The 57,671-nt window shown below is 38.4% G+C and carries 57 protein-coding genes, 1 tRNA gene and 1 riboswitch (1 of these 59 running past the window's edge); of the genes, 39 read left to right on the top strand and 19 right to left on the bottom strand.

The annotated features are described in order from the left end of the window. Window positions 1-233 precede the first annotated feature (233 nt). The 6 genes from P9M13_08205 to P9M13_08230 all read left to right on the top strand — a co-directional run bounded on the left by P9M13_08205 (window position 234) and on the right by P9M13_08230 (window position 5,755). Entirely contained in the window at window positions 234-572 is a 339-nt protein-coding gene (locus P9M13_08205; protein ID MDP8263270.1) for a hypothetical protein, read from the top strand. Window positions 573-689: 117 nt separating this feature from the next. Further along, window positions 690-1,244 (top strand): dCTP deaminase, encoded by a 555-nt coding sequence (gene dcd / locus P9M13_08210; protein ID MDP8263271.1) that lies wholly within the window; start codon window positions 690-692, stop codon window positions 1,242-1,244. A gap of 51 nt (window positions 1,245-1,295) precedes the next feature. Then, a complete protein-coding gene (locus P9M13_08215) occupies window positions 1,296-3,260 on the top strand; it encodes a beta-galactosidase (protein ID MDP8263272.1) in 1,965 nt (654 codons plus the stop codon). A 64-nt stretch (window positions 3,261-3,324) separates the two neighbouring features. Next, the gene (gene nifU, locus P9M13_08220) at window positions 3,325-4,182 is read left to right on the top strand and encodes a Fe-S cluster assembly protein NifU (protein ID MDP8263273.1); all 858 of its coding nucleotides are present in this window, start codon (window positions 3,325-3,327) and stop codon (window positions 4,180-4,182) included. After that, on the top strand, window positions 4,179-5,369 hold the full coding sequence (gene nifS / locus P9M13_08225) for a cysteine desulfurase NifS (protein MDP8263274.1): 1,191 nt from the start codon (window positions 4,179-4,181) through the stop codon (window positions 5,367-5,369). Before nifU ends, nifS begins: the two co-directional genes overlap by 4 nt. Further along, window positions 5,351-5,755, top strand: a complete 405-nt coding sequence (locus tag P9M13_08230) for a four helix bundle protein (protein ID MDP8263275.1) — start codon at window positions 5,351-5,353, stop codon at window positions 5,753-5,755. Before nifS ends, P9M13_08230 begins: the two co-directional genes overlap by 19 nt. Window positions 5,756-5,795: 40 nt before the next feature. On the opposite strand, the gene P9M13_08235 is transcribed toward P9M13_08230, so the two are convergent. Then, a complete protein-coding gene (locus P9M13_08235; protein MDP8263276.1) occupies window positions 5,796-7,268 on the bottom strand; it encodes a hypothetical protein in 1,473 nt (490 codons plus the stop codon). Window positions 7,269-7,329: 61 nt separating this feature from the next. After that, window positions 7,330-7,878, bottom strand: a complete 549-nt coding sequence (locus P9M13_08240; protein ID MDP8263277.1) for an epoxyqueuosine reductase QueH — start codon at window positions 7,876-7,878, stop codon at window positions 7,330-7,332. Window positions 7,879-8,041: 163 nt separating this feature from the next. Here P9M13_08240 and P9M13_08245 point away from each other — a divergent pair, with 163 nt between their 5' ends. The 31 genes from P9M13_08245 (at window position 8,042) to pyk (ending at window position 37,333) form a co-directional block, all read left to right on the top strand. Further along, complete coding sequence (locus P9M13_08245; protein ID MDP8263278.1) at window positions 8,042-8,215, top strand: hypothetical protein; 174 nt, start codon at window positions 8,042-8,044, stop codon at window positions 8,213-8,215. Window positions 8,216-8,302: 87 nt separating this feature from the next. Further along, window positions 8,303-9,205, top strand: coding sequence for an NAD-dependent epimerase/dehydratase family protein (locus P9M13_08250; protein MDP8263279.1), 903 nt, complete (start codon window positions 8,303-8,305; stop codon window positions 9,203-9,205). A gap of 41 nt (window positions 9,206-9,246) precedes the next feature. Next, window positions 9,247-10,443 carry an iron-containing alcohol dehydrogenase gene (locus P9M13_08255; GenBank protein ID MDP8263280.1) on the top strand — a complete coding sequence of 399 codons (1,197 nt, stop codon included), beginning with the start codon at window positions 9,247-9,249 and terminating at the stop codon, window positions 10,441-10,443. Between the two features lie 167 nt (window positions 10,444-10,610). Beyond that, a complete protein-coding gene (locus P9M13_08260; protein MDP8263281.1) occupies window positions 10,611-11,744 on the top strand; it encodes a glycosyltransferase in 1,134 nt (377 codons plus the stop codon). Beyond that, window positions 11,741-12,904 (top strand): glycosyltransferase family 4 protein, encoded by a 1,164-nt coding sequence (locus P9M13_08265; protein ID MDP8263282.1) that lies wholly within the window; start codon window positions 11,741-11,743, stop codon window positions 12,902-12,904. The genes P9M13_08260 and P9M13_08265 overlap by 4 nt, the downstream gene beginning before the upstream one ends. A gap of 27 nt (window positions 12,905-12,931) precedes the next feature. Next, a complete protein-coding gene (locus tag P9M13_08270) occupies window positions 12,932-14,041 on the top strand; it encodes an MraY family glycosyltransferase (protein MDP8263283.1) in 1,110 nt (369 codons plus the stop codon). Continuing rightward, entirely contained in the window at window positions 14,022-16,004 is a 1,983-nt protein-coding gene (locus P9M13_08275; protein ID MDP8263284.1) for an O-antigen ligase family protein, read from the top strand. Before P9M13_08270 ends, P9M13_08275 begins: the two co-directional genes overlap by 20 nt. Before the next feature lie 28 nt (window positions 16,005-16,032). Then, window positions 16,033-16,482, top strand: a complete 450-nt coding sequence (aroQ, locus tag P9M13_08280; GenBank protein MDP8263285.1) for a type II 3-dehydroquinate dehydratase — start codon at window positions 16,033-16,035, stop codon at window positions 16,480-16,482. Further along, a complete protein-coding gene (locus tag P9M13_08285; GenBank protein ID MDP8263286.1) occupies window positions 16,469-17,560 on the top strand; it encodes a Xaa-Pro peptidase family protein in 1,092 nt (363 codons plus the stop codon). The genes aroQ and P9M13_08285 overlap by 14 nt, the downstream gene beginning before the upstream one ends. Before the next feature lie 24 nt (window positions 17,561-17,584). Further along, window positions 17,585-18,040, top strand: coding sequence for an acetyl-CoA carboxylase biotin carboxyl carrier protein (accB, locus tag P9M13_08290; GenBank protein ID MDP8263287.1), 456 nt, complete (start codon window positions 17,585-17,587; stop codon window positions 18,038-18,040). Between the two features lie 50 nt (window positions 18,041-18,090). Beyond that, window positions 18,091-19,440, top strand: a complete 1,350-nt coding sequence (accC, locus tag P9M13_08295; protein ID MDP8263288.1) for an acetyl-CoA carboxylase biotin carboxylase subunit — start codon at window positions 18,091-18,093, stop codon at window positions 19,438-19,440. Between the two features lie 36 nt (window positions 19,441-19,476). After that, window positions 19,477-20,100, top strand: coding sequence for an alkaline shock response membrane anchor protein AmaP (gene amaP, locus P9M13_08300; GenBank protein ID MDP8263289.1), 624 nt, complete (start codon window positions 19,477-19,479; stop codon window positions 20,098-20,100). 31 nt (window positions 20,101-20,131) lie between these two features. Then, the gene (locus P9M13_08305; protein ID MDP8263290.1) at window positions 20,132-21,154 is read left to right on the top strand and encodes an ATP-dependent 6-phosphofructokinase; all 1,023 of its coding nucleotides are present in this window, start codon (window positions 20,132-20,134) and stop codon (window positions 21,152-21,154) included. 7 nt (window positions 21,155-21,161) lie between these two features. Then, window positions 21,162-21,728: a D-sedoheptulose 7-phosphate isomerase gene (gmhA, locus tag P9M13_08310; GenBank protein MDP8263291.1), complete on the top strand. Its 567-nt coding sequence runs from the start codon at window positions 21,162-21,164 to the stop codon at window positions 21,726-21,728. A gap of 8 nt (window positions 21,729-21,736) precedes the next feature. Next, complete coding sequence (gene rfaE2 / locus P9M13_08315; GenBank protein ID MDP8263292.1) at window positions 21,737-22,213, top strand: D-glycero-beta-D-manno-heptose 1-phosphate adenylyltransferase; 477 nt, start codon at window positions 21,737-21,739, stop codon at window positions 22,211-22,213. Window positions 22,214-22,297: 84 nt separating this feature from the next. Continuing rightward, a complete protein-coding gene (locus P9M13_08320) occupies window positions 22,298-22,738 on the top strand; it encodes a hypothetical protein (protein MDP8263293.1) in 441 nt (146 codons plus the stop codon). 21 nt (window positions 22,739-22,759) lie between these two features. After that, window positions 22,760-23,392, top strand: a complete 633-nt coding sequence (gene thiE, locus P9M13_08325; protein ID MDP8263294.1) for a thiamine phosphate synthase — start codon at window positions 22,760-22,762, stop codon at window positions 23,390-23,392. A gap of 21 nt (window positions 23,393-23,413) precedes the next feature. Next, on the top strand, window positions 23,414-24,700 hold the full coding sequence (gene thiC, locus P9M13_08330; protein ID MDP8263295.1) for a phosphomethylpyrimidine synthase ThiC: 1,287 nt from the start codon (window positions 23,414-23,416) through the stop codon (window positions 24,698-24,700). A 78-nt stretch (window positions 24,701-24,778) separates the two neighbouring features. Further along, window positions 24,779-25,681: a PfkB family carbohydrate kinase gene (locus P9M13_08335; GenBank protein ID MDP8263296.1), complete on the top strand. Its 903-nt coding sequence runs from the start codon at window positions 24,779-24,781 to the stop codon at window positions 25,679-25,681. A gap of 28 nt (window positions 25,682-25,709) precedes the next feature. Continuing rightward, window positions 25,710-25,780: transfer RNA gene (locus tag P9M13_08340), tRNA-Gly, on the top strand. Window positions 25,781-25,880: 100 nt separating this feature from the next. Then, window positions 25,881-26,381, top strand: coding sequence for an HIT domain-containing protein (locus tag P9M13_08345; protein ID MDP8263297.1), 501 nt, complete (start codon window positions 25,881-25,883; stop codon window positions 26,379-26,381). Window positions 26,382-26,426: 45 nt separating this feature from the next. Further along, complete coding sequence (locus tag P9M13_08350) at window positions 26,427-27,161, top strand: hypothetical protein (GenBank protein MDP8263298.1); 735 nt, start codon at window positions 26,427-26,429, stop codon at window positions 27,159-27,161. Beyond that, on the top strand, window positions 27,161-28,279 hold the full coding sequence (locus P9M13_08355; GenBank protein MDP8263299.1) for a M20/M25/M40 family metallo-hydrolase: 1,119 nt from the start codon (window positions 27,161-27,163) through the stop codon (window positions 28,277-28,279). The genes P9M13_08350 and P9M13_08355 overlap by 1 nt, the downstream gene beginning before the upstream one ends. A 55-nt stretch (window positions 28,280-28,334) precedes the next feature. Then, window positions 28,335-28,527, top strand: a riboswitch (FMN riboswitch). 249 nt (window positions 28,528-28,776) lie between these two features. Further along, window positions 28,777-29,970, top strand: coding sequence for a bifunctional 3,4-dihydroxy-2-butanone-4-phosphate synthase/GTP cyclohydrolase II (locus P9M13_08360; GenBank protein MDP8263300.1), 1,194 nt, complete (start codon window positions 28,777-28,779; stop codon window positions 29,968-29,970). 18 nt (window positions 29,971-29,988) lie between these two features. Then, window positions 29,989-30,453 carry a 6,7-dimethyl-8-ribityllumazine synthase gene (ribE, locus tag P9M13_08365; protein MDP8263301.1) on the top strand — a complete coding sequence of 155 codons (465 nt, stop codon included), beginning with the start codon at window positions 29,989-29,991 and terminating at the stop codon, window positions 30,451-30,453. Between the two features lie 67 nt (window positions 30,454-30,520). Then, window positions 30,521-30,937 (top strand): transcription antitermination factor NusB, encoded by a 417-nt coding sequence (gene nusB / locus P9M13_08370; GenBank protein MDP8263302.1) that lies wholly within the window; start codon window positions 30,521-30,523, stop codon window positions 30,935-30,937. Next, window positions 30,930-31,784: a PHP domain-containing protein gene (locus P9M13_08375; protein ID MDP8263303.1), complete on the top strand. Its 855-nt coding sequence runs from the start codon at window positions 30,930-30,932 to the stop codon at window positions 31,782-31,784. Before nusB ends, P9M13_08375 begins: the two co-directional genes overlap by 8 nt. Continuing rightward, window positions 31,771-32,895 carry a bifunctional diaminohydroxyphosphoribosylaminopyrimidine deaminase/5-amino-6-(5-phosphoribosylamino)uracil reductase RibD gene (gene ribD / locus P9M13_08380; GenBank protein MDP8263304.1) on the top strand — a complete coding sequence of 375 codons (1,125 nt, stop codon included), beginning with the start codon at window positions 31,771-31,773 and terminating at the stop codon, window positions 32,893-32,895. The genes P9M13_08375 and ribD overlap by 14 nt, the downstream gene beginning before the upstream one ends. A 43-nt stretch (window positions 32,896-32,938) precedes the next feature. Continuing rightward, complete coding sequence (locus P9M13_08385) at window positions 32,939-33,580, top strand: riboflavin synthase (protein ID MDP8263305.1); 642 nt, start codon at window positions 32,939-32,941, stop codon at window positions 33,578-33,580. A 4-nt stretch (window positions 33,581-33,584) separates the two neighbouring features. Continuing rightward, window positions 33,585-35,900 (top strand): hypothetical protein, encoded by a 2,316-nt coding sequence (locus tag P9M13_08390; protein ID MDP8263306.1) that lies wholly within the window; start codon window positions 33,585-33,587, stop codon window positions 35,898-35,900. Between the two features lie 17 nt (window positions 35,901-35,917). Next, window positions 35,918-37,333, top strand: coding sequence for a pyruvate kinase (gene pyk, locus P9M13_08395; protein MDP8263307.1), 1,416 nt, complete (start codon window positions 35,918-35,920; stop codon window positions 37,331-37,333). A gap of 187 nt (window positions 37,334-37,520) precedes the next feature. Here pyk and ltrA read toward each other — a convergent pair whose 3' ends face one another. Continuing rightward, window positions 37,521-38,834 carry a group II intron reverse transcriptase/maturase gene (gene ltrA / locus P9M13_08400; protein MDP8263308.1) on the bottom strand — a complete coding sequence of 438 codons (1,314 nt, stop codon included), beginning with the start codon at window positions 38,832-38,834 and terminating at the stop codon, window positions 37,521-37,523. Between the two features lie 813 nt (window positions 38,835-39,647). Between ltrA and P9M13_08405 the strand changes: the two genes are divergently transcribed. Further along, on the top strand, window positions 39,648-39,875 hold the full coding sequence (locus P9M13_08405) for a hypothetical protein (protein MDP8263309.1): 228 nt from the start codon (window positions 39,648-39,650) through the stop codon (window positions 39,873-39,875). A gap of 5 nt (window positions 39,876-39,880) precedes the next feature. Next, window positions 39,881-40,159, top strand: coding sequence for a type II toxin-antitoxin system RelE/ParE family toxin (locus tag P9M13_08410; protein MDP8263310.1), 279 nt, complete (start codon window positions 39,881-39,883; stop codon window positions 40,157-40,159). A gap of 117 nt (window positions 40,160-40,276) precedes the next feature. Here P9M13_08410 and P9M13_08415 read toward each other — a convergent pair whose 3' ends face one another. From P9M13_08415 to P9M13_08490, 16 genes are all read right to left on the bottom strand, one after another. Continuing rightward, a complete protein-coding gene (locus P9M13_08415) occupies window positions 40,277-40,504 on the bottom strand; it encodes a hypothetical protein (protein MDP8263311.1) in 228 nt (75 codons plus the stop codon). After that, the gene (locus tag P9M13_08420) at window positions 40,485-41,039 is read right to left on the bottom strand and encodes a nucleotidyltransferase (protein ID MDP8263312.1); all 555 of its coding nucleotides are present in this window, start codon (window positions 41,037-41,039) and stop codon (window positions 40,485-40,487) included. Before P9M13_08420 ends, P9M13_08415 begins: the two co-directional genes overlap by 20 nt. Before the next feature lie 94 nt (window positions 41,040-41,133). Beyond that, window positions 41,134-42,141, bottom strand: a complete 1,008-nt coding sequence (locus P9M13_08425) for an aspartate-semialdehyde dehydrogenase (GenBank protein ID MDP8263313.1) — start codon at window positions 42,139-42,141, stop codon at window positions 41,134-41,136. Window positions 42,142-42,249: 108 nt separating this feature from the next. Further along, window positions 42,250-43,314, bottom strand: a complete 1,065-nt coding sequence (locus tag P9M13_08430) for a 3-isopropylmalate dehydrogenase (protein ID MDP8263314.1) — start codon at window positions 43,312-43,314, stop codon at window positions 42,250-42,252. Continuing rightward, window positions 43,311-43,805 carry a 3-isopropylmalate dehydratase small subunit gene (leuD, locus tag P9M13_08435; protein MDP8263315.1) on the bottom strand — a complete coding sequence of 165 codons (495 nt, stop codon included), beginning with the start codon at window positions 43,803-43,805 and terminating at the stop codon, window positions 43,311-43,313. Before leuD ends, P9M13_08430 begins: the two co-directional genes overlap by 4 nt. Before the next feature lie 22 nt (window positions 43,806-43,827). Next, a complete protein-coding gene (gene leuC / locus P9M13_08440) occupies window positions 43,828-45,087 on the bottom strand; it encodes a 3-isopropylmalate dehydratase large subunit (protein ID MDP8263316.1) in 1,260 nt (419 codons plus the stop codon). A gap of 261 nt (window positions 45,088-45,348) precedes the next feature. Next, window positions 45,349-47,574: a primosomal protein N' gene (priA, locus tag P9M13_08445; protein MDP8263317.1), complete on the bottom strand. Its 2,226-nt coding sequence runs from the start codon at window positions 47,572-47,574 to the stop codon at window positions 45,349-45,351. 36 nt (window positions 47,575-47,610) lie between these two features. Next, window positions 47,611-48,288, bottom strand: a complete 678-nt coding sequence (locus tag P9M13_08450; GenBank protein MDP8263318.1) for a uracil-DNA glycosylase — start codon at window positions 48,286-48,288, stop codon at window positions 47,611-47,613. 1 nt (window position 48,289) lies between these two features. After that, entirely contained in the window at window positions 48,290-49,213 is a 924-nt protein-coding gene (locus P9M13_08455) for a GDP-mannose 4,6-dehydratase (protein MDP8263319.1), read from the bottom strand. A gap of 32 nt (window positions 49,214-49,245) precedes the next feature. After that, entirely contained in the window at window positions 49,246-50,352 is a 1,107-nt protein-coding gene (locus P9M13_08460; protein MDP8263320.1) for a DegT/DnrJ/EryC1/StrS family aminotransferase, read from the bottom strand. 1 nt (window position 50,353) lies between these two features. Then, complete coding sequence (locus P9M13_08465) at window positions 50,354-51,301, bottom strand: SDR family oxidoreductase (protein ID MDP8263321.1); 948 nt, start codon at window positions 51,299-51,301, stop codon at window positions 50,354-50,356. Window positions 51,302-51,311: 10 nt separating this feature from the next. Then, a complete protein-coding gene (locus tag P9M13_08470) occupies window positions 51,312-52,610 on the bottom strand; it encodes a nucleotide sugar dehydrogenase (protein MDP8263322.1) in 1,299 nt (432 codons plus the stop codon). Between the two features lie 39 nt (window positions 52,611-52,649). Further along, complete coding sequence (locus P9M13_08475; protein MDP8263323.1) at window positions 52,650-53,939, bottom strand: UDP-glucose/GDP-mannose dehydrogenase family protein; 1,290 nt, start codon at window positions 53,937-53,939, stop codon at window positions 52,650-52,652. Between the two features lie 80 nt (window positions 53,940-54,019). Continuing rightward, complete coding sequence (gene lptD, locus P9M13_08480) at window positions 54,020-56,161, bottom strand: LPS assembly protein LptD (protein MDP8263324.1); 2,142 nt, start codon at window positions 56,159-56,161, stop codon at window positions 54,020-54,022. 18 nt (window positions 56,162-56,179) lie between these two features. Further along, window positions 56,180-56,830 carry a fructose-6-phosphate aldolase gene (gene fsa, locus P9M13_08485; protein MDP8263325.1) on the bottom strand — a complete coding sequence of 217 codons (651 nt, stop codon included), beginning with the start codon at window positions 56,828-56,830 and terminating at the stop codon, window positions 56,180-56,182. Window positions 56,831-56,859: 29 nt separating this feature from the next. Beyond that, window positions 56,860-57,671, bottom strand: the 3' portion of a protein-coding gene (locus P9M13_08490; GenBank protein MDP8263326.1) for an ROK family protein. Its footprint extends 157 nt past the window's final position; 812 of the gene's 969 nt are visible here — the last part of the coding sequence; its start codon lies beyond the right edge, outside the window; the stop codon is at window positions 56,860-56,862.

The raw sequence follows: 57,671 nt of genomic DNA on the forward strand, positions 1-57,671 counted from the left end.
TAGATATAATCGTCTTTTGTAATCCAATTTTTTAAGCGAAATCCTTTCGCGAATATGACCCTTTGTTTAAAAACCTCTAATTAAGCTTAAAATCATACCTTATGCGTATTGTTGCGGAATCGTTGATTTTTGGTCTCGTGCCTTGACAAATAGTATCTTATATTGTATAATAGTGTATGAGCACAGTGGCTAAAGAATAAGTCTGAATATATGAATAATGAAAGGAGGGTATCATGAGAAAAATACTATCAGCAGCTATCATTACCCTTTTTCTAAGTATCGCTATTAACAATAGCTTAGCGGTTGCAGAAGGGGTAATGGAAGGAATCGGTGATGGGGCAGTTGTTGTTGCAGAACAATCTAATAACTGTATGGGAAAGCTGTCACGTGGAGTGAGTAATGTTGCCTTAGGATGGGCAGAAATCCCGAAACTTGCGCTCAGAAAAGAAGGCCCTATGGAAGGGCTTGAAAGGGCTGCAACAAGGACTGGTGGTGGATTTGTCGATGTTATGACGTTTGTTTTGCCGCCGTATGATGAAGAATATATTGAACCTGAATACTTTTCTCCCTGATACTGTCGGGGTATCGTATTAATAAAAAAAACAATAAGACATGCGAAGCATGTGTTTGTTCTTGCCTGATATAATACCTTTCTATATCATATTATCTGTATATAACGGAGATTTTTTATGTCTATAAAGTCAGATACATGGATAAAACAGCAGGCTTTAAAAAACGGTATGATTAAACCTTTTAAGTCTACTTTAGTCAGTGCGGGTAAAATATCATACGGTTTGTCATCGTATGGCTATGATATACGTGTTGCAGATGAATTTTGTATTTTTACTGACATTAATTCTACCGTGGTTGATCCTAAGGCATTTGATAAGAGGTCACTTATTACACATAAAGGTAAAGAATGTATTATCCCGCCAAATTCATTTGCTTTAGCAAAAACAGTAGAATACTTTAAGATACCACGTAATATTATTGCCGTATGTGTTGGTAAATCGACCTATGCCCGGTGTGGAATTATCGTCAATGTAACGCCGTTTGAACCTGAATGGGAAGGGTATGCCACATTAGAAATATCGAATACAACACCCATCCCGGCAAAAATTTATGCCAATGAGGGGATTGCACAGGTGCTCTTTTTTGAATCTGATTCAGTGTGTGAATGTTCATATAAAGACAGGAAAGGAAAATATCAGAAACAGCCGGGTTTGACATTGCCAAAAGTTTGAGACAGTATATTGGCAGTGCAACAATGTCTCGCAAAATCTGAAGAACATATTATGGCGCGTAAACAAAAAATAGAAATTAAAGAAAATGGAATATTTGTAGGTGGAAAACTTATCCAGATGATTTCGGGTGAGTTTCACTATTGGAGAGTTCCTCCTGACGCATGGGATAGTATTTTCGATGCTATGAAAAAATTAGGGTTTGCAATGGTAGCTACATACATTCCCTGGGATTTTCATGAGATAAAAAAAGGAACGTTTGATTTTACAGGCAAAACAAGTGAGCATAAGAACCTAAAAAAGTGGTTAGAACTTTGTTCAAAACATAAAATGTCTGTCATTATTCGTCCGGGACCCTATATATACGCAGAATGGAATTATGGCGGGCCCCCTGAATATGTTGTCAAATATCCGCGTCTCTCAAAAGAATTTTTAGCCCATTCAGAAGTGTGGATAAAAAGCATTTCAGTTTTTTTAAAGCCGTACCTGGTGACACAAGGTGGGTCCATAGTTTTATTGCAGCCTTGTAATGAGGTTACCGGGTCTTATGAAAATTCTCCTGATGCGCGGTCTGACAAAATACTTGATATATATAAGTCGTACTGCAAGGAAAAATTTTCATCGATAAATGAATTGAATGCAAGTACACATAAAAACTATAAGGATTTTTCAAAGATAACAATCCCGGATATTCCTTCTGCATGGGGGGGCTGCTGTTTTAGGGATATTGACCTCTCTCATCTTCCAACGACGTTGGCTGAATGCAAACTATTTATAGAGTTTGGTAAATGGTATACGGAAAAATATCTAAAATACGTAGCGGATCTATATAAAAAGTCTGGTATAGATGTCCCGATTATCGTTAACCTTGTTGGGTGGTACTGGCCTCAGAATTTTGAGCGATTAGAGAAAATACTCGACCTTACATCAATGGATACGTATTACCAGAATATGCTGCCTGGAGATTTGTACTGTGCCTTCACCAAGCTATACAAAATATATAGCCGTATATCGAAGTTTCCGACTGCGGTTGAATTCCAATGTGGTGTCTGGGATCCTATGATCAAACAGATAGGGGTGATGAGCGAACGACATTTTTATTACACATCGTTAGTCGCAATTGCATCGGGCTTGAAGGGGATTAACTATTACATGTTAGTCAATAGAGATAATTGGTATTTTGCACCCATTAACGAATGGGGGAAAATACGAGTGGCTGCCCAAAAGGTTGTTCAGAGAACAACAAGTGTCATGAAGAAGCTATCGATTGAAAATCTCGAAAGGACAACTTCGCTTGGTATTGCTTGGTACGCACCACATACGGAACATTTTCTTTTTACCGGCAAGAAACAAGTTCACCTAGAATACAAGCATAAAGAAATATCAAAAATGCCATTCAATGAGGATTACCCGCATGTATGGAACATATACCGATCTATGACAAATTACGGTTTTGACCTTGATATTGTATCTATTACTGATGATAAAGAATTTCCTCCGTATTTGATCTATAGCGGATATCCGTTTATGGAATGGCCAATTGCAGAAAAACTATATAAATATGTCGCTTCGGGCGGTAAATTAATTGTGTTTGGCAGTTTACCAGAGGTAGATATCTCTGGAGAAATGAAATATGATCTCTTTAAAGATTTACTCAAAAACTTGCGGACATATAAAGCAAAAGGCGTATTCTCAATTAAGATAGGTAAAGGCGCAATATATTATGCTCCTGAAGATGGTAGTACTAACTATAGAACATTCTTTAAAGAAGTGGGGTACACCGAGGATATATGTAGTGCTATTCCGGGAATTTTCACCTCAATGCATGTTGATAAGAAGACAAAAAAGAATATATTGTTCGTTATTAACAATAATTTTGTAAAAAAAGAATGCAAACTTACGGTAAGTCGTATGTGCAAATTTACACGATTAACTGACATAGAAGACAAGAAAAAATATCTATTGAGGGACACGCTTACTATAGATAAAAAGGATGTAAGGGTTTTTTATCTTTCTTGATAAAAAACAATTATCAAAAACCAAACATTTTAAAAAATAGGGCATAACGAAAGGGTTCATATATATGTGGGATTATACGAAAAAAGTGAAAGACCATTTTCTTCATCCCCGCAATGTTGGAGAAATAGAAAAAGCAGATGCTGTTGGTGAAGTAGGGAATCTTGCATGTGGAGACATGTTGAAATTGATGTTAAAAATTGATAAGGAAAAAGAGGTAATACTCTATGCAAAGTTCCAAACATTTGGATGTGCGAGTGCTATTGCGTCTAGCTCGGCTTTAACTGAAATCATTAAAGGTATGACCATTGATGAGGCTTCAAAAGTCTCAAATGATGATATTGCTGAGTACCTTGGTGGGTTGCCTGAGGAAAAGATGCATTGTTCGGTAATGGGCCAGGAAGCGCTTGAGCAAGCAATAGCAACATATCGCGGAATAGTGCTTGAAGAAAGAGTTGAAGAAGGAACTATTGTGTGTAAATGTTTTGGCGTGACAGATCAAAAAATAGCGCGTGTTGTAAGTGAAAACAAGTTGACTACGGTTGAGCAGGTAACACATTATTGCAAAGCTGGTGGTGGTTGCGGGAAATGTAAAGATGATATTGAGAATATTATTAAAGAGGTTATTGAAAAAGATAAGCAGAAAGAAGGTCCGGCTGTATGTGTAACGGAAAAAAAAGAATTAACTAACATTCAAAAAATAAAATTAATAGAAGAAACAATAGAACATGAAATAAAACCAAAATTAGTTGCTGATGGTGGAGGGATAGAGCTCGTTGATGTTGATAGCAATAAAGTCATTGTTGCTTTACGAGGAGCGTGTTCAGAGTGTCCTTCCGCTGGGATCACATTAAAGTCATGGGTAGAAGTAAAATTAAAAGAGTTTGTCAGTGATGACCTGTATGTGGTGGAGGTGAAGCAATGAAAGAAATTTATGTAGATAATAATGCCACAACGCGTGTTGCAGATGAAGTCTTTGAAGAGATGAGGCCATATTTTTGCACATTGTATGGTAACCCATCGAGTATGCATAGCTTTGGGGGACAGGTACACGAGAAAATGGAAGATGCCCGGGTAAAAGTTGCTGATCTTATTGGGGCGGAATCTCCTGAAGAAATAATTTTTACCAGTTGTGGGACTGAATCAGATAATAGTGCTATTCTCTCCATGATTGAATCTGAATCCGAAAAGAAGCATATTATAACAACAAGAGTGGAGCACCCAGCAGTATGGAATCTATGCCAATATCTCAAGACGAGAGGGTATAGGGTTACTGAACTGGGCGTAGATAATGAAGGAATGATTAATATTGATGAGTTAAAGGCTTCGCTAACACCTGATACTGCAGTTGTATCGGTGATGTATGCCAACAATGAAACAGGAGTAGTTTTTCCTGTTGAAGAGATTGCAGATATTGTGAAATCAAGAGGTATTATTTTTCATACGGATGCTGTGCAGGCTGTTGGAAAATTACCGCTTAATGTATCTAAAACTGCCATAGATATGCTTTCTCTTTCAGGCCATAAATTGCATGCCCCAAAAGGAGTTGGAGCGTTATATGTAAGAAAAGGAGTGAAATTTAGACCCTTTGTAATAGGTGGGCATCAGGAAAAGTCACGACGTGGAGGAACTGAAAATATTTCTTCAATAATTGGCCTGGGAAAAGCATGTGTATTAGCAAAAAGTTTTATTGAAGATGAAAATACAAATGTAAAAAATCTCAGAGATAAATTGGAAAATAATTTATTAGAGAAGTGTTTAGATACACGTTTAAATGGGCATAAGATAAATCGTTTACCGAATACAACGAATATTAGCTTTGAATTTGTTGAAGGTGAAGCAATACTTCTTTTATTAAACGAATTTGGTATATGTGCCTCATCAGGGTCTGCGTGTACGTCTGGGTCATTAGAACCTTCCCATGTGATGCGAGCCATGGGTGTTCCGTTTACGTTTGCACACGGATCTATACGATTTAGTTTGAGTCGGTATAATAATGAGAAAGAGATCGATTTTATTATAGAAAAACTTCCACCAATTATTGAACGTCTCAGAGAAATGTCACCATATGGTAGAATGAAGGGAGATGGACGATGGACGAAGGAAGAATGAAGAACAGGATTCAAAGTTTTAGAGATCTTGAAGTGTATAAATTGGCATTTGATTCTGCAATGAAAATATATAGTGTAACAAAAAGCTTTCCAGCTAGTGAGAAATATTCATTAGTTGACCAAATAAGAAGATCTTCTAGGTCTGTATGTTCAAACCTTGCAGAATCATGGCGGAAACGTAGATATGTTGCAATGTTTATAAATAAGATTACAGATGCTCAACAAGAAGCTGCTGAAACGCAAACATGGCTAGATTTCGCGTTCAAATGCGATTATATTGCAGAAGAAATATATAATTCTCTAGATGAAAAATATGAACATATTTTTGCGAAGCTGGCAACTATGGAGCGAAAAGCAGATACGTTTTGCAGGGGAAAAAAATTGTAGGTATTTTCGTCCGTCGTCTGTCTTCTTTCTTCCTTCGTTTTTACTGAAAGAGGAATGCCCTGAAAGCGATACCTTCCGCTTGTGTATCAAGATGATAATAGCGATTGTAGAAATATTCAAATCGTACTCTTATTAATCCAGGATGAAATAGCTGTATACCTACTACCCCACCAATATTATCATAGTGTATATATTTTAAGCCCGTAGACCAATTGAATTGCGCTGAGACATCAATATTAGGGATTATCTCATAACTCATAGTAAATGTTTCTTTGAGGGATTGTGCTTTTACTTTTGGTGGTTGATAAACGTCTTTTTCCCATGGCACCCATGAATTTGGCTCGTGTTCGACTTCACCCCATCTACCGTCGGTTCGTTGAGTAATACGCAATTTATCATTAACGTCATGGTTAAACTCTAGGTATGTTTCGTGCAAAATAAAATGTGCCGGGTCAGGACGATAATTAATACGGGTATATCGATATCCAGGAATTACTGACAAACTGATCTTAGGAAAGAACATACGCTCTTCAACAATAAAGTGGTTTGACCATGGTTTCATGATCCACGGGGTGTTAAGAGCTCTGCCCCTGTAATGTTCGTATCCCATGAATGTATCGAAATTCGAAACAGGATGATTTTCTTTGTGTTTAAAAAGCCAGTGAAAAATCCATCGGTTACGAATTTCGCTTGCAAACGTATTTAAACGTGCATGAAAACGAATACGTTGATAGCCAGGGTTTAGTATAACTCTGCCAACATAGGGGATCTTGAATGGCACCGCATATTCAAGTCCAACTCCATGTGTCTCCTGCATGAGAAGTTTAAAATCGTTTATAGTTTCATCGAAGACACCCAACATATCGCGCCTGTCATAGGTGTATCGAATAAGCGGTAACTCTTTATGTAATTTAACGATGCCTGTCCAGGAATATGAACGCGTATATGAATGTCTTACATCAGCTTTTTGATCGCTTTTACGATATTTATCAACGAGGTGAGTGTTGCTTTCAGGCCATTGCTTAGTAAACCAAGCTTTTTGGTACAGTCCAAAAATAAGACTTTCGACAGGAATAGGTTCTTCATATAACTCAACGCGTGTTGATACGCTGAGAAAATCAGTGACTTTAAATCCTAACCCTTCTGAGTAGTATCGTTTAAAACCTGCTCGTTCGGCTTTAGTTTCAATTTCTGGCCTGTATCCTTTTTCTTGGAATTGTGAGAGAAACTTTGCCAAGAAACCTTGTTCCTGATCTATTTTTTCGCCAATTTCGTTAATGGGGCCTTCAGGTTTTTTCTTATTGGCAGCTATCTCGGTATTAAGCGCTCCGTCCTGAATATCCTTTTCGTTATCCATCTCTTCGGTAGTGATAACAAGCTCATCATCAGGAGTGGCGGTAGGGGATGCTTCCTGGAGGGTATTCGTATCATCAGCGGCATATACGCTGAAGGCTGTAAAAATACTTAGTAGCGCAGTTATTATTAAATTTTTTGTTAAGTGATTTGTCTTCATATATTTTGGGTATTTTACCACTAAATTTTATTAAGTCAATAAATTTTTGTAATAAAAAAGGTTATCGTTTGCTATAAATACAACCGCAATAATTTTGACGATAGAGGTTGTAGGTTTTAGACAATTCTATACTTCTTTTGAAACCGTTTTTTTTCTTAAAATCAGCAGGTAGGAAATCCACCGTTTTACCTTTCACTAGCTCTGATCCAATAGAATTGATAAGTGCAGCATTCTTATGAGGGCTTACTGATAAAACGGTTGTGAAGAGGTTACACATTTTTCTTTCGGCGGTTTCACATGCTTTTTCTAATCTAATGCGATAACAAAGTTCGCACCGAGCACCTTTTTCAGGTTCGCATTCATATCCTTTTGTGGTTTCATGCCAGTTCTCTGGGTCATATTCATCGCATATAAGGGGGATTTTAAGTATTTGGGACAGTTTTTGGACTTCCTTACGTCTTTTCTCATACTCGTCTTGAGGATGAATATTGGGGTTGTAGAAATAAAAAATGAGCCTGTATTGATCTTTAAGTTCTTCGTGAACTACAGTGGCGTCAGGTGCACAACATATATGTACGAGAAGATATGGGTTTTGCGATAATACATTCATAATGTAAGAATATCAAAAATATAACAAAAAGCAACAATGTAAATGTAAAGGTCTTATCGAAATTATGTATAGTAGTATATGTATCAAGATATAGGTGTTTTTATTCTTTACAAACATGATATTTATGCGAGAATATATCTAATAATTTGAGTAGGAGGAAATTATGTCCAGGAGAAAATCTTTTTTTGGCTTATTCAACATAATTAGACTTATGTCAAGAAGCACTACTGAGTCCAAAGAGGGGCAATGGTTAAGCATTCCGAAAGTATCGAGCGATAAAGATTCTGAAAAACAGGAAATCGCCCGTAAACAACTAAAAAGAATGATTTTAGACTGATAGCATTTTCGTAAGCTTTTACTTCTCAACCTCTACAACATTTTAAATCAACTATTATTTGTTCTGAAACCCTAAAAGGAGATTCTTATGATACTTGTTACCGGTGCAACTGGTTATATCGGGTCTCATCTCGTTTTATCTTTACGTCAAGACGGTCAGTCAGTTTTGTGTCTTGTGAGAAAAAACACACCACAAGAAAGTATTGATTTTCTCAAATCGCATGGCGCAGAAATAATTCAGGGTGATTTACTCAATCTTGATCCGCTTATTGATCAAGTTCAGGGGAAAGTAAAAAAAGTAGTCCATCTTGTGGGGAGCATTGTGGCATCAAAACAAGAATCTTTTGAAACCGTGCACAAAAAAAAGACGAAGGCACTTATCTCATTATGTCAAAAAATAGGTGCTAAAAAGATAGTGCTTCTTACTGCGGTGGGGGCATCTCCGGATGCTGAAAGCGACTATTTAAAAACTAAATTTATGGCGGAAGAAGAGGTGAGAAACTCTGGTATACCCTATGTTGTTTTACGTGCATCACTTGTTTTTGGTAATGATGGGGGTATGCGAAACAGTAAAATGTTGATAAAACTGTCTCGTCTTGTCCAGCGGACACCTTTTGTTCCTTTTATAGGTACGGGACAGTCGCTTGTGCAGCCAGTATACATAGGTGATTTGATTATCTGTTTAAAAAAGTCAGTACTTGACGATACCGTTAAGGATAAAACATTTGAGATTGCAGGTCCTGAAAAGATGTCCTTTAATCAAATGATTCAAAAAATCGCTGATTATTACGATGTAAGACGCATTATTGTACATATTCCGACTACAATAATGATCCCTATAGCGACTCTGCTTGAAAAAATAATACCAGCACCTGCTGTCAGCTGCGATCAAATCAAACTATTGAAAAAAGATAATGTTTGTGACACAAAACTAATGGAAGAAACATTCCCTGTTAATATGATAAAATTTGAGGATGGATTTAAAATATAGCGTTTAGATTTCAATGAAACAACAAGATGAATGGTGTTTAAATGAGGAAATTTGATTTCAATTTACCCACTAAAATAGTTTTTGGCTCTGGAGAGATTCAACGTATAGGTAAAGAAGCACGTAAGATAGGGAAATTGGCCATGCTTCTTACCGGTCAAAATGCAATGAAAAAGCTTGGTATTACTGATACGGTTATTCAACTCTTAAAGAATGAGGGGGTTCATACCATACTTTTTGATAAAATCGAGCCAAATCCGCGCACAACAATAATAGATGAAGCGGGTTCTATTGCAGGCAAAAATAAATGTGATATGGTGATTGGTTTCGGTGGTGGCAGTGTTATGGATTCGGCAAAAGCGGTAGCGCTTGTTGCTCGATCGGGTAAACCAATATGGCCATATATTTATAATGAGCACGGTGATACCTCTTCGATAGACAGCGAAGTATTGCCGATAATTGAGATTCCTACCGTTGCGGCGACTGGATCAGAGGCGGATTGTGGCGGGGTGTTTACCAATTGGGAGACACACCAAAAGGGAGTATTGTTTAATCCGAAATTATTTCCAGTAGTATCAATTGTTGATCCTGCATTAACGCTGTCGTGTCCTGCGTCTGTTACCGGTGATGGAGGTATCGATATTCTATCTCATGTGCTTGACCCTTATATAACATCGACAAATGTTTGTCCTCTTGCAGACAGAATGTCTGAAAGTATAATGATTACGGTTATAGAGAATCTTGATAAAGCGATAAAGAATGGTGCTGATATCAAAGCCAGAGAAAATCTGTCGTGGGCAAGTACGGTTGCTTTATGCGGTATGCCGTCTGCGGGACGCGGCGGTTCTTTCCCTCTCCACGTTATGGAGCACTCTTTAAGTGGGTATTATGATATTAGTCATGGTAAAGGGCTCGCATGTCTTATGAACGCATGGTTGACATTTTCGTTATCCGGTAGTAAGGAGCGGTTAGCTTCGATTGCTCAAAGGGTATTTTATAAGGATATAAGTCAAGTCACAATTGATGAAGCGGCACAGATTGGGCTGGACGCCCTTATGAACTGGCTTAAGAACATTGGACAGTATGTTAATTTAAGTGAACTGGATATAGATGACACACATTTTGGGCAGATGGCTGATGATGCAATCAAGCTGTATGGCCATGGCAAAGATTATATCGAAAATCAGCCTATGCTCGATCGTGCCGGCATAATCGAAATATATAGAAAGTCACTTAGCTAGGGGTTGAGAATCAATAATATGTCTAATTTGGAGGTTTAGATTTGAGCCGTATACAAGGCGTGACGACGCTGGCTTGCCCTTGGTGGTACGTCAAGAAGGAACAACGAAGTAGACGGCCAAAGATGGGTGTCAAAAATAGTCGTATTATTGATTCTCAACCCCTAAGTATGCAACCCAAGCGTAATATTTTATATCTCACCTTAAATTCCTCTATTGGCGGAACCGAAATAATGATTCTTACGCTATCCAAGAACCTTAATCGTGAGAAATATAATCCTGTTATTTGTTCTCTTGTTGGAGATGGTACTCTAATAAGAGAGGCTAGCAATTGCGGAATCACCGCATATGATTTAAAAATGAGAGGGCCGTTTGATGTTACTATTATTTTCAAACTTCTGCGTCTCATAAATAAAGAACGTATACACATTATGCATACTTACCTTTACCATACTAATATTTTGGGAAGAGTTATGGGGTGGGTTACCCGTGTGCCGGTTATTATATCAACCCAGAGAAGCACTGATCCCTGGCGTAAATGGTATCATAGGGCACTTGATCGAATAACAGCTCGGTTATGTGATGTGATAATTTCTAACTCAATTGCTGGGAAAGAACGTTTAATTAAGAAAGAGAAGATAAAAGAAGATAAAATAATAATTATTAATAATGGCATTGAGAAAGCATTTCCTTGTGATATGCCGATGCTGCACAGATTAAAAGAACAATGTGGAATTCTTGCAGATAGTCCGGTGATTGGCACCGTTTCTAATCTAAAGCCTGCAAAAGGTTTGAGATACCTTTTGCAGGCATTTAAATATATTTCGGAGAAAAACAATAAAGCTAAACTTGTCATTGTCGGTTACGGAGAATTATACAATGAATTAGAACAGTATGCTGAAGATTTAGGGGTATTGCATAATGTCCGGTTTACCGGATTTCAATCAAATGCAATTGACTATATATCTTTTTTTGACGTATTTGTGATCTCTTCTTTATGGGAAGGAACGCCAGTTAGTTTGCTTGAAGCAATGTCTTTAGGTAAACCAGTTGTCGCAACTGATGTGGGTGGAGTGGCTGAGGTTGTTAAAAGCGGGGAAGATGGAGTCCTCGTGAAGCCCCGCAATGCACGACTGCTGGCGGATACGATTATTGAAATTATGAGTAACAAAACAATGAGAAAAGAGTTGGGAGAGAATGCAGCGAGAAAAATTGAGCAAAAATTTAATACTGTAGACATGGTCAAAAATACTGAAGTTTTGTATGAATCTATCATTAATAAAAAGAAAACACAAAAAGTATGAGCACAATTAAGGTCTGCCACATAATTACCCGTTTAATACAAGGGGGCGCGCAAGAGAATACTGTTTCTACGGTTGAGCTTTTACAACAATCAAATGACTTTGAAGTGACCTTGATAACGGGGCCTGCATTAGGCCCTGAAGGAACTATGATTACCTATGCGAAAGAACATATCAAGAACACCATTGTTGTGGATGAACTGAGGCGAAATATCAATCCAATTCTCGATACTATATCTTTTCTTAAACTTGTGATGATACTAAGAAAGGGTAGATATGATATTGTTCATACGCATAGCTCGAAGGCTGGAATTATCGGAAGGATTGCTGCCCGGTGTGCTGGTGTTAAGGTAATAGTGCATACCATTCATGGTCTTCCTTATCATGAATATCAACATGTCGTTATAAATAAGCTGTATGTACTATTGGAGAGATATGTAACACGATTTACCAAAAAAATTATTTCCGTGGCTGATATTATGACTGAAAAGGCAGTGGCGCAGGGAGTGGTCTCAAAAGATAAATGTATTACGATATATAGCGGGATGAATCTCGATAACTTTGTTAAAAATGATGAAATTAAGCATGCAGTGCGCAATCAGCTTGGCATCCCTCAAGATGGAGTTGTTATTCTTAAAGTTGCCCGATTATTCTATTTGAAAGGACACGAATATGTGGTTCGTGCTGCGCGGGAAGTCATGAAAGAAAACCCACACGTCATATTTTTATTTGTTGGAGGGGGGATTTTAAACGAAAAAATGCAAGCGCTCGTGAATCAGTATGGACTTAAAAATAATTTTATTTTTGTAGGACTTGTTAATGCAGATCAAGTTCCTCGCTATATTAATTGTGCAGATATTGTGGTACATGCTTCGTTGAGAGAAGGTTTGCCGCGTATTGTGCCGCAAGCACTGGCATGCAAAAAACCTGTTGTTGCTTTCGATGTTGATGGTACAAAGGAGGTGTTGAAAAATAACAAAAACGGTTTTCTTATACCACCTGAGAATATCACTGCACTCCAAAATGCATTATCGAATCTAGTCACGAATAAAGAATTGAGAGAGCGGATGGGGAAAGAAGGTAGAAATGATATTGATCCCATTTTTAGAAATGAATATATGGTAGAACAAATAGAAAAATTATATTATGCTCTCATAAAATAACATTAAAAATAAGAATGGATGGATGCTATGTGGTATATGCTTTACGGAGGCAGTTGTATAGGAGCTCTAGCCGTATCACTTTTGGTGACACGTTTTGCAATATTTTTATCGCAAAAATATAATATCTATGACACACCCGGAAAGAGAAAGATCCACACGACGATGATGCCGCGTATTGGATGGCTTGGAATTTATGGGGCCATTCTTCTGATCGTAACAATTATCTCATATAGTGTATTTGCTCTAGGGGCGCATCCATTATGCGAGAAATTATGGGGGGGAGAACTGATCTCGTATATCCCAGGTTTTTATAAGAAAGCCCCGCAGTTAATAGGTGTTTTAATTGGAGGAATGGTCATCACCTTAATTGGCATATATGATGATAGATATGGTTCTTCTCCATTAATGAAGCTCTGCGGTCAAATAAGTGCCGCATTAGTCTTAATTGCTTTTGATATTCGGATTACTTTCTTTGTGCATAGTTATTTGTTTAGCGTGTTTATAACCGTAGTGTGGGTTGTGGCATTAATTAATGCTTTTAATCTCTTGGATAATATGGATGGTCTCTCAGGGGGTGTCGCCCTGATTGTTTCTGTTCTTTTTTTCTGTGCGATATCATCACTTGATCAATATTTTGTCAGCATATTGCTGGCAGTTTTTATTGGCGTATTGATAGGTTTCTTATGCTTTAACTTTTATCCCGCAAAGATCTTCATGGGAGATGCCGGGAGCATGTTTATAGGATATTTTATTGCTGCATTAACTATTGTTTCTACTTTCTACTCGAAATCTGCCCCTTCTCATTTTTCTGTTCTGATGCCTCTCTTTATCCTTGCAGTGCCGATATATGATACCGCATCGGTAATTCTTATCAGGATAAAAAACAAAAAACCGATTTATGAAGGTGACACCAATCATTTTTCTCACAGACTTGTTTCTCTGGGGATGTCACACCGCGGGGCAGTGCTCTTTATCTATCTTGTATCGCTGTGTGCGGGTATGCCGGCACTACTCTTGCCGTATATACACGCTTCTGGCGCAATACTCATTTTCGTTCAAGTTGTGGTAGTGCTGCTTCTTATCGCGTTTCTTGAATATTTTGCGAAAAGAAAAAAAGATGAAAAAAAAGAGAATTGAAAAAATAATAGATGTAATTCTCACATCAAATATTGTTCTGCTACTTTTTATTGCTCCGATAAAATTTGGCCTTCCGACTATTTATTCATATAAAGCATTTCTCCCAGAATCTTTTTTTGACTGGTTATATGCCACGTGGCCAAATGAATTGTTTGTTATTCTATGTATTAATTGTGCGGTATTCTTTTTGCTTAAATTGGCTCTTTCAGAAGGAATGGTTTTTAAATACAACATCATTACGAAGCTTCTAGGTGTATTTATATGTATTTGTGCTATCGGTCTTATGTATGCAGTCAATACGCAAATGGCGGTCAAGACCGCTATGAACATTATAGGGGCAGCTTGTTTCTATATTATAGTGAATAATTCTGCTGATAAAAAAAACTTATTCTTAATCGTTTTTTTGTCTGCCGCAATTCTTGTTTCAGTTTATGGTATCTATCAAAGGGTTTTTGGTTTTCAAGAAACGAAAGAGTGGGCAGATTTATATATGAAAAGTCACGCGTCCTTTGAGAGGATACAGGGGAAGCTCTCTAGTGGGCGTGTGTTTTCAACGTTTGTGTATCCTAATGCGTTTGCAGGGTATCTGCTCATGGTAATCCCGGTATCGGTTTTGTTGTTTATTCAAAGATTCAAAAAATCTAGTGAGCGGGAAAATAGTGTTAAGTATGCACTTTTGGTGTCTCTGATATGTGCAGCAGTATGCATTCCTTTTCTTGAAGGTTTTGGAGGAATCTTGAAAATTGCAGGAGTGGAAGTTGCTACTGGTGTGCTTATTCTCATATATCCGATTGTACAATTTGTTAACCTGATCTTGACGCAATCTCAGGGTGGTTATGTTGTTTTTATCTTAGTGATACTCTTTAGCGTGTATCTTTTTAATAAACGTATGTGTTTAAAATTATCCTTGTTAATTTTGAGTGTGCTTGTTTTGTCATGTTTTATCCTGCTAATGGTAAAGAGGGCAGAATTCTTTCAGTATGTCAAAGTTCTTTCTCTGAAAGCACGCATGGAGTATTTATGGAGCACTCTTGTTATGATCATCCATAAGCCGTTCATTGGATACGGACCAGGATCATACGGCAGTGTCTATGCTCAATATAAAATGCTTGCTGCAGAGGAGACACAATTTGCGCACAATAATTATCTTCAAGTATGGGCCGAATCCGGCATTGGAGGATGTATCGTATTTGTGTCGATATGGATCCTAGGGTTGAGAGAAGGGTTAAGACATTTTAAAGAAAATGGACTGGCTTCACATAATGATATAATACGTTTTGGTGCATTTCTCGGATTAACCGGATTTGTTCTTCACAGTTGTATTGATTTCGATTTTTATATACCGGCACTAGCTCTCTCGGCATTTTTTCTTTTGGCAATCCTCACCGATAACATGGCGAGTACCACGGTAAAGAAAATCACTGGGGATAGGATAAAAAAGATACTGATTTCATGTGCAGTTGTGCTATTTATTCTTGGAAATGGATATTGTATTAGATTGATTGTGGCAGATACGTTATTTAATAAGGGATTGGCATGTTACAATAAAAGAGAATATGTTCGCGCCATCGATATTCTTAAAAGTACAAAGAAATGGAACTCGTCGGATGATCTTGCTCAGTATTATGCAGGTATGGCGTGCTTATCATTAGGCAAGCCTGAAGACGCGGTACATTACTTTAATCGCGCAATAGAATTGAATACCTGTTCCTCAAAATATTATTATAAGCGTGCAGAAAGTTATTTTCAAATGGGAAGTTTTAGAGCTAACGTCGAAAAAGATCTAAAAAAAGCGGTAAAATATTATCCTACAAGTATGTTTTATAGAATAGAGCTGGCAAAGTTTTATGAGATTATTGGACAAAAAAAGAAAGCATTGATAGAATATCAGTATATATTAGAATTGAATCCTGAAGATTTACTTCTGCGAAATAAAGCAGATGCTTTAAGGGAAAACCTATAGAAATGTTATCTAACACAAGGAGTGAGCTATGAGAATACTTGTTATTCATGGTCCAAATCTAAATCTTCTCGGCGAAAGAGAACCTGAGATATATGGTTCCTTTTCACTAGATGATATTAATAAAAAGTTAAAAAAGATTGCAAAAGAAAATAAGATCGAAATTACTATTATACAATCAAATCATGAGGGAGACATTGTTGATGTTATCGGAAATGCTCGAGATATAACTGATGCTATAATAATTAATCCTGCAGCATATACTCACACCAGTATTGCTATACGAGATGCAATACTTGCTTCACAAGTGCCGACTCTTGAAGTTCACCTGTCAAATATTTATGCCAGGGAAGATTTTAGAAGTACGTCACTTATTGCGCCAGTTGCTGTTGGGCAGATATCGGGTTTTGGTTCTGAGAGTTACACGCTCGCAATGTACGCAGCCCTCAATTTGAAAGGGAAGCGTCGTGGCAAGAAATAGTGTATTTACTAATCGATGTGTAACTCTACAAAAAAAACTTATTCAGAAGAATATTGACGCCCTTTTTGTTTCTAATTTGAGTAATGTGTTTTATCTAACCGGCTTTCGCGGAACAAACGCATATCTCTTGGTAACAAAAAAATCGATTTTATTTTATACCGATTTTCGCTATAAAGAGGAAGCTGAAGCAGTAGTTAAACATGCAAAAATCGTAATTTACAGCGATTCATTTTTATCTCTTCTTTTTGTTGTCTTTCAGAAAAAAAAGATAGTTAGATGCGGCTTTGAATCATCATCTCTAACCTATGATCAGTTCGTTCGATTCCGTAGAGGGCTAAAAGGGGTAAAACTCGTTCCCCAGGATAGTATTGTTGAAGAACTAAGAATCATAAAAGATGCTCAGGAACTCAAGACTATAAAAAAATGTGCGCGGGTTATTGAAAGGGTTATTCACAATATACGCCCAAAAATACACGAGGGGGTAACTGAGAAAGAAGTCGCGGCCGAGATTGAGTATGTTATGCGCTTATATGGGGCCCAGAAGTCATCGTTTGATCCTATTGTGGCTTTTGGTGCTTCGACGTCGTGTCCACATGCACAGATAACTAATCGTGCATTGAAAAAAGGTGACGCAATAATGATTGATGCTGGATGTATTATTGACGGTTACAGTTCTGACTTGACAAGGACATTTTTCTTCAATAATATAAACGCTCGACTTAAAAAGATATATCACGTAGTGTATGAAGCACAGAAAAAAGCACTTGATGCAATACGTATCGGTGTGAAAGCTTCTTATATCGATCGCATTGCCCGAGAATACATTACGAAAAGCGGTTATGGTCCGTATTTTGGACATGCGCTAGGTCACGGTGTTGGTATTAATGTTCATGAGTTGCCACGCATATCTTCTGCGAGTGATGTGTTATTGGAAACAGGCATGGTATGTACTATTGAGCCGGGAATATATGTGCCACGGGTAGGGGGCGTAAGAATTGAGGATATGGTTTGTGTTACTGAATCTGGGTGTGAGCTTATAACTGGTCTATCAAAAAACCTAGATGATTGCATGCTGTAAAATATTGAATAAACGGAGGAACACATGGATTTGAAAGAGATAAAGAAAATTATTGAGATAATGAAAGAAAATGAAATTACCGAGTTTGAACTCGAAAAAGATGGGTTAAGAATTGTTCTTAAAAAGGGAACAAAAAATGGTTTTAAAGAGATTCCCGTTGAATATATTGCTCCTTCACAAAGCATGCAAACGACACCACAGGTTGCCAGTCAAGAGCCGGAAGAACCAAAAGGAAACTATGATTATATAAAGTCTCCTATGGTAGGAACTTTTTACTGCGCACCATCACCTGATTCTTCACCGTTTATTGCAAATGGACAATCAGTAAATTCTGATGATGTTGTTTGTATTGTTGAAGCAATGAAGGTGATGAATGAAATTAAAGCGGATGTAAAAGGGAAGATAGTAGAGATCTTGGTTGAAAACAGCGAACCTGTAGAGTTTGGTCAGCCATTATTTAAAGTCGAAAAAGTTAAGTAAAAACGGTTAATTCAATCTGAAACGGTGACGTCAATAAGGATATATAGTTTATGTTTGAAAAAGTATTAATAGCAAATAGAGGTGAAATCGCATTAAGAATAATTAGGGCGTGTAAGGAGCTTGGGATTAGTACTGTCGCAGTTTATTCTGAAGTAGACAGTGATTCTCTCCATGTTAAATATGCCGATGATGCAATATGTATCGGTCCTGCACCTGCTGCCGAAAGTTATCTTAACATTCCGCGTATTATTAGCGCGGCAGAAATTGCTGATGTTGAAGCAATTCACCCTGGATATGGTTTTCTCGCGGAAAATGCGCACTTTGCCGAAATATGTGAGAGCTGTAATATTAAATTTATTGGGCCACATCCTGATAGTATGCGGATGATGGGCGATAAAAATACTGCTCGAAAAGTTGCAAAAAAATGTGGTGTTCCGGTTGTTCCGGGTAGTGATGGCTTAGTTGAGGATAGAGAAAAAGCTCTGCAGGTAGCAAAAAAAATTGGATATCCGGTAATTATTAAGGCTACTGCGGGTGGTGGCGGCAAGGGAATGCGTGTTGCGCACAATGATATCAGTCTTGCTAATGCGTTTTTTACAGCACAAACCGAGGCTGAAGCGGCATTTGGTAACTCGGGTGTATATATTGAGAAATTTATCGAAAAACCACGCCATATAGAATTTCAAATCCTCGCAGATTCAAAAGGCAATATTGTACATCTTGGAGAGCGTGATTGCACTATTCAAAGAAGGCACCAAAAGTTGATCGAAGAATCACCGTCACCAGTTTTGAGTTCAAAATTACGGTCAAAAATGGGTAAAATGGCAATAAAAATGGCGGAGAATGCTAACTATGTAAGTGCGGGGACTATTGAATTTCTTCTCGATAAAAACGATAATTTTTATTTTATAGAAATGAATACCCGTATACAAGTTGAGCATCCGGTCACAGAGATGGTTACGGGTATCGATCTTATTGTTGAGCAGATACGGATCAGTGCTGGAGAAAAACTTGGTTTTGAGCAAAAAGATGTTACTTTTACCGGGACAGCCATTGAATGCAGGATAAATGCAGAAGACCCTGATAATAATTTTAGGGCTTCTCCCGGGACAATTACTCAATTGATATTACCTGGCGGGCCGGGGATTCGTGTTGACACTCATGCGTACGGAGGGTATAAAATTTCGCAGTATTACGATTCAATGGTTGCGAAGCTCATCGCATATGGTAAAACGAGGGACGAAACAATAAAGAGGATGCATCGTGCACTCGAAGAATTTCATGTAGAAGGCATAAAAACAACAATACCGTTTTTGCGGTTTGTTCATTCCGACAGTAATTTTCAAAAAGGAAAATATGCGACAGACTATGTAGATGATATTTTAAGTAATAAAGAATAATTACATAACCAGGGGTTGAGAAATAATGGAGGGGATATGAAGATATTTACAGGATTTATTCGGTTTGTATATTCAATTGTGTTTACGATAATGATACTTGCGAGTAGTTTTATATTAACTTCGGTATCATTTAACCTTCCCATTGACAGGGATCTGGTACTAACAAAGATGAGCATAATATCTGACAGCATGGAGGGGCGTCTCTGGTGCGGTGTTGCGGGCGTACTTGTTGTTATTTTGGTATTATTGTATCTACTGGTAAAAGCTCGTGAATCTCATCAAGAAGCTGCAATTGCATTTGATAATCCTAACGGTGAGGTAAGCATATCCTTGGGCGCAATTGAGAACTTTGTTATGCGTGTTGGAAAAGAATTCTCCGAGATCAAGACATTGCATCCAAAAATAATTGCCCGCAAAGACGGCGTGGATATAGCCTTAAAAGTTGATTTGTGGTCAGGCATGAATTTGCCGCGCGTGACAGAAACTGTGCAGAGCGTTGTTAAATCACAAATTCAGAATATTTTGGGAATAGAAAATGTTCATTCTGTAGAAGTAATGGTTTCAAAGATTGTTTCGCGTGAAAATGAAGGAAAGAAAATATCTGCAAGTGACAGTTACAAAAACGAGGATTTACAAAAAAGCGTAAGCGAAGAAAATTAAACAACATTATTATAAGCAAGAGGAGGCAGTAATGAAGCTTGGTGTATTAACAGGGGGCGGTGATTGCCCTGGATTAAATGCAGTGATTTCTGGCGTAGTGCGAAGAGCACTATTTCATAATATAGAGGTTGTTGGTGTTATGAGAGGATGGAGAGGGATGATTGATTGTGACACAGTAAAACTAACGCGAAATTCTGTGTCGGGAATTCTTCATCGTGGAGGCACTATTCTTCATACTTCACGCACAAATCCATGCAAAAATGATGATGACATGAAAAAAGTCATGGAAAATTTCACAAAGATGGGTCTTGATGCGTTAATCGCAATTGGCGGAGATGATACACTGACCGTTGCATCAAAAATGTATGATGCAGGACTCAAAACTGTTGGTGTGCCGAAAACTATCGATAATGATTTGTCAGGCACGGATTGTACGTTTGGTTTTGATACAGCTATTAATATTGCTATGGAAGCTGTTGATAGATTACATACAACTGCTGAATCGCATAACAGAGTTATGGTTGTTGAGCTTATGGGAAGAAGCGCAGGATGGATTGCCCTTGAAGCGGGATTAGCTGGAGGCGCTGATGTTATCCTTATTCCTGAAGTTAAGGTAAGTATGGACGAAATTTGTTCAATCATCAAAAAACGTCATAACAGTGGCAGAAGCTTTAGTATAGTTGCTGTTGCAGAAGGTTTTTTGCTTGAAGGAGTTGAAGTGACACAAGATGAAGGACTTGATGCGTTTGGACATGCAAAACTTGGTGGTATAGGTAATTATTTAGGTGCAGAAATTGAGAAAAATACCGGGTACGAGACAAGAGTGACTGTATTAGGTCATACTCAACGTGGTGGTACTCCAACAGCATTTGACCGAGTCCTCGGGCTACGTTTTGGGGTAAATGCCGTTGATCTTGTTGTAAAAGGGGATTTCGGTAAAATGGTGAGTAAACGTGGTAATGATATTGTTTCTGTACCAATCAAAGAAGCTGTCAGTAAATTGCGCACTGTTCCGCCAGAATTATATAAGTTAGCGCAGGGTTTTTTCGGATAATATTTTTATGAAAGAAATAATTGAACAGGAACTTAAGTGTAGTATTGACCTTAAAAAAGTGGTTTGCGAGACTTCTATACCGGTTATTGAAAAAATAACCGGTATCTTTTGCGATACGCTTTCAAAAGGCAACAAAATACTTATCTGTGGTAATGGTGGTAGTGCGGCAGATGCACAGCATATGGCAGCTGAGTTTGTCGGACGGTATAAAAAAGAGAGAAAAGCCTTGCCGGCGATATCTCTATCGACCGACACATCAATCATTACCTGCATAGGTAACGATTATTCTTTCGACACAATATTCTCTCGTCAAGTTGAAGCGCTTGCGGTAAAAGATGATCTCGTATTAGGTATATCAACGAGCGGAAACTCTGAAAATGTGATTCAAGCATTGAATGCCGCCCATAGCATTGGGGCTCGTACGGTTGTGTTTACCGGAGGTGACGGCGGAAGAATAAAAGATATTGCCCAGTGTTCATTTATTGTCCCTTCCAAAGATACACCTCGCATTCAGGAAGTTCACTGCACAGTGATGCATATCATATGTCTTTTAGTTGAACAAAAACTTTTTTAGATGGTTCAATGAAAACTAAAATTATCTCACGCACATTATTAAAGAAAAAGATTCAACCATTACGTAAACAAGGTAAGAAGATAGTGTTTACGAATGGATGTTTTGATATTATTCATTTTGGTCATGTTAGTTATCTTGAGCAAGCTAAAGCGTGTGGTGATTTTTTGGTGGTTGGCCTTAATGATGACAAATCAGTCAGAAAGATAAAAGGCAATGGTCGTCCCATTGTTTCTCAAAATGATAGGGCACGCGTTCTTGCTGGCCTAGAAGCGGTTGATTGTGTTGTCCTCTTTAATGAGGACACCCCATACAATCTTATAAAAACGTGCAGGCCTGATATACTTGTAAAAGGTGCGGATTATTCCCACAAAGAAATCGTAGGCAATGATCTTATGAAAGAGTGGGGTGGAAAAGTAACGCGGATACGACTTCTTAAGAATAGATCAACAAGCAATCTTATTAAACTATTAAAAGGACAGCTATAAGCCTTAAGCTGTAAGATATAAGATAAAGGACATATACTTAAAAAAGATAGCTGTAATTTTACAGCTTATAGCTTATTTTGAAATATGACAAAAAAAACTGATAGTACACTAAAAAAAAGCATATATCGTATTCTTGATGCAAACATTAATCGACTGAGAGAGGCTCTGCGCGTAGTCGAAGAAGTCGCTCGCTTTATTGTGGGGGACAAGAAATGTACGCAGGATATTAAGCGTTGCAGACATACCGTACAAAAAATCCTTAGCCAGCTGAGTATCGAAGAACACCAAATAGAGTTGTGTCGCGATTCTCAGAATGATGTAGGAAAGAATATAAAAAGTGAATCTGAAGCGAATCGAAACGGAGTAGAAGATATTCTCATGGCCAATCTTCATCGTGCTGAGGAGTCCTTGCGTGTTCTTGAAGAATTTTTTAAAATTTACGAGCAAGATGCAAGCCTACAATGTAAGAAATTACGTTTTGAAATATATAGCATAGAAAAGGAAATGTTAAAAAAAATAATCTGAGAGGATTTTGGAAGTAATACAATGAAAGATGATATAGGTCTCTACGTAATTATAGATCAAGGGTATTTGGGAAAGAAGGATCCTGTTAAGTATGCTTGTCGAGTTATTGATGCTGGAGTGAAGATTATACAGTATAGAGCTAAGGATTCTCGTTCTTCAGATTATGTAAAGAATGCTATAGCAATTGCTCGAATCGCAAAAAAAAGAAACGTGAAATTTATTGTAAATGATAGGGTTGATATTGCGCTATGGGTGAATGCCGATGGAGTTCATCTCGGAGCCGATGACATTCCAGCTGTTGCTGCCAGAAAGCTACTTGGTTCGAAAAAGATAATTGGGTACTCAACACATTCTGTCAGAGAAGCCACACTCGCAAACAAGTTACCGATAGATTATATAAGTATTGGGCCGATATATTATTCAAAAACAAAAAACGTTGTTCATCCTCTTGGGTGTGAGTCTGTTCGTAAAGTAGTGCAGCGTGTTACAAAGCCAGTTGTTGCTATTGGCGGTGTTGATGATAAAAATGTGCAGGAACTCTATAACGCAGGTGCATCAGGCATAAGTGTTATTTCTTATGTTCTGGGTGCTCATTCCATGAAACATGCAGTTGAAAAAATTAATAAAGGAAAGATAAACCCTTGTCAGGGATAATAAGTAAGGATGGTTTAATTTATGAGTATTATAAATGAAATAAAAAAAGGAAATATCTCATCAGTAATAAAGTCTCTTGCAAAAGCTGAGAATGTATCCGTTGAATACATGGCGGCGGGCATAGTCGATGGGACTATTGTTGCCCCTCAGAACAAAATAAGAAATCTAACCAGTCCCTGTGCAATCGGCAAAGGCTTAAAAACAAAGGTTAATGCAAATATTGGGACGTCAAGCGATGTTGTAGATGTACACGTTGAAATTGATAAATTGTTTGCGGCTGTTGAGGCAGGTTCCGATACGATAATGGATCTGAGCACTGGTGGTAATATTGATGATGTGAGAAGAGTACTTATTGCAAAATGTGATGTCCCGTTTGGTACGGTGCCAATTTATCAAGCAGTTATTTCTCATCATTGCGCAAAAAAACCTATTGCTGATATTTCAGTTGATGAGCTTTTTACGATTATAGAAAATCATGCAAAGAGTGGTGTTGATTTTGTTACTGTTCATGCCGGTCTCACGAGGAAATCATATGATGCACTCTTGCAACAGGGGCGCGTAATAGATATTGTCAGTCGTGGCGGGGCATTTATGACAGAGTGGATGGTTAAAAATGATAAAGAAAACCCATTTTATACACATTTTGATAGATTATGCGAAATAGCCCTTAGATATGATATGACACTAAGCTTAGGTGACGGGATGCGGCCAGGATCTATTCTTGATGCCACTGATCGCGCTCAAATTGAAGAGCTAATCACATTGGGTGAACTTGCAAAGAGGTCACATGAAGTTGGTGTTCAAACAATAATTGAAGGTCCCGGGCACGTGCCTTTAAACCAGGTTGTTGAGAATATGAAATTGCAAAAATTACTATGCAATGGGGCTCCGTTTTATGTTCTTGGACCGCTCGTAACTGATAGCGCTCCGGGATACGATCATATTGTTTCTGCAATAGGTGGCGCGTTAGCAGCAGCCAATGGCGCTGATTATTTGTGTTATGTAACCCCATCTGAACATTTGAGACTCCCCGATGTCAATGATGTGCGTGAAGGTGTTATTGCCTCACGCATTGCTGCTCATGCGGGCGATATTGCAAAGGGGATACCATCAGCTATAGAGAGGGATAAAAGGATGTCTCGTGCTCGTCAAAAAAGAGATTGGAAAGCTCAGATCGAATGTGCTATTGATCCTGTTAAAGCGCGTGCAATGAGAGAATCAAGCGTTCCCGAGGAGGAAGATGTCTGTACAATGTGTAGCGGACTGTGCGCAGTTAAAATAATAGATAATTTAAAAAATGATAAGTAATAAAATTATGAGGGATAAATATATCGTTTGTTTTATATAGAAAACGATTATTTATCATATATTTATTAAAGGGGAGGTATGATGAGTGTACTTGTTGTTGGTTCAGTTGCGTTAGATACTATAAAAACGCCCACAGGGGAAAGAAAAGATTCATTGGGTGGTTCAGCGACATATTTTTCTTATGCTGCAAGTTTTTTCACCAAATTACATATGGTCGGTGTTGTCGGGAAAGATTTCCCTGCAAAGCACATTGCTCTTTTGAAAAAAAGAGGCATTGATCTTAAAGGATTAGAAATCACAAAAGGAAAATCTTTTCGCTGGACAGGTAGCTATGAAGGGGATTTAAACCAGGCTGAAACATTGAATACCGAACTAAATGTTTTTGGCGATTTTAGTCCAAAAATTCCTGACTCGTATAAAGATATTAAGTATGTGTTTCTTGCAAATATTGATCCTGACTTGCAGATGGATGTTTTGCGGCAGATAAAAAAGCCTACGCTTGTTGTTGCTGATACCATGAATTTGTGGATAGATATCAAAAGAAAATCTTTAGAGAAACTATTAAAAAAAGTTGATATATTCATATTAAATGACGCAGAATGTGCTCAATTGACCGGTGACCACAATCACTTGCGTGCTGCGCGAAAGATTTTATCTATGGGCCCTAAATATGTTGTGGTTAAAAAAGGCTGTCATGGTTCATTATTGTTTGGTAAGAATGAGTTTTTTACTGCGCCTGCGTACCCATTAACTGTTGTTCATGATCCTACTGGTGCAGGGGATTCTTTTGCCGGTGGTTTTGTCGGATATTTGGCGCAAACAAAAAAGTTGGACAAGAAATCTATAAGAAAAGCTGTTGTCATGGGAACTGTTGTTGCGTCGTATAATGTTGAAGGATTTAGTTTAGATAGGTTGAAAAGACTTAAAAAGAGTGATATTATAAAGCGAGTGAACGATGTAAAGAAAATTGTCTCGTGGTAGCATACTGGCATTTTGACAAATAGTATCTGCGGGCGTTGCATAGTGGTAGTGCTCCAGCTTCCCAAGCTGGAAGTGTGGGTTCGATTCCCATCGTCCGCTTATATTATCATCGTGCACACCCATGAAATTTATTTATAAATTTCTCTGGGTAAAGTCCCCGTAGGGGATTGTTCATCGTTCATAGAGAAAGAGATTTTTTATGAAAAAAATATGGGCGCCGTGGCGCATGCAATATATAGAGTCTTCTGTAAAAAGTAAAAAAAAGGATGAGTGTATATTTTGCCGTGCGGTAAAAGGGCGGGATGATTCGAAATATTATGTAATTAACAGGTTTAAGACATGTTTTTCATTATTAAACATTTTCCCTTATAATAACGGTCATATCATGATATCACCGTACAAACATGTTGCAGATCTTGATGATATGAATACTGACGAGCACGCTGATTTAATGGCCCTCGTGGTATATACACGTAAATTACTTACAAAGGCATTTAAACCACAAGGTTTTAATATAGGGATTAATCTTGGACAGGTAGCCGGAGCAGGAATTGTTGATCATGTCCATATTCATGTGGTGCCGCGATGGAATGGTGATACAAACTTTATGCCTGTAATTTCTGACACAAAAATTGTGTCTCAGAGCTTAAAAGATACATATGATGCTCTTATTAAAATTGATAAGAAGAGCAAAAAATAAGTATTTTTGTGATAATACAAAGTACCAATTAAAAGAGAGGTGCATATGCCTGATCAAAATCAAGTGAACGAATATAAAAAGAAAATTGCTGTATTAAGCTTAGATGATTTGCGGGATATTTTGAGCCATATTAACAAGGACAAACTGCCTTGGAAATTTGATCTTGTAAAAGCGGAAATTAAATCAAAAGAGACGGGCAAGCCAGTTAGTGTTCCCGATGTAGTGACAGAAAAGCCTACTGAAGATAAAGTATCTAAAGAACCAGTTGAAGAAGAAAAAGAGAGTGAAGTAAAAGAAGAGAAAAAGGTAAAGCCGGCTTTTCGTTTAAGGGGATCAAAACTTGGAGTTGATAAGCCAGAGGAAAAAGCTGAAGAACCCGAACCGGTAAAAGAAGAAGTTGTTGCAGAAACCAAAGAAGAGCCGGTACAGGAAGAACCCGTCCCAGAGGCACCAGCTAAATCTGAGAAGAGTGAAGAAAAAGCGGCTCCTCAAGAAGAAGTTGTTGTCGAATCTAAAGAAGAACCGGTAAGGGAAGAAGTTGCACCAGAACCTGCCGCGGTACCTGAAAAAGTAGATGTAAAGATAGAGAAAAAAGAAGTTAAGGAATCTAAGAAAGATATAAAAACAAGTTCAGAAGGCGTGTCACCGTTAGATTATGCACTTTTGAGCTCTGGAATAGTTTTACTGATTGTGGCGGCATATATTGTCGCAACAGCATTTGTAAGTCTTCCAGGTGGAGACCTTATTAAAGGCATTTTAGAAAAAATCCCATTATTCTAATGATTGATAAAAAGCGTTTACTTAAAACATTTATTGAGTTGGTGAACATTAATTCGCCGTCAAAAAATGAAAAAACACTTGTTTCATACATAAAGAATATATTTAAAAATAAAGCCGTTATCTATGAGGATAATGCAGCAAAAAAGATTGGCGGCACATCCGGTAATGTAATAATACGTTTTAAGGCCAACAAAAAACATATTCCCCCAATTGCTTTTTTATCCCATCTAGACACGGTAAGACCTACTTCAGGATTACGCCTTATTAGGCGCAAAAATATACTATCTACTGACGGTACGACAATATTGGGTGCTGATGATAAAGTAGGTATTGCAGCAATGATAGAGCTTGGAAAACTACTTCTGGAAGATAGTATATCTCATGGCGATATCACCCTTATATTTACTGTTGCTGAAGAAATAGGATTATATGGTTCACGTCAACTGGATTTAAAAAGAATAAAATCAGATCACACGTATGTTTTAGACAGTGCTGAGATGGATGTGGGCGGAGTCGTAACAAAAGCACCATCTTTGGAGAAAATATATATAGAAATAAAAGGAAAAGCTGCTCACTCAGGGGTTGAACCTGATCAAGGAATAAATGCATTGAGTATCGCTTCTAAGGCATTAAGTTCTATAAAAGCAGGAAAAGTAAACAAAGAAACAACGGTTAATTTTGGTGTTATTCACGGTGGACATGCGACAAATATTGTCCCCGATTGTATAGAGATTGAAGGAGAAGTAAGGAGTCACAATGCAAGACTTCTTAGGAACAAAGTAAAGGAGATAAAAAGAATTTTTGAGAACGTTTCTCGTCAATATGGCGGGAAGGTAATGTTAAAAACATATAGAGAGTTTGAATCGTTTAATCTTACGCATAGTCCGACAGTTGATTTTGTAAAGCGTGCAGACAAAAGTATTGGGTTACCATTTCATACATTATCAAGTGGAGGGGGAAGTGATGCGAATATACTTAATGCTCTTGGACACCATGCAGTTGTGTTAAATATTGGCATTATCGGTGCGCATACAGTTAATGAGAAGGTGCCTATAGAGAACATTAACAGGCTTACTATGCTTATTTTGGCAATAGCTAAGGTGATCTCTGATAAGTAGATATGAAATATAGTGCATTTTATTGTTGCTTTTTTATTGTAATTGGTACATGATGATAGCTCTTCAGGGCAAGGTGAAAGACATTATGTAATAAGTTCTTGCATGGTGTTTTATTCCTGACCGGCGGTGAAATGGTCTTTTGATCAAAGCCCGCGACTCCCAAAAATGGGATTGATCTGGTGAAATTCCAGAGCCGACAGTGAGTGAGCTGATGTGTAGCTCATAAGTCTGGATGGAAGAAGATCAATTTTTGATTTTAAACCCTGAAGATATATATCTTCAGGGTTTCTGTATTAGTGAGACTGTGCAAGTTACGTGCTGAAAGACACGTGAATTGTACTAAGTAGAACTATCCCCCTGTTTTATGATTTTGGAGGCGAAGACCGAGAAAATCTAGGGGGGATGAGTACAGTTTTTTAGTGGGAGCTATTCCCGCAAGAAACACTATTCCCAAGGAATATAGGTATTTTTTTGTTCAATATAAAGGAGAATAATACGTGAAATTTAATCCGATGGAAGAAGTCCTTAAAGACTTCAAAAAAGGGAAAATGATCATAGTTACCGATGATGAAAAGCGCGAGAATGAGGGGGACTTAGTGATGTCAGCCGCGAAAGTAACTCCGCGTGCAATCAATTTTATGGCAAAGAACGGTAGAGGCTTGATTTGTGTTCCTTTATCTGTTGAACGAGCTCGATTCATGAAATTACAGCCAATGGTTGAAGAAAATAGGGACAATTTTGAGACAGCTTTTACTGTTTCTGTTGACGCAAAAAATGATATCACAACCGGTATATCCGCTCATGATAGAGCTCATACTATACGTATATTAACAAACATTAAAGCACGACCAGGCGATTTAATTTCTCCGGGACACATTTTCCCATTAGTAGGAAAAGTGGGAGGAGTTTTAACAAGAGCAGGTCATACAGAAGCTGCAATTGATCTAGCAAAACTATCTGGGCACAGTCCTGCTGGCGTAATATGTGAGATCATGAATGAAGACGGGACAATGGCGAGATTACCTCAGCTTATCAAGTTCGCAAAAAAACATTCATTAAAAATGTGTAGTATTGCGCAACTTATTGAATACCGAAGAGAAAAAGACAAGCTCATTAGACATCTTGTTACCACAAATCTTCCAACACGACATGGTGTGTTTAAAATGTCACTATTTGAGTCTGTATTAGATAAAAAGGAGCATATAGCTTTAGTTATGGGTGATATAAAAAAGAGCGTTCCTATCATGGTGCGGGTGCACTCAGAATGTCTTACAGGAGATGTCTTTGGGTCGGGAAGATGTGATTGCGGATATCAACTAGACCTCGCGATGAGGAAAATTGCTCGTGTTGGTAATGGAGTGATTCTTTATATGAGACAAGAGGGAAGGGGTATAGGATTGGCCAATAAACTGAGAGCTTATGAGCTTCAGGATGGCGGGTTAGATACCGTAGAAGCAAATGTATGTTTAGGGTTTAAGGCGGATTTGAGGGAATATGGTATTGGGGCGCAGATACTTTCTGATTTAGGCATAAGGAAAATACGCCTAATGACAAATAACCCAAAAAAACTTATTGGCTTAGATGGTTTCGGGTTGAAGGTAACTGAACGAATCCCTTTACTGGGGAAAATTACCCCACATAATAAAAAATATCTTACAACTAAAAAAGAAAAACTTGGACATATGATTTAATAAAAAAAAGGGGGGGATATGATACAAGAATATAAGGGAAATTTAATTTCAAAAGGAAAGAAGTATGCTATAGTTATCTCGCGTTTCAATGAGTTGATTTCCAGTCAGTTAAAGGGGGGTGCACTGGATGGGTTATCTAGGCACGGCGTCAAAGATGATGAAATAGATATCTTTTGGGTTTCCGGTTCATACGAGATACCATCTACTGCGGCCAAGATAGCTCACAAAAAGAAGTATGATGCGATAATTTGTCTTGGTGCGGTGATAAGAGGTGATACACCTCATTTTGATTATATTTCAAGCGAGTTGGCAAAAGGAATTGCGCAAGTAGCTATGAGTAGCGGTCTTCCGGTTATATTTGGCGTTATTACCGCTGATAATTTGGAGCAGGCAATTGAACGTGCAGGTACGAAAGCTGGCAATAAAGGCTGGGATGCGGCAATATCTGCAATCGAGATGATAAATCTCTATGATGAAATTTAATGCTTAGCGTATAGTTTTGTTTATAGTTTAAATCTTAAGGCTTATAGCTTATTAGTTGAGAGGTACTATGGGAAAGCGAAGAAAAGCTCGTGAATTAGTTATGAAATATCTTTATCAATATGAGTTTAATCATGATGGTAAAGAAGAAGACATAGATTTCTTTTTTAGGGAAATGACTATTGATAAAGAATTAGAGGTATTTTCCAAAAAATTGATTATTGAGACGTTATCGAAAATGAGTGATATCGATATCGTTCTCAAAAAGTTTGTTGATAATTGGGATATCAGTCGAATTGCCGCAATTGATCGTAATATTTTGCGCATGGCTGCTTGTGAAATGATTTATTTTGATGATATCCCGCCCATAGTATCTATTAATGAGGCCGTTGATATTGCAAAGAAATATAGTACGAGCGAGTCGGGAAAGTTTGTGAATGGAATTTTAGATAAAATCAAACACGACCTAATAGATAAAGATGCATGATACCTCTCCACAACCACAAGAATACATAGATTTACATATACACACCAATTACTCTGATGGAACATATTCCCCATCCGAAGTTGTTCATCAGGCTTCACGCATTGGACTGCGCGCTATAAGTATCACTGATCATGATACAGTTGATGGTATTGAGGAGGCGATGAATGCCGCGCGAGATTTATCGCTTGAAATTATACCGGGAATAGAGCTCAGTGCCGACGATGGAAATAATCAGATGCATATACTTGGTTATTATATTGATTGGCGCAATCCCACATTTAATGCGCAATTAACAGAGCTTTCTGATGATCGATTAAATCGTGCACGTTCTATAGTTGATAAATTAAATCAGATTGGCGTGAAAATCGATTTTAATGAAGTAATGAATATTTCAGGAAAAGGCACAGTAGGGAGAATGCATATAGCGCAAGCTATGAAGAAAAAGGGAATAGTGAATACTGTCCAAGAGTCATTTAATAAATATATAGGGAATGGCCGGTCCGCATATACAGCAAAATACAAATTGCGTCCAGGTGAAGCAATTAAGTTGATTAAAGATTCTGGCGGTGTTTCTGTTGTAGCACATCCCGGGCTTCTTAAAAGGCAAGCAATAATAGAAGAACTTATAGATCTGGGATTAGATGGGATCGAAGTTTATCATACCGATCACAAACCAGCAGCAGTAAAAAAATATTTACTTGTAGCAGCAGCACATAACTTGATAGTTTCCGGAGGATCGGATTGTCATGGGCTTGGAAAGGACAAGATGTTGATGGGCACAGTAAAAGTGCCTTATGATGTCTTGGAACGTATGAAAATAAAATGGACAAATAATGAAAACAGTTAAAACATCACTATCTAAAGACGAACAATACATGCGGATAGCGTTATCACTTGCCCAAAAGGGTAGGGGAAAAACAAGCCCGAATCCTATGGTCGGAGCACTTGTTGTAAAGAATAATAAGATTATAGGTAGAGGATATCATAGATGTTGCGGCGGCGCTCATGCAGAGGATATTGCGATAGCACGTGCAGGCAAACATTCTTCTGGCGCAGTATTGTATGTTACTTTAGAGCCTTGTTCAACGTACGGTAATACGCCGCCATGCACAGATCTCATTATTGCATCACATATAAAGAAAGTTGTCATCGGTGCAGTTGACCCAAATCCAAATCATAAAGGCAAAGGGATGAAAATACTTAAGGCATCAGGCGTAGAAGTTGCCACTGATGTTTTAAAGGAAGAAGCACAAAATTTAAATATACATTTTAATAAATATATAGTTTCCAAACTGCCCTACATTACGGTTAAAATAGCCATGACTCTTGATGGTAAAATTGCCACATATAGAGGTGATTCAAAATGGATTACCAATGAAAAGTCACGAAAATATGTGCATAAGTTGAGGTCTTATCATGATGCTGTTCTTGTTGGAATTAATACGGTGAGTAAAGATAATCCGTCATTAAATGTGCGACATGGGATTGTGACGAAAAGGATGCCCTGGAAAATAGTTCTCGATGCATATGGTCGTATTCCAGACAATGCGCGCCTATTAACGAAAAAAGAGGCACCATATACGATTATTGTAGTAACAAATAAAACATCAGCAAAAAGAAAAGAAAGTCTAAAAAGAAGCGGGGCGCATATTGTTACAGCAAAGATGACTCGTGGTGTGGTTGATCTTTGTGACGGATTAAAAAAACTTGCTAGAATGGGAATTACATCTATTTTTGTTGAAGGGGGATCGCAGGTTATAACATCAATGATAGAATTAGGACTTGTCGATAAATATATAGCGTTTATTGCTCCAAAAATTGTCGGTGGATTGACAGCACCGACTCCTGTAGGTGGAAGAGGAAGAGCATTTATGCGAGATGCTATTTCTTTACGCGATGTAAAAATTCGACGTTTTGGCTTGGATATAATGATTGAGGGGAATGTTAAATATCATTAATAAAAGAAAAGAATGAATTACTACTATGTAGGACGAGGTACACATGTTTACGGGTATCATTGAAGAGATAGGCCTGATAAAGGCGATAACTAAGAAGAGCGATATTTGTCTATTTGAGATTGCAGCTAAAAAAGTGCTTGAGGGAACAAAGATTGGAGACAGTATTTCTGTTAATGGTGTGTGTTTAACAGTGAAAAAAATGACGACAAGATCATTTCAAGCAGAATTACTCGCAGAGACACGTTCAAGAACGACACTGTCCTTATGCAAAAAAGACTCACGGGTTAATCTAGAAAGAGCTCTGACTCTTTCCAAGCCGATTGGTGGGCACATTGTTGCAGGTCATGTTGATGGAATGGGGACTATAAAAAGAAAGGTATCTCGATTAAAAGATCTTATATTTGAAATAGGATGTGAGAAAAAAATTATCAAATACATTGTTGAAAAAGGATCGATAGCAGTAAATGGCATTAGTCTTACGGTGTGTGATGTATCAGTGCAATCATTTACAGTGCATATCATTAAACAAACATTAAATAATACAACATTGTCGGATGTATCAAACGGACAAAAAGTTAATATTGAAACAGATATTATTAGCAAGTATGTCGAAAGGTTGTGTCCTCAAAAAAAGTATGATAAAATAGACAGTGATTTCTTAAGGAAGTCGGGATTTACTCAATAAATATATGAATACAATGAAGAAGATCAACAAATTATATTATAGGCTCAAATCTTTTTTAGGTGCAGGATCCCAAAAAAGATTTATGAGATACTTCTTTATAAGTGGGGCTCTTGTTCTTACCTGTGTTTTTATCCTTATTTCTGCATCTATATCCATCGATTACAAGAATAATATAGGAAATCATTATAAGCAAATTGCATCATTGATATCCCATAATTTGGATATCTTTTTGAAAGGGCTGTTGGTAGATACAGATAGCATTATTCATTCAGATGTTATTATTGATAATTTATCTATGAGTAATAAATCGCATATTGATCAGAGTGAGTCAGAAATGATGAAGGAAGCTTTGAGTCTCGATCGCCAGTGGCGCGAAGCAAATGAAGATAACACTTTAGTATCACGAGTATTACATTCTCCTTCATCAATGTTAATGCGCACATACCAAGATGCGAATCAGAAACTATTTAAAGAAGTATTTATTACTGATAAAGACGGTTGGTTAGTAGGTGCAACAAAGAAAATAACAGATTTCTATCAAGCTGACGAATTGTGGTGGCAAGAGGCTTATAATAATGGTAGAGGGAAAGATTATTTATCTAATATCGAATATAATGATAGTGCACGTGCATGGGGATTCACATTAGCGCGACCTATATTTAATGAAAATAAAAAAATTGTCGGGATAATAAAATCCATTATATCACACGCCTATATAAACGAACTCATACAGTCTGAAAATCAGTTAAAAGCCATGCATGTATCAGTTGTTGATTGTAACGGTTCTGTTATTCTTGACTCGGTATTAGTTCCCGGAACACTTGAGAATAAGTATGATGCCCATGTTGTTGATACAATAAGGAATAATCTTCATGGAGGCTATTGTATTGGAGATAATCTTGTACACAAAAGTGCGCTTATTGGTTTTTATCCCGTTTTAAACCAGCTTCTGGATCAAAATGCAATCGAATGGCAGGTGCTATGTTTACAACCATTAGACGTTGCAATTACTCCGGTTAAGAGATTTTTATTTATTATGATTTGGCTGTATGTAGTATCACTCATTATTCTTTACGTGGTGGGGATATCCGTATCAAAAACCTATATTCGCACTATACTTTATTTGAAAAATGCCGTCGAAGCAGTTCATAATGGAAATGTTTCAAAAAAGATAGTGGTCAGGAGTAACGATGAAATTGAAAGATTGGCATATCTGTTTAATGAATTAAGAAAAATGCTTAACAGTCGAGAGAAATTGTTAGGGTGTCGCGCAAACGAGATTGCTGCAATTTGTGACATAGGCAAATCAGTTGCATACAAGAAAGACTATGAAGATGTTGTTGATAAAATAGTTGGACTGATTGTTGAAAACAGGAATATGCAAGTAGAGTCAATTTCAGTTACCCTATATGGGGCAGATCTCGTTAAAAACATATTGCTAAGAAAAGCCCAATCGGGACTTATGGACGGTACTTCTTTTGTTGATATAGCACAGATAGATCCAGAGATTGCTTCAATTGTCATTGATAATAAAAACACTTTATCAGCTCCAAATGTATCACAGGATAAATTTATTGAAGAATTCTTGTTTATGGTCTACCAACACAGAGGTATACATTCAGCATACATGTATCCGTTGGTATGCAAGTCTGGGATTCTCGGTGTTCTGATTATTGCCAGTGTGCTGCCACTAAGTATTACAAGCGATGAAGATACAATACTTCGAATAGTTTCAGAATTGATATCACTTGGTGTTGAGAATGAAAAATTGTTTAAGGATATGTTTGAGAAGCATTGGGAGATGTATTGGCTGCATGAAGCGGCACTTATAATGAGTTCTGTTTCTGACTTTGAAACAGTTGTTTCGGGAATAACAAAGATAATGATGGCATCATGTAAGGCTGAAAAGATAGTATTTATACCAATTTCAAACAGTGTAGAGATATCAAAACCAGGGTTGGTATATGAAGTATATGGTGGACATACTGTACCTGAAAAGACGGAAGAATTAATTCAAGTATTGAAAGAGTATAGTATAAAGAAAGGCAGGTTTACTCAAGCGTGTGAACACATTGATCGTAATGATCCAAAGTTGGAAAAAAGTGCCGCATGGAAACAGTACAAAAAATCAGTTAGTAGTGATATTGTGATACCTGTGTATCAAAAGGATAATAAAAGTGTCATCGGTGTATTCTTTGTGTTTAGCCAGCGGGATGATCTTTTTACAGAAGAGCGTGCGCAAAAGCTACTCTCTACATATGCTCAATATGTAAGCACGTCATTTAGTAATTATTCTGCAATTAAAAATAAAAAACCATAGTTTAGGACAAGAAATATATGACACACAAAACAAAAATATTAGCAACATTAGGGCCTGCAACGAGCAGTGAGAAAATGATAAAAAGCTTAATATGTACAGGGGTAGATGCTTTTAGGCTTAATTTTTCTCATTCTACTCATGATGAACACAAAAAGCTTATTCGTATCATAAGAAAAATCTCAAAAGAGCTTAAAACATCAGTTTCAATTGTACAGGATCTTGGTGGCCCAAAAATCAGAGTAGGCACAGTTAATGATGAAAAAAAAGTGTACCTCAAAAAAGGAAATAGTATTCGTATTGTAAAAAAAGAAATCACGGGTGACGAGAATTGTATTTCAACAAATTATGGAGATATCGTTAATGCTGTTAAGATAGGCCAACGAATTTTGATAAATGACGGAATTATTTCTCTACGTGTCAAAGAGAAGAAAAATAATGAGCTTATCTGTGACATTATCGCGGGAGGTCTTCTTTCCAGCCGAAAGGGGATTAATCTTCCTGAAACGAAGCTGAGTTTGCCGTCGTTAACTGATAAAGATAAGAAAGATTTACTTTTTGGTTTGACAAACAATGTTGATTACATTGCGCTTTCTTTTGTGCGATCGGTAAGTGATATACAAATGCTCAAGTCAATAATTATGAAGCAGAATAAGAAAACACCTGTTATAGCAAAAATTGAGAAACCTGAGGCAATAAAAAATATAGATGCAATAATAGATGCTGTTGACGGAATAATGATTGCGCGAGGAGATCTTGCCATAGAGACTGCTATAGAATCTGTCCCTATATATCAGAAAAAAATAATACAAAAGTGCAGAGAGAAGCATGTTCTCGTTATTACCGCAACACAAATGCTTGAATCAATGGTGGAAAATGCTGTTCCGACACGCGCGGAAGCATCCGATGTAGCAAATGCAATTATTGATGGTACAGATTGTGTTATGTTATCGGCGGAGACATCTGTTGGTAAATACCCTGTGCGAGTTGTATCTACTATGAGGCGTATAATTAAAAGTGCCCAGCAGAGTCTATGGGGAAAAACTGACTATATAAAGATGTTGCATTTAAAAGGGTATATTCCACAGGAAGCGATTTCTCATTCTGCGTGTCTAGCTGCCGATGAGATGGGTGCTCGTGCCATTGTTGTATTTACGTTATCAAGTAAAACCGCAAGACTTATAGCAAGCAGACATCCGCAGACAAAGATTATTGCACTTACCCCGCATAGTGATATAGTGCGACAGTTATACTTGGTGTGGGGAGTTACACCGATTTGCTATAATTTTAATAAAAATGGTGGCTTGATGTTTGAAAAAGCTATTGATATGCTCATTTCTCAAAAATATATAGCAAAAGGGAATATTCTGGTAATTGTTACCGGAGAAACTCACAGCCCTGCACTATCAAATATGCTGAAAATTCTCCAGTTGTGATTTCTTTAGATAGTAATTCAGTCGAGTAGATATAATATGGCCGTCACACTTAGACATGCTTTGTGTTCCCTGTTACTCTCCCCTTTCGGTTTGGAGAGTGTCACATTATTCTGTCTTATGCTTCGACTTCAACACCCCTCACAGAACCGTACTTGCGGATTTCCCGCATACGGCTCTTCAGTAAGTCTCACTCAGCATGCGATACTGTGTAAAAGCTATGGACAATGTGCGGTTTTGGTAACGGGTATCGCTTAAGATAGCTCTCGAATTGTGCCCAGCTAAAGGACTTCCTATGGCTTCGCCTGTTTAACCATTTTAACACCAGCTCCAGAGTCCTCTTATAGAAAACATGCACACTTCTCATGTTTTCACTGACTCCATAGTATCGATAGTGTCCGTTGATCTTGGTTTTCAGTATTGTCCACCATTCCTTCAGCTTCACTGCATTCCGTATTTCTTTTAGCCACTGATTCATGGCCATACAACTCTTACGGAGTTTCTTTGCACTCGTCCTTCGTCCCACCTTAAACTTTCCCTTCCTGCTTATGGCACAATAATGCGTGAAACCCAGAAACTCAAACGTGTTGGCTTTGCGCCGCTGATTTCTCGAGTTCTCCCGCTCATATCGGCCAAAACTTTTCACACTTGTCTTCTCTGGATGCAATTCCAATTCATATCCCATGAATCGCTCTTGCACCTGTTTCATAATACTTTTTGCTTCCTCCTTGTACTGCGCGAGGATTACAAAATCGTCGCAATACCGTACCACGTAACATTGTCCTTTTAGACTCGGCTTGACTTCCTTCTCAAACCATTCGTCTAATACATAATGCAGGAATATGTTTGCCAACATCGGACTTAAATTACCCCCTTGCGGCGTTCCCTGTTCCGTTTTCTCTAGCTTTCCTGCTTCCATATATCCCGCTTTGAGAAAACGTACAAGATACCTTAGAAATTTCTCGTCTTTTATCCTTATCTTAATTAGTTCCATTAGCTTCTCGTGTGATACATTATCAAAGAACCCCTTGATATCTGCTTCAATCACATGATTTATGGACTTAAAATTGATAAGGTCATTGACTCTCTTCAACGCCTGGTGACAATTCTTCCCCGCTCGAAAACCATACGAGCATTCATGGAAGTCTTGCTCATATATCGCCTCCATGATTCGTGCCATTGTCTTCTGAACTATCTTGTCTTCTATCGTCGGTAGTCCCAATGGCCTTCTCATATGTCTATCCTTAGGAATATACACCCTTCGGGCAGCTTGCGGTTTATACCCCATCCGCTTCATTCGTCCGAGCAAGTCTTCCACATTGGATTCTAATCCTTTCTCATATTCTTGCCAGCTTACACCATCCACTCCTGCGGCCCGGTTCCTGCCAAGCTCATAGAAGTTCGCCTTCAACGAACCTTCGTTGATATGATGCATCAAACTCTCGAATTTCATATCCGGTTCCTTGGCGGCACGTTGACTTATAAGACCTAATTTCGTTTCCATCTTTTCTTTTTGCCTTTGCATGCAATTCAATGTTTCCTTAGACCTTTACAACCTACTGCTAACCCCTTCGAGCAGGCCTTTCCTTTCTGCCTTACAGAGCGTTACCCCTGCTTAGCTCTACTATGAGTTAGTCCGACTACCAATACGCCTTACCCTCTCCTTGCTTCTTTCAGCTTGTTGACGGCTTCTCCGGAAACGTATTGGTTCTCCCAAGTTCCAGCGTAAACATTTTGATTGCCCACTGTGGATTACTACCCCGACAGGATACTGCACGCTCACCTCTTAACGCATACAGTATTGCTGGTTTCCAGATGTCCCACTCCTTGACCCACTGTAACATTGTATATTTCGGGGCTATCCTACCTTCACTTACGTTACGGTTGACAATCTCCTTCTCTCAGGCTTCGCATAATTCGTTGCCTTACTATGCGCTGAGTTCTGTACCGACCTGCTGGTTAGGCTTTAGTCGGGCTGGTTTTCCAGCTTGCTTACATTAGCTTTCTTGGCGCACGGGACACCATACTAAATTTAGAACTCCATACATCTCATCGCAAGTGTATTTAATGCCCGGTAAGCGCCGTTTCCTTTATATGTTTATAAAGAAACTTATCGATAAGAAATATGATTTCTTAAATAATTGTGTAGCCTAGACTTGATTATATGCTATTTGTTTAGCAGGGCTTAAGCCCTGCACTACATGTTTATTTACTGTATAGGGATTCATAATATGTAAGGCTAAATCATTACACTGCAATATGTAAAAACCTTGCCGTAGTTCATCACTTATGCGACACTAGTATTAGGAGGTAAAATATGGCAACAAAACATCCAAGATTAAATGTTGTATTAGATCCGTCTTTATACGCGGCAGTATTAAAACTTTCAAAAAAAGACGGCGTATCGCTTTCTCTAAAGGCTAGGGATCTGATCAAAGATGCATTGGAATACTGCGAAGATGCCTATTGGACAAATGAAGCTACAGATAGAGAAAAAACATTTAATCGTAAAAATGCTCTAGATCATAACAAGGTTTGGAAGTAATTTATATGGACTATCGATTGCTTTATCATCCTGCTGGCCTGAAAGAAGATCTAACGGTTATCCCATCTGGTATAAAATTAATGATCAAGAATGCTATTGAAATGCGGCTACTCAAGGATCCGATTTCTTTCGGTAAACCTTTACGGCAAAGCTTGAAAGGACATAGAAAGTTTAGAGTCGGAGACTGGCGCGTAATATATCGCATTGAAAAGAAAGACATTTTTATACTTAAAATTGGACACCTAAAAGATGTATACCAAAAAGTAGTCACAATAAAGAGATAACGCGCGGCTAACAGATTATATTTTATTGAATTGGGGAGCAGATATTGTAAGTCTTAGGCCACATTGTTTATTAGGAGGATCTGTTCTGCTGCTGAAAAGTCCTGCACTACATACAATCTATAGTCTCATATTCTGGTCATTTATCTTTTTGAAAAGTTTGGGGGTATGGTTAACGAAAGCATTATATTCATCTAAGAATTCTATAACTTTATCAGTATTCACTTCTCCATTACTAATAAACGGATTATGTCTGTTCTTTTTGACATATGCTGCATCCTCTCTAAAAGTCTTCGAAAAAGCAATATTTCTAAAATCATTCTTTTCTTTATCGCTTAACCTGGCCATATCGCACCTTCAACTGTTCATATTTTTCTTTTAAATCAAATAGCAAGAAATATTCTTCTATCAGCTCCCAGTCTAGTTGTTTATTATAATGTACCATCAAAGATTCAATATCCGAATATTCTTGTACTGCTCTTTCCTCATTATTTATCAAAGCTTGCACCTTTAAACCAATAATATCTTCAGGTATTAATACTTTTATTTTCAATTCTTTGTCAAATATATCTTTTTCAACAGCCCTTCTTAACATTGATACAGAAATATCTCTAAATGCATGTATAAAATCGACCTCACCAAATACCTTAAGTGGCGATGTGTATTGCGACACATTATCAGATTTGTAGGTGCATTCATATCCATTTTCTTTTAATATCGAATCTATTTTAGCCTGATCATCACTCAATACCAAAAAATCCATATCAACAGTTGCTCTGTGCACACCTAAAATACCAAGAGCAAAACCACCCACAAGAGCATATTCAACATGTTCCTTATTGAAACTATTTATAAGTATGTTTAATACAGTTTTGAATTCCATATTTAGCCTTCACTAATAGTATATCATTATATAATGAGAATCAATAAACTTCCTTCAGGATTAATTAGCAATTCGATATGTTGCCTTGATGAGCTTACTCTGAAATGAGAAGTTCTGCTATCTGTACAGCGTTTAATGCGGCACCTTTACGTAAATTGTCTGATACGACCCATAGATTCAGTCCATTGGGAATGGTATCATCTTCTCTTATCCGGCCGACATAGGTGTCGTACTTGCCGGTTGCATCTATCGGGAGCGGATATTTCGTGTTCGCCAGATCATCTATTACCGTTATCCCCGGTGCCTGTGAAAGGATCTCACGAGCTTCAGAAGCGGAAATCTTTTTTTCTGTTTCAACATTCACTGACTCTGCATGTGAAGTGAATACAGGGACTCTGACACACGTTGCAGTAACTTCTACGGTATCATCTCCCAGTATTTTCTTGGTTTCATTGGTCATTTTCATCTCTTCTTTGGTATATCCATTATCAAGAAAGACATCGATATGCGGTAAGAGATTAAACGCTATCTGATAGGGGAATTTTTTTGGAGTTACTTCTTCTCCAGCTAATACTTCTCTTGTTTCATCTTCTAGTGCGCGTACAGCGCTGGTGCCCGCTCCGGATACTGCCTGATAGGTAGATACCACTACTCTTTTGATCTTACCTTTATCATGCAGTGGCTTTAATGCAACTACCATTTGTATCGTTGAACAGTTCGGATTTGCAATAATGCCTTTATGCCACGAAATGTCCTGCGGATTTACTTCGGGGACTACAAGCGGTACCGTTTCATCCATCCTGAACTGGCTGGTATTATCTACACATATCGCGCCTGCTTTTACCGCGTGAGGACAAAATTCTTTGCTTATCGATCCTCCTGCGCTGAAAAGAGCTATGTCTATATCCTTAAAAGAATCCGGTGTAAGTTCTTCTACTGTATATTCTTTGCCGCAACAAGAAAGTTTTTTGCCTTTTGATCGTACAGATGCGAGCAACCGTAATTCTGTAAAAGGAAAATTTCTTTCCTCAAGAATCTTTAACATCTCATTTCCTACTGCACCTGTTGCACCGACTACTGCGACATTTATTCTCTTAGCCATTACTATGGTTCCTTCATTTAGGATTCAGTATATTGTCTTATAGCAAGGCTAAAGCCTTGCGCTACAAAAATTATGACCTATCAAACATTATATGCCGAACTTATATTGTCATTCGCTCACATATTTAGCCACTAAATCACCTACTTCAGTGGTAGAATACCCCATTTTACCTGCTGACATTGACTTAATATCATTTTTAACGGCCTTCATAACCGACGCTTCGATTTTCGCTGCTGCTTCTTTTTCGCCAAGTACTTCAAGCATCATCTGTCCCGCGCAAATCGCTGCTAAAGGATTTATAACGTTCTGACCAGTATATTTTGGTGCTGAGCCGCCTATCGGCTCAAACATCGATACTCCATCAGGATTGATGTTTCCGCCTGCGGCAATACCCATACCGCCCTGTATCATAGCTCCAAGGTCAGTGATTATATCTCCAAACATATTATCGGTCACAATCACGTCAAACCACTCAGGATTTTTTACCATCCACATGCATGTCGCGTCAACGTGCGCATATTCTGTCTTTACATCACTATATTCTTTTGAGAGTTCATTGAATGCTCTCTCCCACAGATCAAAGGCAAATGTAAGAACATTTGTTTTTCCGCATAAAGTCAGTGTCTTTCTCTTGTTTCGTTCTTGCGTATACTTATAGGCATACCGCAAACATCTTTCAACGCCTTTACGGGTATTGATACTTTCCTGTATCGCTACTTCATCAGGTGTGCCTTTACGAAGATATCCTCCGGTCCCTACATACAAACCTTCCGTATTCTCACGGACAACGACAAAATCAATATCGTCCGCTGTTTTGTCTCTAAGCGGTGTCTCAACACCGGGATACAGTTTTACCGGTCGAAGATTGATATACTGATCTAGCGCGAAACGCGCTTTAAGAAGAATTCCTTTTTCAAGTATGCCCGGCTTCACGTCAGGATGCCCTATCGCACCGAGATAGATCGCATCAAACTGCCTGAGATCATCTATTGCGCTATCAGGAAGTGTTTCACCTGTACGCATGTAGCGTTCACCTCCAAAATCAAAATCTGTTGTATCAAGTTTAAAATTAAATTTGTCTTGTGCAACACGTAATACTTTTAATCCTTCTGCTACCACTTCCGGACCTGTTCCATCACCACCCATTACTGCTATCTTATAACTTTTACTCATTCCTTTACTCCTTGCTTTTTTACAAATTCTAATAAACCGCCCGCATTGATCAGCTCCTGCATAAAGTCGGGTATCGGTTGAATTGTATATTTTTCATTTTTTGTTATGTTATTGATCAAACCGCCGGCTATATCGATCTCTAATTCGTTTCCTTCTTCAATTTTTTCCGCCGCTTCTTTAGACTCAAAGATATAGAGTCCCATGTTGAATGAATTTCTATAAAATATACGCGCAAATGATTCTGCGATAACACATGATATCTTTGCGGCTTTAATACATATCGGCGCGTGTTCCCTGCTCGATCCACAGCCAAAATTCTTTCCCGCGACAATGATATCTCCCGGAGCGACCTTTTTCATAAAATCTTTGTCTGCATCTTCCATGCAATGTTTTGCAAGCTCATCAGGATCAATTGTATTCAAATATCGTGCCGGTATTATTTCATCGGTATTAATATCCTTACCAAATTTCCACGCTTTACCCTTCATCATTCACCTTCCCTCAATCATTATATTATACGTTATCAGGATGTGCGATCTTCCCTGCTATCGCGCTCGCTGCGGCTACTGCAGGGTTTGAGAGATATACTTCGCTCTCAGGATCCCCCATTCTCCCAACAAAATTTCTGTTTGTTGTCGCTACTGCGCGCTCACCTTTCGCTAAAACACCCATGTGACCGCCAAGACATGGACCGCATGTCGGCGTGGATACTACCGCACCTGCATTAACAAATATATCAATTAGGCCTTCATGTAACGCATCCATATAAATTGTCTGTGTTGCGGGGATCACTATTGCGCGAAGATACTTTGCAACTTGTTTTCCTTTTAATACCTGTGCCGCTTCCCGCAAATCTGCGAGCTGACCATTAGTACATGAACCGATCACCACCTGATCTATTTTTACATCCCCAACATCACTTATATTTTTCGTATTTTCCGGCAGATGCGGAAACGCGACCTGCGGCTCTATTTTGCTTACATCGTACTCTCGCGTATCACAATATACCGCATCAGGATCACTTGCATATTTTTTATATTGTCTCTTCGCACGATTCTTTACATACTCTTCAGTTATATCATCCGGTACGATAATGCCGTTTTTAGCGCCTGCTTCGATTGCCATGTTACACATCGTTAAACGACCGGTTATCGGTAACGTATCTATTGTGTTTCCTGTAAACTCCATCGATTTATAAAGCGCGCCATCAACACCGATGTCTCCTATGGTATATAAAATAAGGTCTTTTCCCGATACCCACTTATTCAGCTTTCCTGTGTAGACAAATTTGATCGTTTCAGGAACTTTGAACCATGCTTTTCCGGTAATGTATGCGGCCGCAAGATCAGTACTGCCGACGCCCGTAGAAAAAGCGCCTAAGGCCCCATAAGTACAGGTATGGCTGTCTGCTCCTATCACTAAGTCTCCCGGAAGAACTATGCCCTGTTCCGGTAATAGTGCGTGCTCAATTCCCATCTGTCCTAATTCAAAATAATGTGTTATATCATGTTCTTTAGCAAAATCTCTCAGCACTTTACAGTGCTCAGCAGATTTAATGTCTTTGTTCGGGCTAAAATGATCAGGTACAAGCGCGATCTTATCTTTATTGAATACTTCTTTTGCCCCGCATTTTTTAAAGTTGTCTATTGCTATAGGGGCTGTTATGTCATTTCCTAAAGCAATATCAACATTCGCATAGATTATCTCGCCCGGAGTAACCGCATCTTTACCGCAATGTGCGGCAAGTATTTTCTGTGTAATTGTAAGTCCCATAATTTAAACCTTTTATATTGAAATATTAATGAAAACAATAAAACGGAACGTTTAGGGGTTGTGAAATAATAATATCCACACAATTTGGAGACTCATCTTTGGCCGTCTGCTTCGTTGCTCCTCCTTAACGTACCGCAGAGGGTACGCCAGCGTCGTCACGCCTTGCATACGACTCAAATCTAAGCCTCCAAATTAGGGACATTATTATTTCACAACCCCTTAGTATAGCAAAAACAGAATATTTGTCAAAAAAAATGATTATTACATCAAAACCTGTGGATCAACGTCAACATGACATTTAACATCATAAGGAATCTTTATCCGTTTTAACGCTACAGTCAAAGCATTAGTCACTGATCTTATCTGTGCGGTTTTAATAATAATTTGCCATCTGTAATCTTTTTTTGCGCGATGTATTGGTGCGGGTACCGGTGTCATAATAGTGTATTTTCCCTGAGCTATCTTCTGGATAACTTTTTCCAGAGCAAACGCTGTTTCTTTCACTCTCAGATCTTTTGTTCCCGCAATAATAATACTTATAAAATGTGAGTACGGTGGATAGCCGAGTTGTTTTCTAAAGTCTAATTCCTGATCATAAAACGATCTATAGTCATGTGTTTTGGCTGCGCTTATTGCATACTGCCGTGGAAGAAAAGTCTGTATGACGACTTCTCCTTCTTTCTGACTGCGTCCTGAACGGCCTGCTACTTGTGTAAGAAGCTGAAACGTCATCTCACTGGCTCTGAAATCAGGAAAATTGAGCGATACATCAGCATTGATAACACCGACAAGGGTGACACGCGGAAAATCGAGGCCTTTAGCGATCATTTGTGTTCCGATCAATATATCAATATCGCCGGTTTTATAGCTATCAAGAATGTTTTGATGTGAGCCTCTCAGTTTAGTTGTGTCGGCATCCATGCGGGCAATACGCGCTTTGGGAAATATCTTTGCAATCGTCATCTCAACTTTTTGTGTCCCATACCCGGCATGTCTCAATGCCTTCTTGCACGAAGGACATGTTTTAAGAATTTCTTTTTGCGTTCCACATAAATGACACAGTAATCGTTTACCATACTCGTGATATGTCATGGATATACTGCAATTATCACATTTAACGACATGGCCGCAACTGTCGCATATAGCACAGGTTGAATGCCCCCTTCTATTTAAAAAGAGTATTATTTGTTCCTTGTTTTTAAGGCATGCATCAATTTTCTGCAACATAACGGATGAAAACATCACACCGCCGTGCGCACGATCACACTCCTGCTTCATATCGATAATGCGTACTCGCGGAAGCTTTTGGTTATCGACACGTGTTGGCAGCTCAAGAAGCTGATATTTTCCGCGCTGGGTGTTATAGTACGACTCTAAAGAGGGCGTTGCCGAACCCAAAACAACAACGGCATTTGACACCTTTGCCCTCATTACCGCAACGTCACGGGCATGATACCGAGGATTGTTTTCTTGTTTAAATGATTTATCGTGCTCTTCATCAACAATAATAACGCCAAGATCCTTTACCGGCGCAAATATGCTTGATCTCGCACCTATAACGATACGCGCACTTCCGGAGGATATCCTTTTCCACTCTCTATTTCGCTCGGCAGGTGTCAGGCGGCTGTGTAAAACAGCTATCGTATCACCAAAACGCTCCGCAAATCGTTCCACGGTCTGGGGAGTAAGTGAAATCTCCGGGACAAGGACTAGCGCTCCTTTACCGCTTTTTTGCGCGTGCGCAATTGCACGAATATAGACTTCTGTTTTACCGCTACCCGTCACACCGTGAAGTAAAAAAGGTTTAAATAGAGCTGTATCAATAGTTTCTTTAATGGTGTGTAAAACACTTTCCTGCTCATTAGTAAGTGTAATTGCAGTGTGACCACGATAAGACTCACATGAAAAATCTCCATCAACCGGAACATCAACTTTCGTAATCTCGACATATCCTTTTTGTACAATTGACTTGAGCGTCCCTACTGTCGCATTACATGTGCTCAATAACTCTTTCAGTTTAAGGGGTATACCTTCTTTCATAAGTATTGAGAGAATCTCGTATTGTTTCGGTGAACGCTTTTTCAGTTTTTGCAGGTTTTCTTTAGAAATTTTTTCTTTGAGCAAAGCGTACTCTACCCTATCATCTTTTTCCTTGATCTTTCTTACTGATGAAGGGAGCGCTGATCTTACAACTGCGCCCAGAGAAGTATAATAATAATCTGCGATCCACTTTAAGAGAGTGAGTAGCTGTTCATCAAAAATTGGCTCTTTATCAACAACCGCACTTATTTCTTTTATCTCAATAGTCCCCTCGATATCAGAATGTGATGATGTCTCACAGACATAGCCTAGTGCCATGCGTTTACCAAACGGAACACGCACTCTCATGCCATTTTTTATCTGGGGGTATAATTCTTCAGGAATTCTATAATCGAACAATCGATCAAGATAACTATCTAAAACAATTGTGGCATATTTCTTACGCATATATAGATATGGACACTACGGTAGTTTTGTTCGGAACTATTCCAGAATATCTATGATCTTCTGAACATCTTCCCAAACTTTTCTTTTTTCACTCGGATTTCTTAATAAATATGCAGGATGGTATGTCGGCATTAATTTAATGCCATGATAATCATGAAACGCACCACGCAAGGCGCCAATAGTAAGATCTGTTTTGAGTAATGTTTTTGTCGCATGTGTCCCTAAAGCACATATTGCTTTAGGCTTAATAATCTCTAATTGTGCGAGCAAATGCGGTTCACACATCTTTATTTCATCCGGAAGCGGAGCTCTGTTATTCGGCGGTCGGCATTTTAACACATTGCATATATATACTTCTTCACGCTTATAGCCCATAGCCTCAATAATCTTTGTGAGCAATTTCCCTGCCCTGCCGACAAATGGACGGCCCTGCAGATCCTCGTCTTTTCCCGGTGCTTCACCGACAAATACAAGACGCGCGCGCGGATCACCTTCACCAAACACAAATTGTGTTCGGGTAGAACATAGTTCACATTTTTTACAGTTTTTTATCTTGTTTCTGAAATCTTCCAGCGTGCCGGTAGATTTTTTTGCTTTAGTACTCGTATTTTTTTTCATATAATTGTATTCACTGCGATCAGCTTTATGTTCGTCTACTAAATAATTCTTCAAATCATCGATAACGGAATGCGCATTGTCTTTACGTATTTCCATATTACTTAGCCCTATTTTTAAACCATTGGACGGTTTCTTTTAGTCCTGTTTCAATATCATACTTTTGTTTCCAGCCAAGGGTCTTCGTTATTTTTGCGCTATCGATCACGCTTCGTTTCTGTTCACCGTCTTTTGCGGGACCGTGGGTAATAACACCCTTAAATTCTGTTTCTTCTTTTAACATATTCCACAGCGCATTAATATCTGTTTCTTTTCCTGTTCCTACATTAAAAATATCTGACCCCTCGAATGACAGAGCCGCACTGTTTGCATTAACAACGTCTCCAACGAAAGTAAAATCCCTTGTTTGAGTACCATCACCATTAATAACCGGAACAATATCGCTGAGAATTTTATCAATAAATATTGCCACGACACCCGCTTCACCATGAGACTCCTGTCGAGGACCATATATATTGGCATATCTCAAAATTACATAATCCAGTCCATACACATGTTTATAGTAAAAGAGATACTTTTCAAAAGACAGCTTTGCAATACCATAGGGTGAAAGCGGATTAAGCTGGTGTGTTTCCGGAGCAGGAAACACTGTTTGTTCACCATATATAGCCCCGCCCGTAGATGAGAATATGATCTTTTTTACCTCGGCATCTTTTGCCGCTTCACAAATATTAATTGAGCCAAGGATATTGACTTCTGCGTCAAATATTGGTGATGCAACAGATTTTCTTAGGTCAATCTGAGCGGCTTGATGGTAAATCACCTCTATTTTCTCATTTCTAATAATATCCTTTATTTTTTCGTCCCGTATATCAATTTCATAAAAAATAGCATCAGGATGTATATTCTCTTTTTTTCCTGTTAAAAAATTATCAAAAACGACGACCCGATGTCCGTCTTGTATAAATCGTTCGGCTATGTGTGAGCCGATAAATCCGGCACCACCAGTAACTAATATATTCATTCGTTTTCCTCGTTTCGGTGTGCATTATTAATTTATGTCACACATTCTTTGATCTTAGTTGCAACATATTCTATATCGCTTTCAGATAACTCAGGAGTTATGGGAAGTGCAAGAACCTCATGTGCCGCATTCTCCGAATGAGGTAAATCCCCTTCTTTGTATCCAAGATATTTAAAACACTCCTGCAAAGACAATGGCAACGGATAGTACACTCCCGTTGAAACACCAAGTGATGTAAGTTTTTCTCGTACAAGATCCCTATTCGATTTCACCCGTATAACATATTGGTTATAAACAGGTGATACATTATCTATAGCGAACGGAATTGCTACCGGAGTATCACCTAGCAGTGAGTTATACCTCGCGGCATGAGCGCATCGTTTATCTGTCCAATCCGGTAATAGTTTCAATTTTACCTTTAATATTGCGGCCTGTATTTCATCAAGTCGGCTATTAATGCCAATATGCGGATGATAGTATTGCGGTTTTGCTCCGTGATCTCGTAAAACAATTAAACGCTCGGCAATGGCTTCATCTTTAGTGGTCATTATCCCGCCGTCACCACAACAGCCAAGATTCTTTGTCGGGAAAAAACTAAACGCACCTATATCACCCAAAGAGCCCACGGTTTTTCCTTTATAGCGTGCTCCTACCGCCTGAGCCGCGTCCTCAATCACAACTAAATTATATTTTTTTGAGATCTCACCTATCGGGTCCATATCCGCCGGCTGTCCAAAAAGATGCACTACAATTATACCTTTTGTTTTATCGGTAATTTTTTCCTCTATTTTTGCAGGATCAATATTGTAGGTAGCAGGATCAATATCCACAAATACCGGTCGGGCACCCAATCTTGTTATACAGCTGGCCGTTGAAAAAAACGTAAACGGCGTCGTAATAATCTCATCACCTTCTTTGATATCATATGCCATCAGCGCAAGCAAGAGCGCATCCGAGCCGGATGCGCACCCGACTGCTTTTTCAGATCCGACATATGATGAAAATTCCTGTTCAAATGAACGAACATTGTCTCCTAAAACATATTTTCCACTTGCAAGTACTGCTGTTACTTCATTAATTAATTCATCTTTACTTGCTTGAAATTGTGCTTGCAGATCGATAAATGGAATTTTTCGCATACTATTCATTTCCCTTATATTCTTTGTACCACAAGGCTGTTTTCTCTAAGCCGTCTTTTAAACTAACCTGTGGGGTATATCCCACATATTCCCGCGCACGAGAAATATCTGCCTGAGAATGTTTTACGTCTCCAGGAGCTGATTCTGTATGCTCCGGAGATAGTTCCGTATTAAGTATTTCATTAAGATACTCAACTAATGTATTCAATGTATAACGAGCACCACAGGCAATATTCATAATACGCCCCGCGCCATTCTGTAATTTTGTCGCGGCTAATATATTTGCATGAACAACATTATCTATAAAAGTAAAATCTCTCGATTGCTCCCCATCACCATATATAACAGGTCTCTCGCCCCTAAGCATACCGGTAATAAACTTTGGAATTACCGCGGCATATTGAGACTGCGGATTCTGATGCGGGCCAAAAACGTTAAAATATCGTAATGATATCGCATTAATATTATATAAAGAGGCAAACACCCGCACATAGTACTCACCGGTAAGCTTGCTTACTGCATAAGGGCTCAGCGGCTGAGGGTTCATGTCCTCGTTCTTTGGCAATTGTTTCGTATTCCCGTACACCGAAGATGATGAGGCGTACACAAAGCTTTTTATCTTCGCATCGCGTACAGCAGTTAGAAGTGTCAATGTTCCAGTGACGTTCGCTTCATTTGACCGGATAGGATCTTCTACAGATCGTGCAACTGAAGGAATTGCGGCTTGATGGAGAACATAGTCTACATCTTTCAAAAGCTTCTTGAGTAAATCCAGGTTAGTAATACTGCCTTCAACAAATTCTATCTGGTCTAAATACGGGGTAATATTAGCAATGTTTCCGGTAGATAAATCATCTATGACCGTTACCTTCTCACCGCGAGATACTAGCTCCTTTACAATATTTGATCCAATGAATCCTGCACCGCCTGTTACTAAATACCTACTCATATGCTCCGCTCTATAGTTTAGTAATATTTTTTCTGTTCTTATATTTTTTCAAAACGTCTCGTGTATCATAGATAAGCTTTGAGTTATCTACAATGAACTTATAATCAAAAGTAGAATGATTTGTAATAATAATGACACAATCTGTTTTCTGCAGAACCTTTTTTGAAAGTTTAACGGATTTCATCGCAGTCTCATCAATTTTTAACTGTGGGACATACGGATCGTGATACGTTATTTTAGCACCCATTTGCTTTAAAACGCCAATAACATCAATCGCCGGTGATTCCCTCACATCGGTAACATCCTTTTTATATGCGACACCAAGTATTAATATGTGTGAGCCATTAAGGCATTTTTTATGTGTGTTTAATATCTTTGCTGTTCTATTCACCACATAGCGCGGCATAGCGCCATTTACCCGTGCGGCAAGATGGATAAACCTCGTCTCAAAACCATGCAGCCTTGCTTTCCAGGAAAGATACAGCGGATCTATTGGCAGACAATGACCGCCTAATCCCGGTCCGGGATAAAAAGGTATATACCCAAACGGTTTTGTCGCAGCGGCATCGATGACTTCCCATACATTAATATCCATTCTGTTACACATCAGCGCTATTTCATTGACCAGTCCAATATTAACGCTTCTAAATGTGTTTTCGAGCAGTTTTACCATTTCAGCGACACGTGCGGACGATACAGGCACAACGATTTCCATAATCTGTGAATAGAGCATTGACGCTAATTCTGTACTCTTCTTTGATACACCGCCGATTACTTTTGGAATCGTTCGTGTCGTATACTCTTTATTGCCCGGATCAATTCTTTCAGGAGAAAACGCGATAAAATAATCTTTATCGAGTACTCGATTATTTCTTTCCATTATCGGCATTATGACTTCGTCGCTTGTCCCCGGATAAGTCGTACTTTCAAGTATTACCAATTTTGGCTGTTTTGTATATTTCGCAATATTTTCAGCTGCGGCAACAATATGCGATATATCCGGATCTTGAGTTTTTCTCAGCGGTGTCGGCACACAAATAATAACAACATCACTTTTTAAAAGAACTGAAAAATCTGTCGTAGGACAAAACCGCCCGATTTGTATCATTTCTTTTACGTCATGATCTGTAATATCTTTAATATATGTTTTACCTTTATTAAGTTTATCGACTTTACTTTTACTTAAATCAATACCGTGAACAATAAAATCGTTCTTTGCGCATTCTATTGCAAGCGGAAGCCCGACATATCCAAGCCCAATAACCGCAATATGTGCTTTCTTATTTATTATTTTTTCTTTTAAACTCATGTTCCCGCCTTTTTAGCTCACAGAGCACAATTCGTTTGGTTATCTACCAATACTCTTATAGACGAAGCCTTTTGCTTCCATTTCAGATTTCTGAAATATGTTTCTACCGTCAATAACAATAGGACTAGCCATCTGTTTACATATTTTGTCTAGATCTAATTCCTTAAACTCATCCCATTCAGTAAGAATTAATAATGCATCAGCGTTTTTCGCGACTTCGTAGGGATTTTTACAGTAGGTGATATTTTTAATTATTTGTTTCGCATTTTGTGTCGCTTGAGGATCATAGGCTTTAATCTTTGCCCCTTCAGCTTTTAAGGTTTCAATAATATCTATGGAGGGAGCGCTTCTCATATCATCGGTATTAGGCTTAAATGCTAGACCTAAGACTCCGACTGTTTTATCTTTCAGCACCCACAAGGTATCCTCTACCTTTTTGATAAAAGATTTACGTTGATCCATATTTACATCTTCTACGGTTTTTAATATTTTGAAGTCGTATCCCAATTTATCTGATATCCCGATAAATGCGGCAACATCTTTAGGAAAACACGATCCTCCGTACCCGATACCCGCGTTGAGGAAGCTTTTGCCAATTCTTTTATCAAGACCCATACCGTGAGTTACTTCTTCAACATCAGCACCTGCGAGCTCGCATATATGTGCAAGTGAATTCGAGAATGATATTTTGAGTGCAAGAAAAGAATTTGACGCGTGTTTAATGATCTCAGCGCTATTGATATCTGTTTCAACAAATTTAGATTTTATAGGTGCATATATCTCTCTTAAGATCTTTGCAGACCTTTTATTCGAAACACCGATAACTATGCGATCAGGGTAAAGCGTATCATCAATAGCAGATCCTTCCCGTAAAAATTCCGGATTAGAAGCGACATCAAAATCGACCTTATGCTTATTGTACCGTTTTATTGTTTCGGCTACTTTTTCTCCGGTATGAACCGGAACCGTACTTTTATCGACAATAAGCCGATACCCGTCCATTGCGAGCGCAATCTCTTTTGACACGGTCGCAACAAAACTCAAATCAGCGGTACCATCCTGTCTCGGCGGCGTATTAACAGCCACAAATATTGACTGAGCAAACTTCACAGCCTGAGGAATACTCGTTGAAAAGTGTAATTTTTTATTTTTAATGCTCTTTGTAATTAATGGTTCAAGTCCCGGCTCATATATCGGTGATTTACCAGCTTTAAGCATAGCGATTTTCTCTTTATTGTTATCTACAAGCATTACATCATGTCCCAACTCAGCAAAACACACTCCAGTAACCAAACCAACATATCCCGCTCCGATAATACTAATTTCCATTCTTAGCTCCTTTAATATTGATGTATTCACACATCTTGTATTTTTTTCTTAAAGCTTACAACTTATAGCTTATAGCTTAATTAATTCCCGATTTTAATTGGCACTTCCGGATATGCTTTCAATCTAAACACAATAAATGCCGTCAAATCATCCCTCATAGGCCTTTGTCTAAAAGTGAAAGCAACTTGCCAGCAATGTAAATCACGAAATATTGTATATTCCTGTTGTTCCAGTTTTCCCAGACCAAAATCATAGCGATAAAATAGTTTCAGAACCCAATTCGAATTAATTCTGTATATGAGCTCCGTCGCAACCATATTGTTTAGATCATCAGGATTAATATCTTCATCGTTTTCAAATATTTCAGGATTGTCATATGTTGTTACATACCGATGCCGAAACGATATATTCCAGTTATCTCCATACAACACCTGAACATCGGTGTCTACGGTATCAAAGGTATGCGTGTACGGATTATGTGAAATACGCGAATCGAGCGCGATCCATTCAAGTGGTCGCAACTTAAGATAGTAATAGATATCAGAAAAATGACGGTTATTGTATTCATCGACGCCGTCGCGGTGTACTGCCGGAGCATCCATGCTTGGGTGGTAATAAGAATAAATTTCAAAGTCTACAAGAGGAATTGTTTTTCCTTCACGTCTTGTCTGCAGAATATTACGAAATCCAAACCGAAACTGATTGAGCTTATCAAGCGAATCAATCGTGTCAAACTGCAATATCTCCTGAATCTCTTTCCCCGTTCTATGGCTATAATTGTACCCCACACGCGTTTCGATGACATGTCTCAACTGATTGATCTCCCAAAACTCACTTTTAAAATCTGGATATGTTTTATGGATCTTAGTGAGTGCCGATACACCAGTATTAAAAAATGCTCTCGTAAAATTACTACTGTCAACGCCATTCGTATAAAATGTCGGCCTAACACCAACATACGGTTCAAGGTTCAAAAAATGTAAAAACTTGAACGGATATGATATTGTATGTGTTGAATCAAAACGAGCAGAATCATAACTATTGGCATTAATGGGAACATACTTCAAGTATGAAAAATTATTTTCTGTTGAATAATAAAATCCCGAATTCCATAGCCGTTGTTTTGTAAGAATAAAACGCAGTTCAGGTAACCGCTCAAGTTCGGTAAATATATCATCCATACGTTTACGAGCAAACAAGGTCAGTGAATAGTTCTGTCCGGATTTCGTAATATCTACATAATTTTCAGGTTGTATTTCTCGTTCAAACTCATCTCTAAAGAAATCATTTATTATATCAGGATCACTTTGCAGTCGTAACTGCCCTACTGCTCGTGTATCAGGAGTAATTTGAAAGGCATGATTCAATCCTACGCGATACCGTGGACGAGTGTCTTCGTAGCGCACATCCGTCGGATTGTAATCTTGATCATAAATGACGTAGGATTTCAGATCTCCCGAATTTTCAAGACCAACAGGTATGCGGTAGTTTGTATCAACACCAAAACCATATCCCCTTTTCGTATAGTAATCATTATGAATCGTACCGGTAAGATATGGATCTATCCAAAAGTTTATTCCCGTCAAAACAAATCCACCAAACCGTTTATTATAACCGGGAACAACACTAAAGCGCTCTCTTTCGTCCCGTAACGATCTGTTGTAAAACGGCAGCCACAAGATAGGGATATTCCCTATCTTAACAACCACATCTCGCGCGATAATCCTGTCGCCGGGATATATGAATATTTTTTTAGCACAAATCTTGAAGTGGGGTATTTCGTAATCACATGTCGTTATATACCCGTTAGATATCTGAACCTCATCGCTACCTGTTTTCTTTATCGTCTCACCTTTACCATACCACGGGTCGGTAAACCCATGAGCATGTATGAAATCTCCCGTCATGGTACGATAATTGAAGTGAACTTTCTCTCCTGTAAATGCGTTCCCCTGATAATAAAACACCACATTGCCATCAGCATATATATCTTGAGTCTCTATATGCACGATAACTCTTTCGGCTTTTAAAGACATCCCTTTATATGCGATAGAAACATTACCCTCACCTTTAACAACTTTTCTTTCCTGCACATAGGTGATCTTATCAGCGGTATAATCTATAGGCACTTTTGGCTCGGCACAGGCCAGATCAAACTGACATGTCCCACAAACAGCAAACAAAACACTAAGAAAATATATAACTTTATGTAACAGTTTCACGGTAACCCTTATATTCAGTTACGTTTTTTTTATGTGTTCGTTCCAATCCGAAAGAAATTTTTCAATACCTCGGTCTGTAAGCGGATGACGAAACATCATATCCAATACCTTATATGGTATTGTTGCAATATCAGCTCCGGCAAGAGCGGCTTCAACAGCATGTATGGGACTACGTACACTTGCCACTATAATTTCGGTATTAAAATCATAATTATTGTATATTTGGCGGATCTCAGTTATTAAATCCATACCCACGGATGAAATATCATCGATTCTTCCAACAAAAGGGCTCACATAACTTGCACCGGCCTTAGCAACAAGAAGTGCTTGAGAACTCGAAAAGCATAGTGTTACATTCACATGGATACCTTCATCCTCTAATATATGTGTTGCTTTAAGCCCATCAGGGGTTGTCGGGATTTTTATAACTACATTCTTATGTATTTTCGATAACACACGCGCTTCTTTAACCATTTCATCTGCCTTAAGACTAATAACTTCAGCACTAATAGGGCCATCAACAATAGAAACAATTTCCTTTATAACTGACTCAAACTCTTTTCCCTCTTTAGCTATAAGTGACGGATTTGTTGTCACACCATCGACAATCCCTATATCATTCATTTTCCTTATTTCATCTACATTTGCTGTATCAAGAAATATTTTCATGGTACGGATCTCCTCACTTTTTCATTTTATTAAAGTACATTCTCTTCGACCATAGGTAGTGTCGCAGCACCTATAATACCGGCATTATACCCAAGCTTTGCCTGTACAATACGCGCTTTATCCACAGATATTTTAAAAGCCCTCTTTCTAATCGTTTTGCGCATTTCACTAAACATAACATCTCCGGCTTTCGCGATACCGCCCCCAATAACAATCATATCGGGATTGAGAAAATTGATAATGCCCGCAAAAACTATCCCGAGACATTCCCCGACCCTTTTCCATACATCTATTGCAAATTTATCACCTTTTAGTGCCGCGGCACTGATAATTTCCGGCGTTATCTTTTTTAAGTCCCCACGAGCTAATTTCATAATGCTTGTTTCAGCACCACTTTCAATACCGCCAATAGCGTGGGCTATTATCCTTTGGTTGCCTACAAATACCTCCAGGCATCCATGGTTCCCGCAGTTGCACTTCGGTCCTTTTTCATTAAGCGTAATGTGCCCTATTTCACCTGCCGCTAAAGAACTGCCCCGGTAGAGCTTTCCATCAATAATAATGCCCCCGCCAACACCTGTTCCCAGCGTAATGCAAACAACGTTTTTCCCGCCTTTTGCAGCACCATAATAAAGCTCACCGACAGCCATCATGTTAACATCATTATCAACATACGCCTTCAACTTGGTGCGCTTTTCTAGTTCTTTTTTGAGATAAACATTCTTCCATCCAGAAATGTTTGTGAGATTATAGATTATCCCGTTAATACTGTCAACAATTCCTGGTACCCCTACCCCAATTCCGCATATATCGTCACTGTCTATTTTTGCACTACGTATTA

The organism is Candidatus Ancaeobacter aquaticus, assembly GCA_030765405.1.
Classification (GTDB): Bacteria; Auribacterota; Ancaeobacteria; order Ancaeobacterales; family Ancaeobacteraceae; genus Ancaeobacter; species Ancaeobacter aquaticus.

What these genes read in the sequence shown, in the direction of transcription:
- P9M13_08205 (MDP8263270.1), top strand. Translation starts at nt 234, where the DNA reads ATGAGAAAAATACTATCAGCAGCTATCATTACCCTTTTTCTAAGTATC.
- dcd (MDP8263271.1), top strand. Translation starts at nt 690, where the DNA reads ATGTCTATAAAGTCAGATACATGGATAAAACAGCAGGCTTTAAAAAAC.
- P9M13_08215 (MDP8263272.1), top strand. Translation starts at nt 1,296, where the DNA reads ATGGCGCGTAAACAAAAAATAGAAATTAAAGAAAATGGAATATTTGTA.
- nifU (MDP8263273.1), top strand. Translation starts at nt 3,325, where the DNA reads ATGTGGGATTATACGAAAAAAGTGAAAGACCATTTTCTTCATCCCCGC.
- nifS (MDP8263274.1), top strand. Translation starts at nt 4,179, where the DNA reads ATGAAAGAAATTTATGTAGATAATAATGCCACAACGCGTGTTGCAGAT.
- P9M13_08230 (MDP8263275.1), top strand. Translation starts at nt 5,351, where the DNA reads ATGGACGAAGGAAGAATGAAGAACAGGATTCAAAGTTTTAGAGATCTT.
- P9M13_08235 (MDP8263276.1), bottom strand. Translation starts at nt 7,268, where the DNA reads ATGAAGACAAATCACTTAACAAAAAATTTAATAATAACTGCGCTACTA.
- P9M13_08240 (MDP8263277.1), bottom strand. Translation starts at nt 7,878, where the DNA reads ATGAATGTATTATCGCAAAACCCATATCTTCTCGTACATATATGTTGT.
- P9M13_08245 (MDP8263278.1), top strand. Translation starts at nt 8,042, where the DNA reads ATGTCCAGGAGAAAATCTTTTTTTGGCTTATTCAACATAATTAGACTT.
- P9M13_08250 (MDP8263279.1), top strand. Translation starts at nt 8,303, where the DNA reads ATGATACTTGTTACCGGTGCAACTGGTTATATCGGGTCTCATCTCGTT.
- P9M13_08255 (MDP8263280.1), top strand. Translation starts at nt 9,247, where the DNA reads ATGAGGAAATTTGATTTCAATTTACCCACTAAAATAGTTTTTGGCTCT.
- P9M13_08260 (MDP8263281.1), top strand. Translation starts at nt 10,611, where the DNA reads ATGCAACCCAAGCGTAATATTTTATATCTCACCTTAAATTCCTCTATT.
- P9M13_08265 (MDP8263282.1), top strand. Translation starts at nt 11,741, where the DNA reads ATGAGCACAATTAAGGTCTGCCACATAATTACCCGTTTAATACAAGGG.
- P9M13_08270 (MDP8263283.1), top strand. Translation starts at nt 12,932, where the DNA reads ATGTGGTATATGCTTTACGGAGGCAGTTGTATAGGAGCTCTAGCCGTA.
- P9M13_08275 (MDP8263284.1), top strand. Translation starts at nt 14,022, where the DNA reads ATGAAAAAAAAGAGAATTGAAAAAATAATAGATGTAATTCTCACATCA.
- aroQ (MDP8263285.1), top strand. Translation starts at nt 16,033, where the DNA reads ATGAGAATACTTGTTATTCATGGTCCAAATCTAAATCTTCTCGGCGAA.
- accB (MDP8263287.1), top strand. Translation starts at nt 17,585, where the DNA reads ATGGATTTGAAAGAGATAAAGAAAATTATTGAGATAATGAAAGAAAAT.
- accC (MDP8263288.1), top strand. Translation starts at nt 18,091, where the DNA reads ATGTTTGAAAAAGTATTAATAGCAAATAGAGGTGAAATCGCATTAAGA.
- amaP (MDP8263289.1), top strand. Translation starts at nt 19,477, where the DNA reads ATGAAGATATTTACAGGATTTATTCGGTTTGTATATTCAATTGTGTTT.
- P9M13_08305 (MDP8263290.1), top strand. Translation starts at nt 20,132, where the DNA reads ATGAAGCTTGGTGTATTAACAGGGGGCGGTGATTGCCCTGGATTAAAT.
- gmhA (MDP8263291.1), top strand. Translation starts at nt 21,162, where the DNA reads ATGAAAGAAATAATTGAACAGGAACTTAAGTGTAGTATTGACCTTAAA.
- rfaE2 (MDP8263292.1), top strand. Translation starts at nt 21,737, where the DNA reads ATGAAAACTAAAATTATCTCACGCACATTATTAAAGAAAAAGATTCAA.
- P9M13_08320 (MDP8263293.1), top strand. Translation starts at nt 22,298, where the DNA reads ATGACAAAAAAAACTGATAGTACACTAAAAAAAAGCATATATCGTATT.
- thiE (MDP8263294.1), top strand. Translation starts at nt 22,760, where the DNA reads ATGAAAGATGATATAGGTCTCTACGTAATTATAGATCAAGGGTATTTG.
- thiC (MDP8263295.1), top strand. Translation starts at nt 23,414, where the DNA reads ATGAGTATTATAAATGAAATAAAAAAAGGAAATATCTCATCAGTAATA.
- P9M13_08335 (MDP8263296.1), top strand. Translation starts at nt 24,779, where the DNA reads ATGATGAGTGTACTTGTTGTTGGTTCAGTTGCGTTAGATACTATAAAA.
- P9M13_08345 (MDP8263297.1), top strand. Translation starts at nt 25,881, where the DNA reads ATGAAAAAAATATGGGCGCCGTGGCGCATGCAATATATAGAGTCTTCT.
- P9M13_08350 (MDP8263298.1), top strand. Translation starts at nt 26,427, where the DNA reads ATGCCTGATCAAAATCAAGTGAACGAATATAAAAAGAAAATTGCTGTA.
- P9M13_08355 (MDP8263299.1), top strand. Translation starts at nt 27,161, where the DNA reads ATGATTGATAAAAAGCGTTTACTTAAAACATTTATTGAGTTGGTGAAC.
- ribE (MDP8263301.1), top strand. Translation starts at nt 29,989, where the DNA reads ATGATACAAGAATATAAGGGAAATTTAATTTCAAAAGGAAAGAAGTAT.
- nusB (MDP8263302.1), top strand. Translation starts at nt 30,521, where the DNA reads ATGGGAAAGCGAAGAAAAGCTCGTGAATTAGTTATGAAATATCTTTAT.
- P9M13_08375 (MDP8263303.1), top strand. Translation starts at nt 30,930, where the DNA reads ATGCATGATACCTCTCCACAACCACAAGAATACATAGATTTACATATA.
- ribD (MDP8263304.1), top strand. Translation starts at nt 31,771, where the DNA reads ATGAAAACAGTTAAAACATCACTATCTAAAGACGAACAATACATGCGG.
- P9M13_08385 (MDP8263305.1), top strand. Translation starts at nt 32,939, where the DNA reads ATGTTTACGGGTATCATTGAAGAGATAGGCCTGATAAAGGCGATAACT.
- P9M13_08390 (MDP8263306.1), top strand. Translation starts at nt 33,585, where the DNA reads ATGAATACAATGAAGAAGATCAACAAATTATATTATAGGCTCAAATCT.
- pyk (MDP8263307.1), top strand. Translation starts at nt 35,918, where the DNA reads ATGACACACAAAACAAAAATATTAGCAACATTAGGGCCTGCAACGAGC.
- ltrA (MDP8263308.1), bottom strand. Translation starts at nt 38,834, where the DNA reads ATGGAAACGAAATTAGGTCTTATAAGTCAACGTGCCGCCAAGGAACCG.
- P9M13_08405 (MDP8263309.1), top strand. Translation starts at nt 39,648, where the DNA reads ATGGCAACAAAACATCCAAGATTAAATGTTGTATTAGATCCGTCTTTA.
- P9M13_08410 (MDP8263310.1), top strand. Translation starts at nt 39,881, where the DNA reads ATGGACTATCGATTGCTTTATCATCCTGCTGGCCTGAAAGAAGATCTA.
- P9M13_08415 (MDP8263311.1), bottom strand. Translation starts at nt 40,504, where the DNA reads ATGGCCAGGTTAAGCGATAAAGAAAAGAATGATTTTAGAAATATTGCT.
- P9M13_08420 (MDP8263312.1), bottom strand. Translation starts at nt 41,039, where the DNA reads ATGGAATTCAAAACTGTATTAAACATACTTATAAATAGTTTCAATAAG.
- P9M13_08425 (MDP8263313.1), bottom strand. Translation starts at nt 42,141, where the DNA reads ATGGCTAAGAGAATAAATGTCGCAGTAGTCGGTGCAACAGGTGCAGTA.
- P9M13_08430 (MDP8263314.1), bottom strand. Translation starts at nt 43,314, where the DNA reads ATGAGTAAAAGTTATAAGATAGCAGTAATGGGTGGTGATGGAACAGGT.
- leuD (MDP8263315.1), bottom strand. Translation starts at nt 43,805, where the DNA reads ATGATGAAGGGTAAAGCGTGGAAATTTGGTAAGGATATTAATACCGAT.
- leuC (MDP8263316.1), bottom strand. Translation starts at nt 45,087, where the DNA reads ATGGGACTTACAATTACACAGAAAATACTTGCCGCACATTGCGGTAAA.
- priA (MDP8263317.1), bottom strand. Translation starts at nt 47,574, where the DNA reads ATGCGTAAGAAATATGCCACAATTGTTTTAGATAGTTATCTTGATCGA.
- P9M13_08450 (MDP8263318.1), bottom strand. Translation starts at nt 48,288, where the DNA reads ATGGAAATACGTAAAGACAATGCGCATTCCGTTATCGATGATTTGAAG.
- P9M13_08455 (MDP8263319.1), bottom strand. Translation starts at nt 49,213, where the DNA reads ATGAATATATTAGTTACTGGTGGTGCCGGATTTATCGGCTCACACATA.
- P9M13_08460 (MDP8263320.1), bottom strand. Translation starts at nt 50,352, where the DNA reads ATGCGAAAAATTCCATTTATCGATCTGCAAGCACAATTTCAAGCAAGT.
- P9M13_08465 (MDP8263321.1), bottom strand. Translation starts at nt 51,301, where the DNA reads ATGAGTAGGTATTTAGTAACAGGCGGTGCAGGATTCATTGGATCAAAT.
- P9M13_08470 (MDP8263322.1), bottom strand. Translation starts at nt 52,610, where the DNA reads ATGAGTTTAAAAGAAAAAATAATAAATAAGAAAGCACATATTGCGGTT.
- P9M13_08475 (MDP8263323.1), bottom strand. Translation starts at nt 53,939, where the DNA reads ATGGAAATTAGTATTATCGGAGCGGGATATGTTGGTTTGGTTACTGGA.
- fsa (MDP8263325.1), bottom strand. Translation starts at nt 56,830, where the DNA reads ATGAAAATATTTCTTGATACAGCAAATGTAGATGAAATAAGGAAAATG.